This window comes from Nocardiopsis sp. NPDC050513, from assembly GCF_044457925.1.
Taxonomy (GTDB): Bacteria; Actinomycetota; Actinomycetes; order Streptosporangiales; family Streptosporangiaceae; genus Nocardiopsis.
The window spans coordinates 1-55,472 of sequence record NZ_JBITHK010000019.1 but is presented as its reverse complement, the minus strand read 5'-3'; the positions used below and the strand labels follow the sequence as shown (position 1 = coordinate 55,472).

The following is a 55,472-nucleotide window of genomic DNA, read 5'->3' as shown; positions in this document are numbered from 1 at the left end:
GCGCATGCCCTCCATGGCGTAGGCCCCGGCCGACCCGGCGTCGACCCAGGTCGTCACTCCGGTCCGCCAGGCCAGCGCCTCGGGGTCGAGCCCCCAGTAGGTGGCGCCGTGCCATACGTGTGTGTGCAGGTCGACCAGGCCCGGCAGGACCAGTCGGCCGGACGCGTCGACGGTCGACGCGGCCCGTTCCCCGGGGAGCCCGGCGGCGACGGCGGCGATCCGACCGGCGCGCACGGCGACGTCGGCGGTCTCGTCACGCCCTGACGCGGGGTCGATGACGCGACCACCGCGCAGCAACAGGTCCCACACGCCGACCATCCCCTTCGATGCTGCACTATATGCAGCACTGTTGCGTATTTCCCATCGCCAGGAATAGCATTCGGTCGTGCCGCGGGTCAACACCCCGCGTGAGGCGGATGACAGTCGGGAGGTCGTGGGTGAACGAGCCGCAGCGGGCCGAGGACGAGGCGCGCTCCCCGGTCGAACGCCCGGAGGAGCCGGCGGCCGACGCCGTCTGCGTGGGCGAGACGATGGCGCTGCTGGTCCCGCACGGCCCCGCGCCGGGCGACCGCTCTCCGGACCCCGCGCCTGTGTTCCACGCAGAGATCGGCGGCGCCGAGTCCAACGTCGCCGTCCACCTCGCCCGTGCCGGACGACCGGTCGCCTGGCGCAGTGCCCTGGGCGACGACCCGTTCGGCCAGTGGATCCGTGACCGCCTCACCGCCTCCGGGGTGCGCTGCGCCGCCCGCACCGACACCGCACGCCCCACCGGCCTGTACATGAAGGAACCGCTCCCCCAGGGCACGCGCGTGCGCTACTGGCGGCGGGGGTCGGCCGCCTCCGCCCTCACCCGGTCGGACGCCGCCGAGGTCTGGCGCCTGCGCCCGCGCCTGGTCCACACCTCCGGGATCACCGCCGCCCTGTCCGCGTCCGCGCACGGGCTGGTCGAGGAGCTCCTGGACTCCGCCCCCGACGGCACCCTGCGTTCCTTCGACGTGAACTACCGGCCCGCGCTGCACGGCGGCCACAACGCCGCCTCCGTCCTCGATCTCGCCCGACGCGCCGACGTCGTCTTCTGCGGCCTCGACGAGGCCCGGGAACTGTGGGGCGTCACCGGCCTGGCCGAGCTGCGGGACCTCCTGCGCGGCGCCGCGCCGTACGACCCCGCCGCGCACGGCCCCGGCCTGCTGGTCATCAAGCAGGGCGCCGAGGGGGCCACCGCCGTCCGCGGCGAACGGACCTGGTTCCAACCCGCGCCCAGGGTCGAGGTCGTCGAACCCGTCGGCGCCGGCGACGCCTTCGCCGCGGGGTTCCTGGACCGCCTCCTGGACGGGGCGCCGATCCCGGACTGCCTGGCCGAGGGCTCGCGGCTGGCCGGGGTCGTCCTGCGACTGACCGGCGACGTCCCTCCGCCGCGGACGCGCGTGCCCGCGGCCTGGGAGACTGGCCCAGTCCCTGGCCAGGGGCCGCGCCCGCAGTGACGAGAACGAGGGGGAGGACCGGCGGTGTCCAACAGCGTCGAACGTGCCATGCGCATCCTGGTGGAGCTGGCGGAGGGCCCGACCACCATCAGTGAGCTCGGCCGCCGTCTGGACGTGCACCGCACGACCTCGCTCCGTCTGCTGCGCACCCTGGAGGAACAGCGCTTCGTGCGGCGCACGGACGACGGCAGGTACCAGTTGGGACCGCGCATGGCCACCCTGGCGGCCGCCGCGCTGGAGGGGTTCGACGTGCGCGGACTCGCCGCGCGTCACCTCAGGGACCTGGGCGCCTCCAGCGGCCAGACCGTCCACCTGGGCGCGTTGGAGGGCGACCGCGTCGTCTACCTGGACAAGGTCGAGTCGCGCCACGCCGTCCGCATGTACTCCCACATCGGCGCCCTCGCCCCGCTGCACGCCACCGGCATCGGCAAGGCGATCCTCGCCCACCTGCCGGAGCGCGAGCGCGACACCCTCCTCGGCGACCCCCCGTTCGACCGGTGCACGCCGAACACGCTCACCGACCGGGCCGCGCTCGACCGGGAGCTCGACCGGACCGCCGAACGCGGCTGGGCCCTGGACGACTTCGAGCACGAGGAGTTCGTCCACTGCGTCGCCGCGCCCGTGTTCGACGCCTCCGGGAGCGCGCGGGCGGCGATCTCGATCTCGGCGCCCAGCATGGTCCTCGACCGGCAGGACCTGCTCGCCCTCACCGGAGACCTCACCGCCACCGCACGCGACATCAGCGAGGAACTGGGTTGGAGTCAGACATGACGGACGCGTACCCCTCCGCCGAGAACTCCGGCGGCTCCGGTTCCCCGCCCCGGCCCGTCACGGGCTGGGCCGACTTCTTCGCCGAGGGCCTGTCCCCCGTCCCGCTCATGCTGATCCTGCGGGGCGCCGCCCCCGACCGCGCGGTCGCCGCCGCCCGGGAGGCCTGGCGGGCCGGTGTCCGGCTGGTGGAGGTCACACTGGAGAGCGAGGCGGGCCTGTCCGCGCTGGAGGCGGTCGTCCGTGCCGCCGAGGGGCGCTTCACCGTCGGGGCCGGGACCCTGACCACCCCCGAACGGCTCCGCCGCGCGGTCGACGCGGGCGCGCGGTTCGGGGTGGCGCCGGGCCTGGACGCCGACACCGTCGCCGAGGCCGTCCGCCTGGGCGTCCCGTTCCTGCCCGGCGTGGCCACTCCCACCGAGGTCGGCCACGCCGCGCGGATGGGGGTCACCGCGGTCAAGGCGTTCCCCGCGAACCTCCTCGGTCCGGGCTGGGTCTCGGCCCTGCGCGGCCCGTTCCCGGAGCTGCGCGCGGTGGCCACCGGCGGCGTCGACGCGACGAGCGCGCCCGAGTACCTGCGCGCGGGCGCGCTCGGGGTGGGTGTGGGCCGGTCCCTGGCCGAGAGCGGGGGCCTGCCCGGCCTGATCGGCGCGCTGTCCCGGTAGGCGTGCCCGGGGGGACGCGCTACCGCGGTCCGCAGCCGAGCGCCGGTTCCGCGTACCGCCGCCCCCGGACCGTCACTCCGTCTCCTCCACCATGGCCACCGCGCGTTCGGCGATGGCGATGAGCAGTTCCTCGTCGTCGGTGAAGTCGGCCTCGCCGGTGGCGGCGCCGTAGGACTCGCCCGCCGTGACCTCGATGAGGACGGTGCCCACACGCACCAGCACCAGGGCCTCGCTGCGCGGATCGTCCTCGGCTCCCGCGACGTGGTGCGAGACCAGCGCGTCGTCGCCGAGGCCGTCGAGTTCGCCGGACTCGACGACCTCCCGCCACCGGTAGTCCGAGTCGTTCTCCCCGAGCAGGTCCTCCGCCTCGCCGTCGTAGTACCGCTCCGCCTCCTCCTCGCCCGCGACGAGTTCGTAGTCGCCGTCCGTCGGAAGCCGGAAGGCGACGCCCAGGGTCCCCCTGGTGCCGTCCGAGAACTCGGCGTACCAGCCGCACCGGATCCTTCCGTCGTAGTACCCCTGGCTCGGCAGAGCGGAGGAGACGGCAGCCAGTTCCGACCGCGTCGCCGCCGCGCACGGTTCCCCCGGCAGCTCGTCGAACCCCGTCTCCGGTGCGGTCGCACCCGGACCGCTCAGGGCGAACACCGTCCCGGCGGCCCCGGCCGCCACGGCGTAGGCCGCGAGGGTCGCCGCCACGGTGATCCCCACGGTGCGCCCGGCGCCGCCCTTCCCCGCCGACGGCGGAACGACAGGGGGAGTGGGACCGGGGTACGGGGCGGGGCCTGGCTGCATGGCGGGGTCTCCTGTCGTCTGGCCGTCGTTCACTGGGCGGCGCTCCCGCGGGTGGCGGAGGCGGGGTCAGCCGAACACGTCGGCGATCACGTCGGCGAGCAGTTCCTCGGCGTCGGCGGCGTCGAGGTCCTCGCTGTCGGACAGGGACACCTGGATCGAACTCACCGTGTCGCCCTCGCGGACGGCCACGGTCACCCGCTGGGTGGCGGAGGAGTCGAACCCGTAGTCGATGTCCGCCAGGACGAGCACGCTCTCGTCCCCGAGGGCGAGGTCCCTCTCCTCGGCGCCGGTGACCTCCGTCCCCTCGCTCTCGTAGCCGACTTCTCCGGCGGCCTCGACCTCGTCCTCGTACAGCGCCTCGGCGTCCCTGGGAACGTCCTCGTCGGACCTCTCCTCGACCAGGTCGGCGTCCGCCCCCGCCAGCGGCACGGCGTGGCTGACGTTCAGGGGCACCTCCTCCTCGCCGTTCAGGGAGATCCGCCAGCCGCACCCGGTGGAGTACCCGCTCACGTTCCAGGAGGAGAGTTCCGCGTCGAGGTCGTCCAGGACCTCCTCTCCGACGACCGCGCACGGGTCGGCGGGCAGCCCTCTGGCAGGGCGCACGCCGGTGGGGCCGAAGGGGGAGAAGGCGTCGACCACGGTCCAGGTGAGGCTTCCCGCGACGACCAGGGTCACGAGTGCCGTGGCGGTGACCGTCAGGGCCCTGCGCGGCGGAGGTGCGGGCGCCGACGGCGGCAGGGGCCCGCCGGGGAGACCGGGGTGGCCCGGCTGTCCCGGCGGGGGCTGCTGGCCGGGGACCCCGGGAAAGGGGGGCTGCCCCGGAGGACCGTGGTGCGGTGGTCGGCCCGGCTGGGGCTGATGAGGGGGCTGTCCCATGAGCGAGGGTCCATCCCGGGAAGAGTCGACGCCTGACGCCAGGCATGGTTTCACGGCGCGCGCACCGATCCCAGCCCGAACCGACGGAATGGCACATACCGGCCAAGGACGCCGGGACGCGGAGTGCGTGCGGGAATCCCCGGACACCGCCGTGCGGTCCGCGCACGGCGCACCGCCGTGCGGTCCCTCAGTGGGGGGCGACGCCGCGCACGTGTTCGTCCCCCCAGACGCCGAGCGGTGCCAGCGCCGCGTTGAGGGACCTCCCGACCGGGGTCAGCGAGTACTCGACGCGCGGCGGGACCTCACCGAAGTCCTCCCGGCGCACGATCCCGTCCTCCTCCAGCTCCCGCAGGTGCGCGGCGAGCACCTTCTCGGTCACGCCCCCCACCGCGCGGCGCAGCTCGCCGAACCGGCGCGGCCGCTCGGCCAGGGCCCAGACGACGACGACCTTCCACTTGCCCCCGATCACGTCCAGCGCGGCGTCGAGACCGCAGTTGTACGCGCCGGGCCTGCGCGTCGCGCGCATGCTCCCCACCTCCACCTGCACGCTTACCCCGAGGTGCGCGCCCACTTCGAAGTGCGTACTTGTGGGCGCCCCGGGCCTCCCAGGAGCCTAGTCGACATGACCGAACACACCATCGACAAGCCCCGCGTCTCCCTGCTCGGCCTCGGCGACATGGGGACCGCCTTCGCCCGCGCCTGGCTCGCCGCCGGACACCCGGTGACCGTCTGGAACCGCACCGCGTCCCGCGCCGAGCCCCTCGCCGGGGAGGGCGCCGACGTCGCCGCCACGGCCGCCGAGGCCGTCGCCGCGAGCGACCTGGTGGTCACCGTCCTCCTGGACGACGCCTCCGTCGGCGCCGCGCTCGCCGACGCCGACCTGACCGGCAAGGACCTGGTCAACGTCACGACGAGCACCCCCGACGAGGCGCGCGCCCGCGGGGAGTGGGCGACCGCTCGCGGCGCCCGGTTCGTCAGCGGCGGGATCATGGCGGTGCCGACCATGGTCGCCGTCCCCGAGGCGGGCGGCTACGTCTTCTACAGCGGGTCCCGCGCGGTCCTCGACCGCCACGACGGCACGCTGTCCGTCCCGCTCGCGACCGCGTTCGTCGGCGAGGACGCAGGACTGGCCGCCCTGCACGACATCGCCCTGCTGAGCGCGATGACCGGCATGTTCGCCGGAATCTCCCACGCCCTCGCCCTGGTCCGCGACGCGGGCGTGGACCTGACGTCGTTCTCCGCCCTGCTCTCCGGATGGCTCACCGCCATGACCGCGACCGTCGCCGGCACCGTCGAGCACCTGGAGAGCGGCGACTACACCACCGGCGTGGTCTCCAACCTGGCCATGATGGTCAGGGGGAACGACACCATGCTGCGGACCGCCGAGGAGCGGGGCGTGAGCACCGAACTCCTCCGGCCGTACATGCGGCTCATGGAGCTCCGCCTGGCGCAGGGCGGAGCGCACGAGGACGGAACGGGGGTGGTCGACCTGCTCAGCGGAGCGCGCCGCTGAGGTCCGCCGCCTCCCGGAGCGGACGGCCTCCGCGCCGGCCAGAGCTCGGGTCCCCCGGACCGGTGGTCCCCGGCCCGGGGAGGGAACCGGGTCGGGGACCGAGGCGGTGGACCCGTCGGAGCGGGTCCCGCGCGGAGCGGGCGCGCGGGCCGCCCCCGCGGATCAGACCGCAGCGCCGATGTTGACGTCCATGCAGGAGTAGAAGGCGTTGGCCGTGTCGGCGATGTTCCACACGGCGAGGATCTTGTGCTGGCCGCTGTAGGCGGTCAGGTCGACGGTGTGGGCCACGGACCACGGCGGACGGTGGCCGCCGTAGCCGAACCGCGCGACCTCCTGCCCGTCGACGTAGTACACCCAGTCGGTCGTGGCGTGTGCCGCGGTGAACGTCCACGTGAAGGTCAGGGTCGAGCTGACCGGGGTGACGTCCCATCCGTAGCCGTCGTCGTCCAGTTCGGCGAACCTGGCGTTGCCGCCGGAACAGCTGCGGAGGCCCTTGGGCCCCTCGACGCTCTGCGGTTCCCACCTGATGCCCCCGCACTCGACGACCCCGGCGGCGCACTGCGCCTGGCGGCTGGGGGGAGAGGAGACGTAGCCGTGGGCGCTGGCCGCACCGGCGGGCATGAGGGTGAAGGCCATGACCGTCGCGGCGGCGACGGCGGCGATCGAGCGGAGTCTGCCGCGAATCTTCATCAGCGAGCCCTTCGTGACGGGTCACGATCCCCGGGCCGGTCGTCGGGGGGTGGGGGACCGGGGGTCGTAGCGGGAGGACCCGGGCCCTTGCGAACCCAGGGCGGGCGGAGGCCGTGCGCGGAATCGGACATGCTCCGGCGAAGGTCGACGGCGTCGTCATGGTTTTTCGGGTTTCCCCGACATTCCCATTCCGCCTGCTTGGGATGACGGTAGGGAGGCGGCTACCAACCGTCAAGACACCCGCGCGACCGGCACGGACAGGCCAGCCGTACCAGGGATCCACGGCCGTGGCGGTCCGGCCGCACTGGTATCCACACCATGGGGACGGCCCTTTCCGCGCCTAACTGGAAATATCCTTAACAGTTAGACGCGGTGGTCCACTCCCGAGTGACCGGACATGGCGTCCGCACGCCCGCCACGCCGACCGTACCTGTCCTTGGGGTTATATTTTCCTGCCCCGTAAAGTAGACCCCGTTCGTGCGCGCCGGGCGCGAGTCCCCGAGCCCGCACGGACGGGAGCGAACCCGGACTGGCGCGCCACACCGACCCGGAACCGCCGCTGTCCTACGATCCAGATATGGGCCGTTCGTCCGAAGAGTCACCACTGCGCAGGATCCACTCCGAGGCCAGTCTGCTCGGGGGCGCCGCCTACGCCATCCTGCTCCAGGTCGCCCATCCGAGCGTCGCCCAGGGCGTGCACGACCACAGCGACTTCTCCTCGCGGCCCCTCGACCGCCTGCGCGGCACGCTCTACTACGTCTACGGCACCTCGCTCGGCACCGACGAGGAGCGGGCGCGCGTCCAGGCGATCGTCCGCGCCATGCACCGCCGGGTGAACGGCCCCGGCTACCGGGCACTCGACCACGACCTCCTGCTCTGGGTGGCCGCGACACTGTTCCACACCTGGACGCGGCTGTACGAGCTGACCGTCGGGAAGATCGGCGAGGACGAGTTCCCCGTGTTCCTGCGCGAGGCGGCGGTGTTCGCGACCGCGCTGGGCCTGCCCGAGGAGGAGTGGCCGGCCACCCCGGCCGCGTTCGACGCCTACTGGGACGAGGCGGTCGGGCGGCTGGAGGTCGGCGGCACGGCGCTCGGCATCTCCCGGCGGCTCTTCTGGCCCGCCAACCGGCTGCTCTGGCCGATCACGCACGTCCAGCGGTTCCTCGCCGGCGGCCTGCTGCCGCCGAAGCTGCGCGAGGACTTCGAGATCCCCTGGTCAGCGGCCCGGCAGCGGCGGTTCGACCGCGTGGTCAGGGTGACCCGCGCCGTGTACCCGAGGCTCCCGCACGTCCTGCGCTCCCTTCCGAGCAGGCTGTACCTGTGGTCCATGCGCAGGAACGGAGGATGGACGAGACCGCGCGGCACGCGCAGGAGCGGGGCGTACCACTGAGGCGGGGACGCCGTCAGTCGGGTTCGAGACCGGCCAGGGCGGCACGGGCCTGTTCCAGCTCGGGCACGCCCATCTCGGCGAAGGCCCGTTCGGCGTCCTGGAGGAGAGTCCGCGCGCGGTCGGTCGGCACGGTCGGCGCGGGCAGCCGTCCGAGCGCGAGAGCGGCCCGGGCGACGATGAAGCGCTCGTTGCGCTCGGCGGCCATGGTGTAGGCCCGTTCCAGCTCGACCGCGGCCTCCTCGTACCGTCCGGCCGCGTGGTACGTCACGCCGAGGTCGGTGAGGATCTCGGCGTCACCGCTCCGGTTGCCGGACGCCTCGCCGAGTTCCAGGGCCTCGGTGTGGCACTCGATGGCCTGCTCCCAGTCCCCGGCGGCCCGGTGGGCGATGCCGAGAGAGTTGTGGATGTAGATCTGGCTCGCCACGAGCTGCTGCCGCCGCGAACTCGCCAGGGCCTCGTCCAGCGCACGGAAGGCACGCTCCAGGTCACCGAGGCCGATGTAGGCCTCCCCCATGGTCATCCTGGTCCGCACCCGCATGTCGGCGTTGTCGTCGTCGCTGGACTTGCTCAGCGCCCGCTCACCGCAGCGCAGCGCTTCCGCGTGGTCGCCCTGCGTCCGGTGGAAGATCGCCAGGTTCCCCCACTGCAAGGCCTCCACCTTCGTGTTCCCGGTGGCGATGGCGTACTCCAGGACGCGGCGCAGCGCCGTGACCGCGTCCTCGAACCGCCCCAAGCGCTCGTAGACCATGACCAGATTCGCCAGGGCGCGGTTCAGGCCCTTGCGGTCCCCGACGGCCTCCAGCAGGTCGCGTGCCTCCGTGAGCAGTTCCAAGGACTCGTCGAACCGGCCGGAGAGGCAGTGCGCGATGCCCAGTCCGATGAGGGTCACCGCCCGACCGCGCTGGTTCCCCTGCTTGTCGCTGGCCTGGAACGCTCGCTCCTGCGAGCTCATCAGCAGCGACATGTGGCCGTGCAGCGCGTAGTACCGCCACACCGACTCCGCCAGACGCCATGCGCTGTCGCCGTTGTCACCGGCGGCGAAGTACTCGATCGTGTCCGTGAGGTTCTCCTGGTGGAGGGAGAACCAGCTCTCCGCGTCCTCGCGGTCCGACAGGTTGGTGCGGTGGCGGAGGGGATCCTCGTCCGGATCCTGCACCCCCATGAGCTCCGCCGCGTGCTGGGCGGTCCTCAGGTAGAACTCCGCCAGTCGCGTCTTCGCGGTCCCGACCTCACCGTCGGTGAAGTCGGCGAGGGCCCGGTCGAGGGAGAAGGCCCTGATCAGGTCGTGGAGCCTGTACACGTCCCCCTTCGGCTCGTTCAACAGGCACACGCCGACGAGTTCCTGGAGGAGGTCGTCGGCCTCCTCCAGGTCCATGTCCAGGAGGGCGGCCGCCCCACCGAGGTCGACCGTGTTCCCGATCATCAGGCCGAGCAGGAGGAAGGCCCGGCGCTGGTCGGGGGTGAGGCTCTGGTACGAGAGGTCGATCGCGGACTCCACGCTCTGCCCCTCGACCCGCAGCTCCCGGAACTTGCGGTTCCGCTCGCCGAGCCGCCTGGCGACGTGTGCGAAGGACCATCTCGGGCGACTCACCATGCGGCCCGCGAGGACTCGGAGCGCCAGGGGCAGACCGTCGCAGATGCGAACGATGTCACGCGCCGCGTCCGGCTCGTTGCCCACACGGTCCCGGCCGACGACACGTTCGAGGAGCTCCAGTGACGTCGCCTCGTCGAACATCCCCAGGGAGAGGAATCGCGCACCGCTGAGACCGGCGAGGTCGTTCCGCGTCGTGATGAGGGTCATCGACCCCGGCGAGGAGGGCAGCAGGGGGCTGACCTGAGCGAAACTGGCCGCGTTGTCCAGGATGACCAGCGTCCTGCGTCCCATGAGCGTCGCGCGCCACAGGGCCGAGCGCTCGTCGAGGGACTCCGGAACGGACTCCGGGCGCACGCCGACGGCGCGAAGGAGGGCGGCCAGCGCCGCCGAGGGATCGAGGGGGTCCTTGTTCGCCGTGTAGCCGTAGAGGTCGATGAACAGCTGCCCGTCGGGGAAGCGTTTCCCGGCCTCGTACCCGAACCGGACGGCGGTGGTCGTCTTCCCCTCGCCGCCGGCTCCGGTGATCACGCAGACCTTGGCCAGACCGTCATCGCCGCTGGCCACCTCATCCAGAACGCGCAGGGGTTCGCGACGCCCCGTGAAGTCAGGCAGGTCCCGGGGGAGGTCGTTGCGCACCGCGTAACCGGGATCGGGCCCGTCGGAGAGCGCCGGATCCGCTCCCGGCCCCGTCCGCGTGTCGTCCCGGAGGATCCTGCCGTGGAGGGCGGTGAGCTCCGGCCCGGGGTCGACCCCCAGCTCCTCCGCCAGGGTGGAGCGGAAGGACTCGTACACAGCGAGCGCCCTGGCGCGTTCGTTGTCCCTCCACAGTGCGGTGATCAACAGGTGGTGCAGCCGTTCGCGGAACGGCGCCTCGCTCACCATCGGGGTGAGCCGGGAGACCACCTGTGCGTGCTGCCCGAGGCCGAGGGCGCACGACGCCCACGCGACGACGGCCGACCACCGCTCCTCATGCAGCGGAGCGACCACCGAGTGTTCGAGGAATTCGGATCCGACCCCGGAGAACGGAACCCCGCGCCAGCAGCCCAGCGCCTGGTCCAGGAGCTCGACGGCGACCCCGGGTTCGGCATTCGCGGCTCTGGCGCGCAGAGCGCGGAACCGGTGCAGGTCGACGGCCTCGGGGGCCACGTCCAGGGTGTAGCCGCCGGCGGTCGTCGTGATGCGGTCGGGCAGCAGTTGGCGCAGGTGGTGAATCTGTACCTGGATGACCGAACGGGCCGTGCGCGGGGGATCGTCATTCCAGAGGTAGGCGATCAACTGATCGACCGTGACCTCACGGCCGAGGTGCACCAGAAGGGCGCCGAGCACACAGCGCTGGCGTGGTCCGCCGACCGGCAACGGCCGGCTGTCACACCACGCGGCTATGGGGCCGAGCACGCCGAATTCCACAAGAGGCAACCCTACAAGGGGAATTCACGTGCAACGAGAACGTGTGCACACCGAACACTCCGAGTACCCCCCTCTGCACAAGTACTCGGAGTGAACGGATGCCGCTCAGCGCATTACGTGTTGTCGTCGTCCTTCTCCTCGGAGGGCGCGGTCTGCGCGGGCTGCTCCTCTTCCGAGGTGCTGCGGTCCGGGTCGGGTTCCCGCGAGGGGCTCATCCTCGCCTGGACGTCCTCACCGGCGATGATCGCCTCGAACCGCTCGTCGACAGTCAGCATCCTGGGCACGCGCACTCCTCGTCTCACCGCGCTCGCATAGAGCCGTAACGTGGCCCTTCGCCGTCTGCGCAGCATCATGGGGGATTCACCTCCTATGACGGAGGGCCACCCGTGGCGGTTCCGCCTGGCACGCCACGGGTGGCATGTGTCCAACGAACGTCGGACCGGCCTTCACTCACGAGCCGTCCTCTCGCGGGAACCGGTCTCGTCGAACGCGTTCCACACTGACGACATCCTCTTCCGTTCCACTTACAGTCCGCTTTCAGCGCGTGCCCGGCACGCGGACTGACGGAACGTCGTGACACGTACACTCTGGGTCCGAATTCGCCACTCCGCCACTGTCTGGCCGAATGCGGCCAGAGGCGGTAGTCGCCGCACGGCAAAGGGTAAGCGGCCCGATCCTCCCATGACACCAATACCGGCATTCCCGAACGACTTTCCGGCCGGGCGGCAACGGAACGGCACATCCACAGCGACTGATATCCGCACCGAATGAGAAAACCCACGCCGCATGAACCCTTTCGGATGTTACGGGGCACGTGTCCCGCTTCGCGCCTAGACTTCCTCTTCGTGGTCCACCATGCCGAGCCAGCCGACGACCCCGGGCGGTCGCGGTTCCTCCCCGCAAACCCCCGTGCGCGCGTGCGACTCGCGTCTGCCACGGTCCTCGTCGCCGTGGCCGGGCTCCTGGCCGTGGCCGCGTTCGACGGCTTCGAGCGCGCCGACACCCGAACCGGGAGCCTGGACCCGGGCACCGAGCTGAACACCTTCAGGTACCGCGTCACCCCGCTGGCGGCGCAGGTCGCCCAAGGCGACTCGGGAACCGAGATCCGCGTCCGCGTCGACGTGGAGAACACCGACTCCGAGCCGATGCCCGTCTCCCACATCGGGCATACCACCCGGTTCGTCCTGGAACCCGGCGGCACCGCGCTTCCCCCTCCCGCGCCCGTGCTCAGCCTGGTCCGGTACCCGGAGGGCCGCGTCACCAGTCTCCAGCCGCACATGCCCGAGGAAGCCGTCCTCTCCGTGCCCGTCGAGGACACCGGCGGCCTCGCCGCGGCCACGGACCTGGTCATGACCGTGCACCGCTCGGAGCGGATCTCGGCCAGCGGCGACGGCGCCCCGCTCTGGGTGCGCGGCGCGCTGGTGGCCGGATCGGTGACGCTGTCCCTGGAGGGGAGCTGACGTGCGCGCCCGACGTCGCGGCCGCCGACCGCTGCGCCTCGTCCTGTGCGTCGCCCTCGGCGGAGCGGTCCTCGCCCTGCAGTGGCTGCGCGTCGCCGACCACGACGTCCTCGGCCCCATCGCCTCCTCGGGCGATCGCGGCTCCGTGGTGGCGACCGACGAGTTCACGGTCGAGGTGACCGACGTCCGTGTCGCCGGCACCGTCACCGACAGCTCCCCGCTCTCCCCGGAGCCGATCGAGGCCAACGGCGTGTGGGTGGTCGTGTGGGTCCGCGTCACGGCCACCCGGGAGCCCCTGACCGTCACGCGCGCCGAACTGGAGATGGCGGACCGCACCACCTACGCCGCGTCGCTCTGGTTCCGGGACGCGCTCAGCGGCGGCACGGAGTTCCCGACCGCCGTCCCCGTCCGCGGCGCCTTCGTCTTCGAGGTCCCCGAGGACCGGGTCGACCGCCCCTCACTGGTGTTCACCCACACCGGCGGCTCGGGCTCCCGACTGGCCGCACAGGCGTCGGTCGACCTGGGGGTGGACGCCGCCGCCGTGACCGGCGCGACGGTCGACGTCGAGCTGGCACCGCCCGAGCGCGGGAGGGGGGAGGCCGCCGATGCGCCCCCGTGACCCCGGCCCGCCGGATCCCGGCCCACGCGCCCCGGCCCCGTCGCCCGCGCCCGCCCCGGGCCCCGCGCCGGAACGGGCCCGGCCCCGGCACGCCCGCCCGCTCTGGAAGCGGCTCCGCCTTCCGTACCTCCTGGCGCTGCTGTTCCTGCTGCCGCTCGCGGTCGGCCTTCCGCTGTGGACCGAGCTGCGCGACGGCGCCGCCTCCGGCACGCTCCCGCCCGACGCCCGCCCGGTCGCGGAGGAGGAGACCGTGGAGCTGGCGGGCAGCGAGTGGTGGGTGACGGGGTACGTCGCCAGCCCCGGCGAGGCGGGGTCGGAGCTGGAGGGGCTCACGGTCGTCGACGTGGGCTTCCACGTCGTGCCGGGGGACCGGTCCGCCAGCGAGCTGCTGGGACGCCTGTGCCGGTTCCGCGCGGTGGACGGCCGGGGGCGTTCCTGGGAGCCGACGACCGAGTTCTCCTTCCGCGACCTCGGCGGCCTGGAGCCCGGCGCCGTCACCAGCGGCTGTCTGGGCCCCGGCTTCGACCCGATCCCGCCCGGCACGGACCAGCTCCTCCTCGTGACCTACCTCGTGCCCTCGGAGGCGGTCGAGGAGCTGGACTTCGAGCTGACCGTGGCCACGGACCCGTCCCCGGACACGCCGAGGCCCGCCTCCCTGGTGTTCGCCGCCGAGGCGCTCAACGGCTAGCTCCCCCTCCGCGGCCGGGCGCGCATCAGCGGCGCCGGGCGGACCTGCTGGTCACGTGGGTGGCGACGCTGCGCTCCCGTCGACCGACCGACCCCTCGTCCACCTTGCGCAGGGCGATCTCGAAGGCCGCGGCGAGCAGACAGACCCGCACCACCTCGCGCGCGGCGCCCACGAGGAAGTCGATCGGCTCCAGCCACACCCACCAGTCGGCCAGGAAGTCCCCGGGCCCGACGAGTTCGAACACCAGTCGGTGCAGCCGGCTGAAGCCCACCTCGACGAGCGCGTAGAGGAGGGCGAAGGACAGGTAGAACACCGGGCCGACGGTGAGCACGAACCGGAGGGCGTTCACGAACGGCGTGTACCGCGCCACGCCGCGGACGCCGCCCGCCCGGCTCACCTTCCGGACGAGCCCGCCCGCCCGCGCGACCGTCCGCCGCGGGTGCGCGCGGCGCGGCTCGAACATCGTCGCGTCGTCGCCGATCTCCGCCCGGTAGACGACGGCGGCGATGGCCAGCCACAGCAGCGGCGCCAGCAGACCCGACTTCACCATGAGCCACAGCGAGGCGAGCAGGGCGACCAGCGCGGCGTACGCGTCGAGGTCGGGTGAGGCGCCGAACACACCCGCCGCCCCGCCGACGGTGCGCCCGAGCGTGTCCTGCAGCGCCGCCCAGGCGGCGCGCGACATGATCCAGGCCTGCGCGCGCTCGAGCGCCACGCCGATGGAGAACACGAACATGAACAGCCACACGGCCTCGAACAGGGCCGTGAGCAGGCCCAGCACACCGTTTCCGGTCGAGCGGTAGAAGCGCTCGCTCGCCCGGCGCAGCGCCCAGGCGGCCAGCGCGACCACCAGCGGCAGCCCCAGCGCGTCGACCTGGTGCGGAGCGGCGAAGGCGTCGACGCCGCCCTCGTTGAGCAGGCCGACGCTGTAGTTCTCGAACTCCTCGCCGATCAGGCCCCACGCGCTGTAGAAGAGCAGGAACGGCAGGATCGCGAGGACCACCCCGTCCACCACGCGCCGCTCGCGCCGGGCGAACCCGGCGCGTCCCCGGGCCGCGGGGGCGCCGGACAGCTCCGTGTCGACCAAGGTCAGACTCGGCCTGACCAGCTGGAACATCACGATGGTGGTGACGAGGGTGATCAGCAGGGTCAGGCTGAGCCCGGTCAGGCCGAGGACCTGGTGGACGCCGGAGACCCGGACCAGCCCCCGGGTCAGCGACCAGTGCAGCACGTACCCGACCGTGTACGCGCACAGCAGCGGCGCCCAGTACCGACCCAGGAGGGTGAGGGTGTACGTGGGAAGGATCGCCGTGGAAGAGGACAAACGGGCCATGGGTTCAAGAGGGTATCCGTGCCCGCCGACGGGGCGGTCGAGGCATGATCCGCGTCCGGCGGGCATCATCGTTCGTGGCGGACCGTTGTCCGGGAGGGTGGACGACCGGTCGGCCGAGTGCGACGCGAGTGAAGGAGGGCCTGATGCAGGACGGCGACGGGAACGGCTGGGTGAGCCTGCCCGACGGGACCCGGCGGTGGGGGGTGTACGGGGCGGCCGGGCTGCTGCTGTACGCCACGGACGTGGCCGGAACCGGACACGTGCTCCTCCAGTACCGCGCCGGTTGGACCCACATGGGCGGCACCTGGGGCATCCCCGGAGGAGCGCGCAACCGCGACGAGACGCCCCTGGAGGCCGCGGTGCGCGAGTTCCGCGAGGAGGTCGCGGGGGATCTCGGCGAGTTCACCGTCATCGGCAGCTACGAGCACGACCTCACCGTGTGGCGGTACGACACCTTCCTCGCCCGCACACCCGACCTGCTGCCCTTCCGTCCCGGCAACGCGGAGAGCGAGGAGATCCGGTGGGTGCCGGTCGGCGAGACGACGTCGCTGCCCCTGCTGCCCGCCTTCCGTTCGACCTGGGCGCACCTGCGCGCGGACCTGGCCGTGATCGGGAACGGAGCCGGGCCGGGCACTCCGGCGGACGCCTGATCGTTGGAACCCCGTAGGGCAGGCGCCCCGCGGGAAGCGCGCGGTCCGTCCGCGGGGCCGGTCCACCGGCTCCGTCCACAGGTCCCCGGCGACAGACATGCGCGGGTGATTTGGGGGGAAGGTCAGGGACGGGCCCTGATGTTTCGACGGCCCCCAGGGCGCATGCTGAAGGGGACGGCCGGAGCGGGCGTCACTCGATTCGACTGGAGCAGTGGACATGACGCTGGAGCGCGGTAACGCATTCACTCCCGTCGCCTCGGCGACGATGATCTGGCCCTGGACCACCTCGCTGCTGGGCGGCGCGGCCGGGGGCACCCTCTTCTTCCTGCTGAACCTCGGCAGCGGCGCGATCGGCGCCGGACTGACCGCGGGGATCATCTTCTTCTCGCTGATCGGCGGCATCGGCGGTGTGATCAGCAGGAAGTCCGACCGTCGGGGCAGGCGCTGGGCCGCCACCTACCCGTTCCGGTACGCGACCGCGCCCGCGCTGGTCGGCGGCGCGGGGTACGCGATCGTCTCCTACGCGACCTCCATCCTGAGCGCGCCGATCGCCGGTCTGTTCGGCGCCGTGTTCTCCGGCCTGTTCGTCGCGGCGGCGATCTGGCTCGTCGTCGGAGTCATCGCGATGGTGGTGGGGAACAAGAACGCCTAGGCTCGGTGTTTTCCGCCCGTGGGCGGAACCAGAACACTCACCTACGGGAGACGACCGGGCGCCGATGACTGAAGCTGCTCGTCAGAAGACGGTCGAGCGGGTCCGCGGGCTCCTCCGCATGGCGGAGGACCCCGCGGTCACCGATGCCGAGAGCCAGGCGTTCACCGCCAAGGCCGCCGAGCTGATGACCCGCCACGCGATCGCCGAGGCCGAGGCCCGCGCCGAGCGCGGCGAGGAACCCGACGCGATCAGCCGCATGAACTACGCGGTGCCCGGTGTCGGCGGCCACGGCAAGGCCCGGGTCCGGGCTCTGGCCGACATCGCCGCGGCCTACGGCTGCCAGTCGGCGGTGCGCGGCAACACCGCGGAGAACACCGAGCGGACGATGATCCTGGTGGGCACGGTGAGCGCGCTGGACGCGCTGCGCATGCTGCTGCCGTCCATCTCGATGCAGATGGAGGCGTCCGCGAAGTTCATGACATCGTCGCACGTGAGCGACATCCGGGAGCTGCGCAACTACACGCGTTCGGAACTGGAGACCGAGCGCAAGCGCTACTACCGGTCGTTCGTGCGCGCCTACGGCCGCGCGGTGGCCGAACGGATCCGGGAGTTCCGCGCCCGGCTCCAGAACGCCTCGTCCGGCTCCGACGGCGGATCGACCGGCGGTGGCGGGACCGAAGCGCCGGGCCGGGGCGCCGCGCTGGTGCTCCGGGACGACATCCACCGTGTGAACGAGGAGTTCCACAAGCAGTTCCCCCAGCTGCGCAAGCACCGCCCCGAACGCACGCACAGCGCGGCCGGGTACCGTGCCGGATACCGCCGGGGGCGCGAGGCCGAGTTGGGCCTGGACACGCCCGTGTCCGGTGGAGGGACGTCGACCCTGACCGAGGGCGAATAGCGCCGACCGCGACGTTGTCCACAGGCTGCACCGCTCTGTGGACTATTTACGTTTGCGCACTTCAGAGGCGGAATGCGAAGGTTTTCCGGGCTGACTTCGGGGTTCACCGGCCGTGATGGCCACAGGTTATCCACAGGAATGGCAGCAATCCTGTGGATAACCTGTGGACAACTGGGGAGAAGTCGCGGCGAAACCGCGTTCTCCCAGCTCAGGAAACCCTCAGGGGCTGCACCAGATAGCGGAAGGCCGGAACGTCGCCCTCCTTGGGCGGAACATCGGTGAACACGGCGGGTTTGGTCGGCTCGGTGAAGTTGAGGTGCGCGGCGTCGGTCTCCACGGCCGCCAGACCGTCCATGAGGTAGTCCGGCCGGAAGGCCACCCGCAGCGGATCGCCCTCGTAGTCGACCGCGATCGCCTCGACGGCCTGGGCGTCCTCACCCGATCCCGCCTCCAGGACCACCTCGCCCGGGGAGAAGGCCAGGCGCAGCGGCGTGGCCCGGTCCGCCACCAGGGCCACGCGCTTGACCGCCGCCAGCAGCGGCGCGACAGCGACCTCCGCCCGGGCGGAGAACTCGGTGGGGAACCACGACGCGTACGTGACGAAGTCGCTGTCGATCAGACGGGTGGTGGTGCGGCGCTCGCCGTTCTCGAAACCGATCATGCCCTCGCCCGGCGCCCTCCCCGCCCCGGCCGCGCCCGCCGACAGGGCGATGTCCACGTTGGACTGGCTGAGCAGCCCGCGCACGACGTCGGCCAGCGTGCGCGCGGGCACCAGAGCGGCCGCGTCGAAGTCCGGGACCTCGGGCCGCCACCACAGGTCCCGGGCGGCGATGCGGTAGCGGTCGGTGGCCACGAGGGTCAGGGTGTCGCCGGAGAAGTCCAGGTAGGCGCCGGTGAGCATGGGGAGGGTGTCGTCGCGGCTCGCCGCCGGGGTCACCTGGCGGACCGCCGTGGCCAGGGTGTCCGCGGGCACGGAGCCGACACGGTCGGGCATCCCGGGCAGCGACGGGTAGTCCTCCAGGGGCATGGTGACGAGCGTGAAGCGCGCCGCCCCGCCGGTGACGAGCAGTCGGGCCCCGTCGGCCTCGATGCGCACCGTCCCCTCCGGCAGGTTGCGCACGATCTCGGCGAGCAGGCGGCCCGGGACGAGCGCGGCGCCCGTCTCCTCGGACAGCACCTCCACCGACGCGCGTGCGGAGACCTCGTAGTCGAACCCGGACAGGTGGAGCTTCGTCCCGTCTCCGGAGACCTCCATGCGCATTCCCGCGAGCACGGGAACGGCGGGTCTGGTGGGGAGTGCCCGGGCCGTCCAGGCGACCGCCTCGGCGAACGCGTCGCGGTCTACTCGCAGTCTCACGTGGGGCCTCCTCGTCGGCGCGGGTCACCGAGGAACGTACCCACCGGCGGCGACAATCGACGGCCCCGCCCGGGTCGACGCGGGCGGGGCCGAGGAGTGGGGAGGAGTCGGGCTACTTCCTGTTCGGGCGCAGCGTCCACACGACGGTCATGCGGCCGGTGACGGTGCCGTCGTCGGTGCGCAGCTCGATCTCGACCGGGAACTCCGGGCGCTTGCCCTCGTCCAGCTCGGCGACGATCTCGTCGCGCGGGCGGCCGAGCACGGCCTCGGCGGTCACGTCCCCCATGGCGAGCTTGAGGTACCTGATCTCGGCGCTGACGGCGAGCGGGACGGCCCGCTCCAGCTGGTCGCTGAAGTTGCCGATGACGATGGCGCCGGAGGCGGACTCGGCCAGGGTGAACATCGCCCCCGCGTGGGGACCGCCGACGTGGTTGTGGTGGTCGGCGTCGTCCGGCAGGCGCATGACGGCGCGGCCGAAGTCGAGGTCGGTGAAGGTGACCCCGAGCGTGCGGGCGAAGGGCACCGCGGCCAGGAATCCGGACTTGACCATCTCCGCCGTCTCGGCGTTCATCTTTGCCATGACCCTCATGTTACTCCCGAGTAACCATGGGACGCCACCCAGGAGCCCTCTGACTTTCCGTTAAGGCGACGTGAATGGTAGTTCTGGGAGATGACCGACTGGGACCTCCGCAAACTGCGTGTGCTCCGCACCCTGGACGAACTCGGCACCGTCCGGGCCACCGCCGAGGCGCTGCGCATGACCCCCTCAGCCGTGTCCCAACAGCTCTCCTCGCTGTCCAAGCAGACCGGCGTCCCCCTCCTGGAGGCGCACGGCCGCCGCGTGCGCCTCACCGACGCCGCCCACGTGCTGCTCCGCCACACCGACATCGTCCTCGCCCAACTGGAGCGGGCCGAGGCCGACCTGGAGGGGTTCGCGCGCGGCGAGGCGGGCCACGTGCGCGTGGGGTCGTTCGCCACCGCCATCCCCAGGCTCGTCGTCCCCGCCGTGAGCGCGCTGCGCCGCGACCACCCCGGGCTCACCGTGAAGGTGCACCAGGCCGAGGCGGCCGAGGTCTACGACCTGCTCTCCGCGGGCGAGATCGACATCGGCCTCTCCCTCGCCGCACAGGCCCCCACCGGCCAGGACGGCCGGTTCGACCGCGCCGAACTGCTCACCGACCCGCTCGACGTGGCGCTGCCCGCGCACCACCGCCTGGCCAACGCGCCCGGCCCCCGCCTGGCGGAACTCGCCGACGAGCCGTGGATCTACGGCGACGCGGGCCCCTGGCGGGACATCACGATCGCCGCGTGCGCCCAGGCGGGGTTCGTGCCCGAGCAGGCGCACGTCGCGGCCGACTGGCGGGCCATCCTCGACATGGTCGCCGCCGGACTGGGCGTCGCGCTGATCCCGCGCCTGGCCGCCGCGAGCCGCACCCCCGGGGTCGCGCTGCGGGTCCTGCCGACCGACCAGCCCCGTCGGCACGTGGTCTCGGCCGTGCGCGCCGGCGCCCGGGAACGGCCCTGGATCGCCCTGGTCACCCGAGCCCTGAACGACGCGGCCGCCACACTGCCCAATGTTCAGTGATTCAGAACAGACTGAGCAGAAAGTATCGATGGACGTGACCGATTTCTCCTGCGAGTCTGAAGGTGCCCACAGACACCGGCCCTCGGGAGAGACGTGACCGCACCCGCCCCCTTCGATCCGCGCGCCTTCAACGCCCAGCCGTACCAGGGAGGGGACCCGTACGCGGACTACCGTGCCGCCAAGCGCGACTTCTCCACCCTCGTCGACCTCGCCGATCGCCGACTGGGGGGCGGTGTCGTCGCCGCCAACGACGAGTTCTTCGCCGAACGGGAGAACCTGCTCAAGCCCGGGCCCGCCGTGTTCGACCCCGAGGCCTTCGGCCACAAGGGCAAGGTCATGGACGGCTGGGAGACCCGCCGCCGCCGCGGTGTGAGCGCCGAGCAGCCGCACCCCACCGGCGACGACCACGACTGGGCCCTGGTCCGCCTCGGCCTGCCCGGCGTCGTTCGCGGACTGGTCGTGGACACCGCGCACTTCCGCGGCAACCACCCCACCGAGATCAGCGTCGAGGCCGCCCACCTGAGCGGCACGCCCTCCACCGAGGAGCTGCTCGCCGCCGAGTGGACCGAGATCGTCCCCCGCACCCCCGTGTACGGGCACGCCGCGAACGACTTCGAGGTCACCCGGGAGCGCCGCTGGACGCACCTGCGCCTCAGGCAGTTCCCCGACGGCGGTGTGGCCCGCCTGCGCGTGTACGGCGAGCCGGTCGCCGACCCCGCCTGGCTCGCGGCGCTGGACAGCTTCGACGTGGCGGCGCTGGTCAACGGCGGTCTGGTCGAGGACGCCTCGGACCGCTTCTACTCGCCGCCGGAGAACATCATCGCTCCGGGCCGCTCGGCGAAGATGGACGACGGCTGGGAGAACCGGCGCCGCCGGGACAAGGAGAACGACTGGGTGCGCTTCCGGCTCACCGCGCAGGCCTCGGTCCGCGCCATCGAGCTGGACACCGCCTACCTGAAGGGCAACTCCGCCGGGTGGGTGACCGTCCTCGGCTGTGACGCGCAGACCGACCCGGACGCGTGGTTCGAGATCGTGGGCCGCACCAGGCTCCAGCCGGACAGCGCCCACCGGTTCCTGCTCGACTCCCCGGTCACCGCGACCCACGTCCGCACGGACGTCTTCCCCGACGGCGGCATGGCCCGCCTGCACGTCCTCGGCTCCCTGACCGACACCGGCCGCGCGGCCCTGGCCGGCCGCTGGGAGTCCCTCACCGGCTGACCCCACCAGCCGCGCCGCCCCCGACGCCCGCGCTCCCGGCGTCGGGGGCGCGAACGTATCGGGGGTGTGGATCGACGGGGCATGCCCTAACATGACTGGCGGAGACCAGGGCTCCCCCAGGAGGGTTCGCATAGCGGCCGAGTGCAGTGCTCTTGAAAAGCACCAAGTCCTTGACGGGGCTTCGTGGGTTCAAATCCCACACCCTCCGCCGAAACCGTGAGCCGACGCAGGTCGCAGACTCGCGGTGGAGACACCGAAGGCCGGTGGTCCGGGTCCGGTGCGCACATGGTGCACTCGGGCCGGGGAACCACCGGCCTTCGTCGTTCCCGGCCTCCGAGGACCTGTCGACGGGCCGCGTCCAGGGGTTGCGCCCGCCGCCCGGTCGACGAGCCGGGCGACGCGCGGCCTCTCCGCGCGGGGTGCGTGGGGTCGCCGTCTCCGCCCTAGCGTTCACACACACTACATTGCAACGCACTGGCCCTGCTTCGTTGCGTTAACAGTGAAGCCATTGCAACATTTTCCCCGCATTGACCTGCCAATATAGAGATATTGCGCAACGATCATCTTGCTAGATCGATGAATGCAACGTAGCGTTTCCAGTGTTCGAAACAACGAGCGCAGGAGAGCGCGATGCGGACGTTCACCGCCCGCGGCCTCCGGCCCCCGACCTCGGAAAGAGCACCCACCATGTCCGACCTGGCCATCGCCGCGCACGGGCTGCGCAAGTCCTACGGCGACAAGGTCGTCCTCGACGGCGTCGACCTGACCGTCCCCGAGGGGACCGTCTTCTCCCTGCTCGGCCCGAACGGAGCCGGCAAGACCACCGCCGTCAAGATCCTCTCCACCCTCGTCTCCCCCGACCCGGGCACCGGCGACATCCGCGTCGGCGGCCACGACCTGGCCGCCGACCCCCAGTCGGTCCGCGCCGCGATCGGCGTCACCGGCCAGTTCTCCGCCGTCGACGGCCTGATCACCGGAGAGGAGAACATGCTCCTCATGGCGGACCTGCACCACCTGTCCCGGCGCGAGGGACGGCGCACCGCCGCCGAACTGCTGGAGCGGTTCGACCTGGTCGAGGCCGCGAGGAAGCCCGCCTCCACCTACTCCGGCGGCATGAGGCGACGCCTCGACATCGCCATGACCCTGGTCGGGGACCCGCGGATCATCTTCCTCGACGAGCCGACCACCGGCCTCGACCCGCGTTCGCGGCACAACATGTGGCAGATCATCCGCGGACTCGTCACGGGGGGCGTCACCGTCTTCCTCACCACCCAGTACCTGGAGGAGGCCGACGAGCTCGCCGACCGCATCGCCGTGCTCAACGACGGGAGGATCGCCGCCCAGGGCACCGCCGAGGAGCTCAAGCGGCTCATCCCCGGCGGACACGTCCGACTCCGCTTCACCGACCCGGGCGCGTACCAGGGCGCCGCCTCCGCGTTCGGCGATGTCACCCGGGACGACGAGGCGCTGGCACTGCACATCCCCAGCGACGGCAGCCAGCGCGCACTGCGCGCCATCCTCGACGCTCTGGACTCCGCCGGCGTCGAGGCGGACGAGCTGACCGTGCACACCCCCGACCTCGACGACGTGTTCTTCGCCCTGACCGCCAGTGCCGACACCCCGAACCAGCCCGAGGAGACCGTCCGATGAACCCCCTCTCCCTCGCCGTCCGCGACGCGTCCACGATGCTGCGCCGCAACCTCCTGCACGCCCGGCGCTACCCGTCCCTCACCCTGAACCTGCTGCTCACCCCGGTCATGCTGCTGTTGCTCTTCGTCTACCTCTTCGGTGACGTGATGAGCGCGGGCATCGGCGGCGGCGGCGCGGACCGCTCCGCGTACATCGCCTACCTCGTCCCGGGGATCCTGCTGATGACCATCGGCGGCACCCTGGTCGGGACGGCGGTGTCCGTCTCCAACGACATGACCGAGGGCATCATCGCCCGCTTCCGCACGATGGCGATCCACCGCGGTTCGGTGCTCGTCGGACACGTCGTCGGCAGCGTTCTGCAGGCGATCGTCAGCGTCGTCCTCGTCGGCGCCGTCGCGGTGGCCATCGGCTTCCGGTCCACGGACGCGACCGTGCTGGACTGGCTCGCGGCGTTCGGCCTCCTCGTGCTCTTCGCCACGGCGCTCACCTGGATCGCGGTCGGCATGGGCCTGGTCAGCCCGAACGCCGAGGCCGCCAGCAACAACGCGCTTCCGCTGATCCTGCTGCCGCTCTTCTCCAGCGCCTTCGTCCCGGTCGAGACCATGCCCGGCTGGTTCCGGCCGATCGCCGAGTACCAGCCGTTCACGCCCGCCATCGAGACCCTGCGGGGCCTGCTGCTCGGCGGCGAGATCGGCCACAACGGGTGGCTCGCGGTCGCCTGGTGCGTCGGGCTGGCGGTGCTCGGCTACGTCTGGTCGACCTCGAGGTTCAACCGCGACCCGAAGTAGGGGCCATGACGGCGCCGGCCGCCCCCCGTGACCCGTCCCGCCCCGGGGCGGCGCCCTCCGACGCGGTGTCGGAGGACGCCGCCCCGTCGGCGTCCTCGGCGACCCGCGACGCTACACGTACTCCTCCGCGTGCTTGGGCAGCACCACCACCGGAACCGGCGAGTGGTGCAGCACCCCCTGGCTCACCGAACCCAGCAGCAGACCGCGCACGCTCCCCCGGCCGCGCGATCCCACCACGATGGCGTCCGCCCCCTCGGCCGCCCTCACCAGCGCGTCCACCGCGGTGGACTGGGTGCGCACGACGCTCACCCGCACGTTCACGTCCTCGCGCTGCTCGTCGACGACGTCGGCCAACAGCTCCGCCACCAACTCCTCCGACTTGCGGTCCAACACGTCGTCCTGCGGCTGGTACCCCGCGGCGGTGAGGGAGACGGGATCGTAGGGGAAGGCCACCTCCCAGCTGTTGACCACGACCAGCTCGCCGTCGCTCTCCTGCGCCAGGTCGACCGCCAGCCGCAGTGCCCGGCGCGCGTTCGAGGACCCGTCGACCCCGACCACGATCCGGTCCAGGGCCGTGCTCGCGGGCTTGGCCCCGTCTCCCATCGGCACCACCACGACCGGGCACGGCGCGTGTCCCGACAACCGCACGCTGACCGAACCCGCGAACATCGACGCCACGGTTCCGAGGCCCCTCGTGCCGACCACGACCAGGTCCCCCGGACGGGCCTGCCGGATGAGCGCCAGCGGCGCCTCCTCCAGGGCCGTCAGGGTCCGCACCGCCACCGACGGAGCGAGCGCCCGAGCGTACTCCGCCGCGCGCTCCAACACCTTCCCGGCCTGCCCCGACATCTCCTCCGTCGGCGAGAAGCGGACCGGCCCGCCGTAGGCCGTCACGACCATGGGCATCCCCAACGCGTGGAGGACGGTCAGCGACGTCCCCCTGCGCCCGGCCTCGACCGCCGCCCACTCCAGCGCCGCACGCGCGTTGTCCGACCCGTCCACGCCCACCAGGACCTGCGGTGGGTGCCGCACCTTGTCTGCCATGGTTCCCCCCTCGACACCCATCATCGCCGAGCGGGCCGCCCCGACACGGGAGCGGCGCGGGTCAGGAGTCCTCGGAGTGCGGCGGCAGCACCGCGACCGGCACGGGCGAGTGGTGCAGCACCCCCTGGCTCACCGAACCCAGCAGCAGGCCGCGCACCCCGCCGCGGCCCCGGGAGCCCACCACGATCAGGTCCGCGTCCCGGCCCGCCTCCAGGAGGGCCTCCACCGGGTCGGCCTGCATCCGCACGGCGCTGATGTCCAGGTCCTCGGTCCGGTCGTCGATCACCTCCGCGAGCACGCCGGCCACGATCTCCTCCGACTGCCGGTCGAAGACCTCCTCGTGGGCCTCCCGCGCGTCCGCCTCCAGGGCGGCGGTGTCCGCGGGCAGCGGCACCTCCCAACTGTTGACGACCTGGACGGACGCGTCGGCGAGCAGTGCCTCCCGCAGACCGAACCGGAGCGCGCGGCGCGAGGAGTCGGACCCGTCCACGCCCACGACGATCCGCCCCCGGGGCTCCGCGGGCCCCTCGGGCGGAGTCGGTTCGTCCTCGTGCGCGGGCACGAACACCACCGGGCAGGGCGCCTCGGACGTCGCCCGCACGCTCACCGACCCGTGCAGGATCGCCCGCACGGCGCCCATCCCCTTGGAGCCCACCACGATCACGTCCTTGTGCCGCGCCTCGCCCATCAACGCGCTCGGCGCCTCCTCCGCGGCCAGGACGGTCACCACGTCCACCCCCGGATGCGTGCCGCGGACGAGGTCGGCGGCGTCCTGCAACAGGTTCCGCGCGTACCCGAGCGCCTCCTCGGCCGCCGCGCGGCGCTCCGGAGAGCCGTGCGTCACGACCACGGAGGGCTCGCCCATCCCGTGCACGATCCTCAGTTGCGCGCCGCGCCGTGCCGCCGCCTCCGCCGCCCACTCCAGGGCAGCGTGCGCCGCGGGTGTGCCGTCCACCCCGACGACGACGGCCGACGGGCGTTCCTCTGCGCTCATGATCATCCCCCCTCCTTCATTGTCGGGACCCTGGCCGGGAAATCCGGGACCACCGCGCGCCGGTCGCCTCACCCCCGCGAGGCGAAGCCCTCCCCGACGCCCGCCGCCAGGTTCAGGTAGGCGTCCCTGGTCGCCGGGGAGAGCTGTTCCAGATCCACCTCCGCCCCCTCCTCCAGGTGCCCGTCCCACGGCACCCGCACGACCGCGCGGCACCGTCCGGCGAAGTGCGCCTCGAGCCGGCCGAGGTCGACGCTGCTCCTGTTGTTGGACCGGACCATCGACAGCACGACGACGGCCCCGCGGACGAGGTTCACGTACCCGTGCGCCTCCAGCCAGTCGAGGGTGGCGCTCGCGCTCCGCGCCCCGTCCACGGACGCCGAGCTCACCAGCACCACCTGATCGGCCAGACCCAGCACCCCGCGCATCGCGGAGTGGAGCAGGCCCGTGCCGCAGTCGGTGATGCAGATGGAGTAGAAGTGCTCGACGATCCGGGCCACCTCCCGGTAGTCCGCCTCGCTGAACGCCTCCGACACCGCCGGGTCCCGGTCCGAGGCCAGGATCTCCAACCGGCTGGGCGCCTGGGAGGTGAACCCGCGGATGTCCGCGTAGCGCGACACCAGGTGGCGTTCGTTGAGCAGGTCCCGAATCGTGGCCGCGGTCTCCAGCCGCACCTTGTCCGAGAGCGTGCCCCGGTCGGGGTTGGCGTCCACGGCCAGCACCCGGTCCCCGCGCAGGGAGGCCAGGGTGGCCCCGAGGGCGACCGAGGTGGTGGTCTTGCCGACCCCGCCCTTGAGGCTGAGGACCGCCACGCGGTGGTGCCCCGACGCGACCGGTGTGCACGCGCGGGCGACGAGTTCGCGCTGGCGCAGCACGCGGGGCGACTCCCCGGGGTTGACCAGGCCCAGGGTGGCGCTGTGCACGGCCCTGCGCCAGCCCCCCGCCGGACCCTGGCGACGGTTGCGGACCAGCGTGGCGGCGCTGAGCGAGTCGGCCGTCTCACCGCTCTCGCCCGCGGGCCGGGCTCCGGTGTCCGGGGCGGGCTGCCGGACGGGCGGGGTGACGGCCGCCCGCGGGCCGGTGAGGGAGGGCGGCGGCTCGGGGCCGGTCGGGCGCCAGGGCGTGATGACCCCGTCCGGGTCCGCACCCTCCACCGGCGCCGCAGGAGCGTCGGGTGTCCCAGGGGCTCCGGGCATCGTCGGCGGTTCCGGGATCACCGGCGGTGGCGCGTCGGCGCGTTCGGCCTCCAGCGGCGGCAGCTGCTCGGGTTCGGGCACGTCGGGATCGGGCCGGAGCAGTCGCGGCGCCAGGGGATCGGGCGCGGCCTGGTCCGCGCGTCCGGGGCGGATCGGACGCCGCGGGCGCTCACGCGGCGCGGGGAGTTCCGCCTCGGCGCGCCCGTCGGGGTCCGCCGGCTCCGCCTCCGGCTCCGCGGCCTCGGAGACGCGGTCCTCGGAGACGCGGTCCTCGGGGGCCGGGACCACGGCCGCCACGGGACCCGGCCCCTCCCCGGGCGCCGGAGTGTCCTCGTGCGCCGGGGCGTCCTCGGGCAGCCGGGCGTAGGGCGGCGGCGGTGGCGCCGCCCCCTCGAACTCCCCGAACCACTGCTCCCGGGGGGTGGGGGCGGCCGGGCCGGGAGCGGTCTCCCTGTCCGAGCCGTTCTGTTCCTGGTGCGGCACCAGAGTTCTCCTCAAGGGGCGTCAAGGGGTGTGCTGAGGCGGAGGGGCCCGCTGGACGTGACCGGGACCACCCCCGGTCCCACTCATACCCCCACTCGCCGAGCAAAGCATCCCGGTCGCGGACGTGAACGCACGGATCCCCGCACCTGTGGGCGCCCGGGACTGGGTACTGTCAGCCTCATGTACGCGATGCGCATCACCGAGCCCGGTGGCCCCGAGGTCCTGTCGTGGTCCGAGGTTCCCGACCCGGTCGCGGGACCGGGCGAGGTCCTCGTCGACGTGTCCGCCAGCGCGGTCAACCGGGCCGACGTCGCCCAACGCCAGGGCGTCTACCCGCCGCCGCCCGGCGCCTCCGAGTACCCGGGCCTGGAGTGCTCGGGCACGGTGGCCGCGCTCGGCCCCGGAACCGAGGACTCCGGGTGGTCCGTGGGCGACCCGGTGTGCGCCCTGCTCTCCGGCGGCGGCTACGCCGAACGCGTCGCCGTCCCGGTCGGCCAGCTGCTCCCCGTGCCGAAGGGGGTCGGCCTGGCCGAGGCGGCCGCCCTGCCCGAGGTCGCCGGCACCGTGTGGTCCAACCTGGTGATGGTGGGCGCCCTCAAGGCGGGGGAGACGCTCCTCGTGCACGGCGGCGGAAGCGGGATCGGCACCTTCGCGATCCAGTTCGCCCGCGCCCTGGGCGCCCGGGTGGCCGTCACCGCGGGCAGCGAGGAGAAACTGCGCACCTGCCGCGTGCTGGGCGCCGAGATCACCGTCGACTACCGCTCCGAGGACTTCGCCGAACGCGTGCGCGCCGAGGGCGGCGCCGACGTGGTCCTCGACATCATGGGCGGCTCCTACCTGGACGCCAACCTGCGGTCGCTCAGGACCGACGGACGCCTGATCGTCATCGGTCTCATGGGCGGCCGCGCCGCGGAACTCGACCTCGGGCGCATGCTCGCCAAGCGCCTCTCGGTGCACGCGACCGCGCTCCGCTCCCGGCCCGTCGAGGCGAAGTCGGCCATCGTCACGGGAGTACGGGACGAGGTCTGGCCGTTGGTAGAGAAGGGCGCCATCCGCCCCGTCATCGACCGCGCCATGCCGATGCGGAACGCGGCGGAGGCGCATCGCGTCATGGAATCGAGTGCGCACACGGGCAAGATCCTGCTCACCCTGTGACAGCCGACGACATCCCAAGGGGACTGATGACCAGCGCAGACAACCACAACGAGCAACCCCACATCCTGGTGGTGGGCGCCGACCCGCACGGTGAGGGCGACGACGGCCACGAGGAGCCCCGCACCCTCACCGACATGGTCGAACAGCCCGCCAAGGTGATGCGGATCGGCAGCATGATCCGCCAGCTCCTGGACGAGGTGAAGGCCGCTCCCCTCGACGAGGCCAGCAGGGCCCGGCTCAAGGAGATCCACACCTCCTCCATCAAGGAGCTGGAGGACGGCCTGGCCCCCGAGCTCATCGACGAGCTGGAGCGCCTGACCCTGCCGTTCGCCGACGGCGCCGCCCCCAGCGACGCGGAGCTGCGGATCGCCCAGGCCCAGCTGGTGGGCTGGTTGGAGGGCCTGTTCCACGGGATCCAGACGACCCTCTTCGCCCAGCAGATGGCGGCCCGGGCCCAGCTGGAGAACATGCGCAAGGCGCTGCCGCCGGGCGTCTCCGGCCTCCAGGGCGCGGCCGGGCCGGGCGAGGACGGCGGAATGTCCGCGGGCGGCCCCTACCTGTAGCCCGCCCACGCACGAACGGAGCCCGAACGGACGTCGTTCGGGCTCCGTGCTGTGTGCCGTCGCGGTCCTACCGCTTCCTCGGGGCGGTCACCGGCTCCAGGACGTCGCGGCCCAGGTAGGGGCGGAGCGCCTCGGGAACGACGACCGAGCCGTCCTCGCGCTGGTGGTTCTCCAGGATCGCGACGATCCACCGCGTGGTCGCCAGCGTGCCGTTGAGCGTGGCGGCGAACCGCGGCTTGCCCCCGCCGTCGCGGAAGCGCACGTTCAGCCGCCGGGACTGGAAGTCCGTGCAGTTCGAGGTCGAGGTGAGCTCGCGGTAGGTCTCCTGGGTCGGGATCCACGCCTCGCAGTCGTACTTGCGCGCCGCGCTCGTGCCGAGGTCGCCCCCGGCGATGTCCACCACGCGGTAGGGCAGGTCGAGCTTGTCCAGCATCTCCCGCTCCCAGGCCAGCAGCCGCAGGTGCTCCTCGTCGGCCTGGTCCGGGTGCGTGTAGACGAACATCTCCACCTTGTTGAACTGGTGGACCCGGATGATGCCGCGGGTGTCCTTGCCGTAGGAGCCAGCCTCCCGGCGGAAGCACGGCGACCACCCGATGTAGCGGTTCGGCAGGGCGTCGGCGGGCAGGATCTCCCCGGCGTGGTACCCGGCCAGCGGAACCTCGGAGGTGCCGACCAGGTACAGGTCGTCGTTGTCCAGGTGGTAGACCTCGTCGGAGTGCTCGCCGAGGAAGCCGGTGCCCTCCATCGTCTCGGGCTTGACCAGGACCGGCGGGATCATCGGGGTGAAGCCCGCCTGGACCGCCTGGTTCATCGCCATGTTGAGCAGCGCCAGCTCCAGCTGCGCGCCCACGCCGGTGAGGAAGTAGAACCGCGCCCCGGAGACCTTGGCGCCGCGCTCCATGTCGATGGCGCCGAGCATCTCGCCCAGCTCCAAGTGGTCGCGCGGGGTGAAGTCGAAGCTCCGCGGCTCGCCCACGGTCTCCAGCACCCGGAAGTCGTCCACGCCGCCCTCGGGGGCGTCCGGCTGGACGATGTTGGGAACACGCGCGAGCACGGCGTCCAGCTCGTCGGCGAGCCGACCCGCCTCCGCCTCGGCCTCCTTGACCTCGGCGGCCAGCGACTTGGCCCGCCGCAGGAGCTCCTCGCGCTCCTCGGGGGAGGCCTTGGAGACGGACTTGCCCACGCTCTTCTGCTCGGCCCGCAGGGACTCGAACCGGGTGAGCGCCGATCGGCGACTGGCGTCCAGTTCGAGCAGCCGGTCGGCGACGGAGGCGTCCTCCCCGCGGGCCCGCTGCGAGGCACGGAGTCGTTCGGGGTCTTCTCGAAGAGCGCGAAGGTCGATCACGTCTTGCAGGTTACCGCCCGACCCACCCGGCACCGACACCTTTTCCCGTGGTCGCGTCATAACCGGGAGCGAGCGGCGTCCCCCACCATGACAGGTCCGACGCGCGCTTGCGCGGCCGTCGGCGCACCGGCACGGGGGAGGCACTGCGTGAAGCCACTGAGCGAGATGACGACGGAGGAGCTCGGCGAGGCCCTGACGGCCCTGGACGCGTCCCGGCCCGAGGACACCGCGCTGCGGTTGGCCCTCCACCTGGAGCTGCGCCGCGCCGCGGCGGAGGAGTGGCCGCTCGACGACGCCCCCGCCGGTCGCCTCGAACCCTCCGGGGAATCCGGGTCGGAGGACGGCTAGGGCGTGTCAGTCCACGTACCCCGCGCGGACGCGGGCCAGCCACCGCTCCGCCTCGACGAAGTCCGCGTCCGTGGTGGGCCGCGGCCGCAGCGGCGGGTCGATCTCCGTGGCGCGCCCGCTGCGCGGATAGCTGCCGAGGAAGCGCACGTCGCGGCAGACCCGGCGGATGCCCATGAGCGCCTCGCCCACCCGCGCCTCGGCCACGTGGCCCTCGGCGTCGATGCAGAAGCAGTAGTCGCCCAGCCCGTCGCCGGTCGGACGGGACTCCAGCCGGGTCAGGTTGACCCCCCGTACGGCGAACTGGTTGAGCAGCTCGATCAGAGCGCCGGGGTGGTCGTCGTCGATGAACGCGACCAGCGAGGTCAGGTCGGCCCCCGTGGGCTCGGGCAGCGTACCGGGCCGCGACAGGTAGATGAACCGGGTGGCGGCGTCGGAGCGGTCGCCGACCCCGGTGGCCAGCGCGTTCAGACCGTAGCGCTCCCCGGCGATCACCGCGCAGATCGCGGCGTCGTAGGGCGTGCCGGGCTCGGCCACCGACCGCGCGGCGGCGGCCGTGGAGGACACGGTGTGCGTGTCGGCGTCGGGCAGGTGCCGCGACAGCCATCCCCGGCACTGGGCCAGGGCGTGCGGGTGGGTCGCCACCCGCTTGACGTCCTCCAGCGCCGTCGCGGGCCGCGCGAACAGCGCGAACTCCACCGGAACGGCGGTCTCTCCGGTGATGACCAGCGGGTCGCCGTTGATCAGCTCGGCGATGGTCGCGGTGACGCTGCCCTCGACCGAGTTCTCCAACGGCACCACGCCGCCGTCGACCGCGCCCGACCGGACCGCGTCGAAGACGGCGGCGACCCCCTCGCAGGGGACGCGGGCGCCGTCGGGCGCGCCGGGACGCAGGTCGCGCAGCGCGGCTTCGGTGAACGTGCCCTCGGGGCCGAGGTAGGCGTAACGGTTGGGCATGATGTTCAGGCTATACGGCCGGGGTCACGTGCGCTCATGCCCCGCCGCCCGGCACACCCGCCGGGTCGGACACGGCCTCGTTCCCGGGCCGCTCCGCACGCTCGTCCCGCGCGTCGTCCACCCTGATCACGGTCACCGGGAACTCCTCGGCGCCGGCGCCCGCGGCCTCCTCGCCGTGCGCGTCCGCCCGGCGCTCCCCGGTGTCCGGGGCGTCGGCGGCGGCCTCCTCGGGCTCCTGGGCGCCGCCCGCCGCGTCGTCGTCCGGGACGACGGCGGACGCGCCGACGCCGTTGCCCAGGCGGGCCGAGCGGATCACCCGGTACTCCTCCGGACTGAGCAGCGAGTCGGCCTCGCCCCGGGTGACCTCCTTGGCGTAGGTCCGGGACTCGGTCCGCCCGTTGATCGAGGTGAGCACCACGCCGTCGCCGTCGCTGTTGAGCATCGCGAGTGAGAACGAGCGCGCGCCCGACATCTCCTCCAGGGCGTCGTAGTGGAGGACCGCGACGTCGCGGACGGCGCGCGGATCGATGCCGGACGCGCTGAGCGAGACCGCCCGGTCGGCCAACGCGCGGGCGTCGCCGCTGATCTCGCGCGTCCGGACCAGCGCGTACCCGCCGAGGACGAGCCCGCCCACACCCGCGAACATGCCTATCGAAGTCAGGATCGAAGTGAACACAGCGCGAGCGTAGCGCTACACAACGCACGGATGGGGCTACTCGCGGCGATTCGCACGAGTAATTTGCCCGACTTTTCGCGAAAGATCGCCCTTCGTGGAACGTGCCCGTACCCGGGCCCGATCCCACTGGCGCCGCACGGTCGGCCGGAACTCGCGCACGGCGAGCGCCCTGGCGACGTCCGCGAACTGACGCGCGCGGTGCGCCTGCGCCCGCAGGTCGGTGCCGGTGGCCCGGTGCTCCAGGGGCACCTCCACCTCGACCACGCGCAGCCCCGCCCGCAGCACGTCGATGGTCAGCCCGGTCTCCACACCGAAGCCGGGCGCCAGCGGCCTGGCGGCCTCGAACGCCGCCCGCGTCAGGCACCGCTGGCCGTTGAGCGGCTGCTCGGGCTCCCACCCGGTGGCCCTGCGCACGCCCCCGCGTGCGAGCCGCACCACGAAACCGTGGCCGCCCAGGCGCATCCGGGTGGCGGGGAACAGGGCGATCGTCATGTCGGCCCGGCCCTCCAGGACCGGGGTGACCAGTGGTTCCGCCCGCTCGGCCGTCGCCCCGAGGTCGGCGTCGAGGAACAGGAGGTGGCGTGGAGGGCGGTCGGCCTCGGCGGCCTCGATCGCCAGAACCCCCTCGGCTCCGGTCTCCATGGCCGCGCCCTTGCCCCGGTTGCGTCCGTGCGCGAACACGCGGGCGCCCGCCTCGCGCGCGACGACGGCGGTGCGGTCGGTCGACCCGTCGTCCACCACGACGACCAGGTCCACCCCCGGCAGCGCTCCCGCCGCGCGGACGGTCGCGCCGATCCTGTCCGCCTCGTCCTTGGCGGCGATCACCACGGCGATCCCCGCGGGGTCGCCGGTCTGCCCCTGGCCCACGGCTACTTGACGGTGCCGGTCCCCGCCGCCACCGGCAGCGCGTCGAGCCCGGAGTGGATGGTGAAGACCTCGTGCAGCCCCGTGACCTCCAGGACCTTCATGACCGCCGCCTTGGGCGCCACGAGTTCCAGGTCTCCCCCCTTGTCGCGGGAGCGCTTCATCGCGGACAGCAGCACGCTGATACCGGTCGAGTCGCAGAACTCCGTCCGCGACATGTCGATGACCAACCGCCGTGCCCCGTCCTCCAGGGCCTCCAGGAGGCCGCTGCGCAACTGGGGTGCCGTGTACAGGTCGATCTCACCGCCCACGGTGACCACCGCGACGTCATCCTGAGACCGGCTCGATATCTTCAACTCCACAGTCGTGACTGTAGCGTCCCGACCAGCCCCGGGCCACCTCGTTGACGGTGTTTCGCGACATCGGTCACGTTCCTCCGCGTCGCCGCGCGCCGGTCCGCCGCGCGCGACCGCCTCAGAGCAGAGCGCCCCAGGCCGGAGCGCTCTCCCGCACGCGCGTGCGCACCTCGCCGACGTCGTGCCGTGGGCGGTCCGCACCGGCCTCGGCACCGTGGCGGCCGACCGCCACCAGACGCTTGGACGCGAGGTCCTCGGCCCCGATCTCCAGGACCGCCCAGACCGTGGTGGTGGTCGCGTCCATCTCGGTGCCCCACTGCCCGGCCAGGGTCTGCACGATGCCCAGCCCCCGACCGCCCAGACCGGACACGGAGGGCCGCGCCACCCGGGGCATGGTGCTGGAACCGCCGTCGCGGACCGCGATCTCGACCCAGCCTCCGGCGGGGGACAGGTGGTCGACGCGCACCCGCCAGGACACCCCGACCGTGTCCTCGGGGTCCGGCAGCGGGGAGGCGTGCCGGAGGGCGTTGCTCACGAGTTCGCTGAGGACGAGCGAGGCGTCGTCGACGCGGTCGTCACCGATCTCCATCGCGCGCAGGTCGCTGCACAGCCGCTGGCGCGCGCCGGTCACGCTCATGGGGGCGTAGGGAAGCGTGACGCTCCGCTCGACCCGGAACGGGAACGACCCGCCGTCGAGTGGTGTGTTGTCTCCTGACACAGCTTTCGTCCCTGCGCGTCGGTACTTCGTCGAGCGGTTCGGAACCCGCCCGAAGTGTGCCAGCGAATTCCACCAGGGGTGGAAATGCCCCGATCACCTCGGGTGGAAACCCACCCCGAGGTGAATCACAGGCGACGACTCGCGCCTCGGGGCGCGGATCGCTGACGTGGTAGGCGTTCTGGACTTTGGGAGATTTTTGCGGTCTCTTGTGGCTCAGGGTGTTGATGTGGACGCCCACTCTCGTGCACGGCCACGGTGAACCGCATGCGCGTGCCCCGCTCCCGCCGCTGCGCGGTGACGTCCCCGCCCTGCGCCCTCGCCAGCTGGCGGACGATGTACAGCCCCAGGCCGAGCCCGCCGATCCGTCTGCGGTCACTGCGCGCGCCCGACCGCACGAAGCGGCCGAAGACCCGTTCCTCGTCCCCCGGGACCAGCCCCAGCCCCTCGTCGTCCACGACGACCACCGCCTCGCCGCCCTCCACCCGGGCGCTGACGTGGATCGTGCCGCCCTCCGGGGAGAACTTGATCGCGTTGTCCAGGAGCTGGTCCATGATCATGCCCGTGGCCAGCGGATCCCCGACGGCCGTCGGGAGGTCGTCGTCGGCCGCCAGGACCACGTCGTGCTGCTCCGACAGGGGACGGAAGGCCCGCACCGACCGCCGCAGGAGTTCCCCCAGGTCGAAGGGGACCCGGTCGACGTTGAGCTCGCCCCGCGACACGTCCGACCCGAGACGGAGCCGCTCCACGAGCGTGGCCAGGGTCGCCGACCGGTCCGCGATCGTGCCGACGGCCTCGCGCTGGGACCGCGGGCTCAGCCGCGACCACTTGCGCACCAGCGTGGTGGCGAAGCCGTGGATGACCGTGATCGGCGTGCGCAGCTCGTGTCCGGTCGTGGCCAGGAAGAACTCCTGTTCCTCCTCCATCGCCCGCTGCGCCGTGATGTCGCGGAAGTCCACCACCCACTCGTGGGTGCGCGGGATGCGCGCCATGAGGATCTCCAGCCAGCGGCCGTCCTTGAGCTTGTGCTTGATCGGCTCACCGTGCGCCGCGGGCAGGGGGAAGGGCGGATGCCGTCCCTCCACGCGCTCCGCCGGGTAACCGGTGAGCTCCACCGCCGACCGGTTCCACTTGCGCACCCGTCCGCCGAAGTCCAGGACCGCGATCCCGTCCGCGCTGGAGTCCGCGACGACCTGCTCGTGCACGCGCTGGAGGTTGAGCTCCTCGTAGGCCATCGCGTTGCCGATGGCCACGCCCGCGTGCGCGGCGAGCAGCTCCAACAGCTCCAGCTCCACATGCCCCACCTTGCGCTCGCTGTAGAGCGCGTACAGCGCGCCGTAGGGGCGGCCGTGCACGTTGGACACGCACAGGGCGATGGTGTGCAGCCCCGGCAGATCGGCCCAGACCAGGTCCTGCAGACCGCGCGTGTCCTCGTTGGCCAGCAGGACCGACTTGCCGCTCCGGAGCAGCTCGCCGAACAGGCTCGTCTCCAGCGGCGCGCTGAAGCCCTGGAGGCGGTCGGACAGGTCGGTGAGGCTGACCAGCTCCACGCGGTCCTCGTTGAGCAGGACGAACCCGCCCGCGTCGGCGCCGGTCAGCTCGGTGATGCTGCGGGAGATCCGGTCCAGCACCGACTTGAGGCTGAGGTCGGCGTTGATGTCGACCACCACGTCGGTGAGCCTGCGCACGAGGCGGGCCCGTTCCATGGCCGCCGCCTGCACCTGCGCCTCGTTCTCGCACGGCTGGAAGGTCAGCACCCACCCGTCGGCGCCGCCGTCGGGGCCGAGCACGCAGCCGGCGCTCGCCCGCACGTCGATGACCGTGCCGTCCCTGCGCACGCGACGCGTGACGATGGACAGGGGCGTGCCCGAACGTACCTGTTCGAGCACCGCGCCGAACTCCGAGCCCAGCTCCGCGGGGACGAAGGGCGGTTCGCGGCCGACGACCTCCCGCGCCGCCCAGCCGAACATGCGCTCCGCCGCCGGATTCCACACGGTGACGCGGTGCTCACCGTCGATACCGACCACCGCGTCCGCTGACGCGGCCAGCACGGTTTCGGCGCTGAGGGGCGCGCGATCGGAACTCACCACGTCATAGTGCCACCCGGGAGCGCCCCAGTGGCAGGGCTTCGCGCAATCCGACGAAATTCGGCGGCGGACCGCCTCAGATCACCGTGGGCTCCGCTCCGGACTCGGCCGCCATGTCCCGGCCGGCGTGCTCCCAGGCCCTCATGCCGCCAGCCACGTTGACCGTGTCCCAGCCCGCCTGGTTGAGGGCCGCGACCGCCTGGGCGGAGCGACCGCCCACCCGGCAGACGACGTAGACCCTCCGGTCCTGGGGGATCTCCCCCGCGCGCTCGCCGAGCCGCCCGAGCGGGATGTGCACCGCGCCGGGGACGTGGCCCGAGCGCCATTCGTCGTCCTCCCGGACGTCCAGCAGGTAGGCGTCCTCGGGCACCTCCGCGACGACCGCCTCCGGAACCTCTCGTCCGAACATGACCATGACCCCCTGTGTGCGTGCGGTGGGAAGGAAGAGAATGAGAGACGAGGAGGAAATCGTGTCCACCCCGGAACCGCGCGTACACGTGGCGCGTCCAAGGCATATGGCTCAGTACCCCTCGGTGACGGCCCTGCCGACCCGCCTCGCCGCACTCGCAGCCCTCGGCCTGCTTCTTATCACGGCCTGCGGCAACGAGCCCGACGAGACGAGCACGGTCGCACCCGACGCCTCCAGTCCCTCCGAACCCTCCACGCCCGGCGACGCCTCCCCCGAGGAGTCCCCCGACGGCCAGACCGGGTCCTCCGACCAGGAGTCCGGCGAGGAGGCCGCGGTCTCCCTCGTGATCGAACGCACACTCGGCGAGGATCAGTCCCTGTCCCCCGAACCCGGCTACGAGGAGGGCACGTGGACGCTCACGTGCTCGCCCGTGGGCGGTGACCACCCAGACCCCGAGTCGGCGTGCGCCGAGATCGAGGAGGTCGGCACCGAGCCGTTCCTCCTCGACACCACCGACATGATGTGCACGATGCAGATGGGCGGCCCCGAGGTCGTCGACGTGACCGGGCACATCGACGGAACCGAGATCGACACCGAGTTCAACAAGGTCGGCGGCTGCGAGATCGACCGCTTCGAGACCGTCAGCACCGTGATCACCCCGTAGCCCTCCTCGCCCCGGCCCGCGCCCCGCGCCGGGCGGGACGGGGGAGGGGACCGGTCGCGGGCGCGCCGGTCCCCTCCCCCGTCTCCCGGGCCGTCCGGATCCGTCCGCGGTCCTCCCCGGTCGGGCGGGCCTTCCCGCGTCGGGCGGCCGTGGCCGCTCAGGACGAGTACGGGGTGTCCCAGAAGGCCACCTCGTGCCGCATCCCCTCAAGGAAGAGGCGCTCGGCGCGTTCGGGGTCGGGCTCGGCCTCCTCCAGTCTGCGGCCGTAGTGCTCTGTCAGCCGTGTGAACCCGGGGTCGGCGTAGGTGTCGACCCAGCGCGCGTACCTCGGGTCCTTCGGGCGGGACGTCGCCAGGGCCAGGCCGAGCCGGTTGTAGCCCCACATGCACGGGTACACCGCGGCGAGCCCGTCCCGGTAGTCGGCGGCGGCCTCCAGCAGCCACGCGGTGTAGGCCGCGCAGGCGGGCCCCTTCTCCTTCGTGGCCAGGTCGGCGCCGAACTCGCCCGACAGCGAGCGGTGCAGTTCCAGTTCCTCGTTCAGCGTGCTGTGCGCGATCCCCACCAGGTCGGCGAGGTGGTCGTCCGGAGCCTGCCACGCCAGGCGCGAGAAGGCCCGCGCGTAGTCCAACAGGTACAGGTGGTCCTGTTCCAGCCAGTAGCGGAACGCGCGCTCGTCGAGGTCGCCGCGGGCGATCCCGGCGACCGTGGGGTGGGCCAGCTGCTCGTCGACCAGCGGGCGCCCGATCTCGTGGAGTCGTTCGATGATGCTCACGACCGCAGTGTGCCAGCCGACCCCGCCGCCGTCCCGAGGCAGGTCCCGAGCACAAAAGAGACCCGGTGGAGACCGCAGAGCGATCCCCACCGGGTATGTTGTGGGCGAGGAGGGATTTGAACCCTCACGTCCTTTCGGACACACGGACCTGAACCGTGCGCGTCTACCGTTCCGCCACCCGCCCGGGTGACCTTCGTCCAGTTTTATGGCCAGGTGGTTTCGGTCTTTTTGGACCGTTCCGCCTGGCGACATGGATAAGGCTAGCACGGTCTGAACGCGACGCGCACACGCTTTACGGCCCGCCCGTGACCGGGACCGCGCGGGGGCTCCCGGCAGCGCACGGGGGGTGCACCTGAATCCGGAGGCACCCCAGCCCGGTTACGATCGTCTACACATACGGAGTGGAGTACAAGGGAGGTACCTCGTGGGAGTGCTCCAACGCTTCGAACGCAGGCTTGAGGGCATGATCGAAGGCACCTTCGCGATGGCCTTCAAGTCCGAGCTCCAACCTGTCGAGGTGGCGAGCGCCGTTCAGCGGGAGATGGACGAACGAGCCGCGATCGTCGCGCAGGGACGCACGCTCGTCCCGAACGACTTCATCGTCGAACTCGCGGCCAGCGACAAGGAGCGGCTGGAGGTCTACGCCGACAGCCTCGGCCAGGAGCTGGCCAAACTCGCCCGCGACTACGCGACGGAGCAGGGCTACTCCTTCGTCGGCCCGGTCCGCGTCCATTTCCGGCCGGAGGAGGGCCTCAAGACCGGACGCTTCCGCATCCGGTCCGGTGTCGTCCGCGGCACCATGGTCGGCAAGGACGGAGAGGTCCGTCAGCCGGTCGGCGACCCGGGCGGTGTGCACGGCGAGCGCCAGGCCGGACGTCCGCGCCTGCTCATCTCCCCCGGCGGAGCGGCGACCGAGGGCACCATCGCCAGCCACGGCCAGCAGCAGTCCTTCGAGCTCACCACCCCCGTGACGCTCCTGGGCCGCGGCACCGACTGCGACCTGCGGCTCGTGGACAACGGCGTGTCCCGGCACCACGTGGAGATCAGGCTGGACGGGGACGAGGCGATCCTCGTCGACAAGGGCTCCACCAACGGGACGTTCGTCAACGGCCAGCAGGTCAGGCAGGCCCGCCTGGTGGACGGCAGCCGGATCAGCCTCGGACGCACCACCATGACGTTCCGGCGCGACTGACCGTCCGGTACCGGGTGTTCGACCGATCAGACGCGGCGGGACCGCAACCAACGCCGTTCCACCGACGTCTGACTGGTCGAAATCCGGTGGCGGCCGATTGTGGTACCGCTGTCGGATATGTGTCCGGGACGGTAGTCTCCGCGAAGACCTGACCGTTCGGGCAGACTGGCCTCGGCTCCGAAGCCGTGGACCAGCGACCACGACAACTCACCGACCCGAAGGTGGGGCAGACTCGGTGGCGGCGCCGACGACCGTCACCCCGGCCGGAGCACGACAGGGGCTGAAGAGCGGTTCGATGTCCAACTTGACCCTCATATTGATCAAGATCGCGTACCTGGCGGTGCTCTGGCTGTTCGTCCTCATGGCGGTCGGGGTCATCAGCACCGACCTCTTCGGCCCGTCGAAGAGGAAGGCCAGGAAGAAGCGCCCCCGACCCCAGCCGCGTCCCGCCTCGCACGGGGGTCAGCCGAAGCAGGCCGCCCCGGCCCGGCAGCAGCGTCCGCAGCGCCAGCGCCGCAACGAGCCCACGATCCTCGCCGTGACACAGGGCTCCCTCGCCGGAACCACCGTCGACCTGTCCGCCCAGCCCATCCTCATCGGCAGGGCGCCCGACTCGACACTGGTCATCACCGACGACTACGCCTCGGGCCGCCACGCCCGCGTCTACTCCGAGGGCGGCCGCTGGTTCGTTGAGGACCTCAACTCCACCAACGGCACCTATCTCGGCCAGCAGAAGCTGAACCGCCCCCAGCCCATCACGGTGGGTCAGCCCATCCGTATCGGCAAGACCGTCCTGGAACTGCGCAAATGACAATCGCTCTCCGATACGCGGCGTACTCCGACGTTGGATGCCTCCGCGAAGGCAACGAAGACTCCGGCTACGCCGGCCAGCACCTCCTCGCGGTGGCCGACGGCATGGGCGGCTACGCGGGCGGCGAGGTGGCCAGCTCGATCGCGATCTCCACGATCCGCCGCCTCGACGCCGAGTCCCCCGCCGCGGAGGAGATGGCCGAGTCCCTCCAGCGCGCGGTCGAGCAGGCGAACGCCTCCCTGTCCCGGCGGATCATGGCCGAGCCCCAGCTCGAGAACATGGGCACGACCCTGACCGCCATGCTGTGGTCGGGGGCCCGCGTGGCGCTCATCCACATCGGCGACTCGCGTGCCTACCTGCTGCGCGGTCCCCGGTTCGAGCAGATCACCCACGACCACACCCTGGTGCAGACCCTCGTCGACGAGGGCAAGATCACCGAGGAGGAGGTCGCCACCCACCCGCAGCGCTCGCTGATCCTGCGGGCGCTGGACGGCAAGAGCCCGGTCGACCCGGACATCTCCATCAGCGAGGCCAAGCCCGGCGACCGGTACCTCCTGTGCTCGGACGGGCTGTCCGGGGTGGTCACCAAGAAGACCATCCACGAGACGCTCGCGACCGAGGCCGACCCCGAGGTGGCCGCCAGGAAGCTCATCGACCTGGCCATCCGCGGCGGCGGTCCGGACAACATCACCGCGGTCATCGCCGACGTCATCCAGACCGAGACCGACCGCGAGGGCCCCACGGCCAGGCCGAAGGTGGTCGGCGCCGCCGACCAGCGCGCCGAGACCGACGAGCAGGCGGGCGACACCCCCGCCAGACGGGCGCAGGAGCTGCGCGGACCGGCCGGCGACACGGCCGAGATGACGCGGGTGGACGACGTCCCCGCACCCGCCCGGTCCGCGCCCTTCGACGAGACCTACGACGACTTCGACCGCCGCCCCCCGCGCGGACGCGGAACGGGGGAGCAGGAGACCGAGTACCGCCCCCGCCGGTGGTGGCCGGTGGTCCTCGTCTTCGTCGTCATCGTCGGGCTCGTGGCGGGCGCCGCCTACTACTTCGGCCGCCAGTACGTCGACAGCCAGTTCTACGTCGGCCCCTCCGCCTCCGGCGACACCGTGAGCATCTACCGGGGCATCGACACCGACATCGCCGGGTTCAACCTGTCGGAGGAGGTCGAGCCCTCGCAGATCCGCATGGACGACCTGAGCGAGGGCGACCGCTCGGCGGTGGAGAACACCATGCCGGTGGAGAGCCTGGAAGAGGCCCGGAACCGGATCGCGGCCCTGAACGAGAGCATCGCCGAGGCCGCGGCGAACACCGCCGACCAGGACGCGCGCGACAGCGGCCCGGACGCGGCCGACGCGGGCACGGAGAGCACCGGGGACCCCGAGGAGGCCACGACCGGGGACGCCCCCACCGACTCCGCCGTCCCGACCACCGAGACCCAGGAATCGGGGTGACCCTTGAGCACCGCCACCGCTGAGGCGCCCACCGCGCTCCCCCCGATCAAGCGGCGCAACGCCGAGCTGGTCCTCGTCGCGGTCGCCATCGCCATCACCATGGCCGGGATCGCCGTCGCCGGTCTGAACCTGAACGGACGCATCCCGTCCGCCATGTGGACGGTCGGGCTGACCTTCGGCGTCCTGGCCATCGCGGCCCACGTCGCCATGCGGTTCTTCGCGCCCTACGCGGACCCGCTGATCCTGCCCTGCACCCTGTTCCTCAACGGGATCGGGGTCGCGATGATCTGGCGGCTGGACGCCATCGGGGCCGAGGACATCGAGCGTGCCGGCGCGGGCTCGCAGCTCGTCTTCTCCGGGGTCGGGATCGTCTGCTGCTTCCTGATCATCATCTTCCTCAAGGACCCCAGGGTTCTCCAGCGCTACACCTACATCAGCGGCCTGTCCGCGCTCATCCTCCTCCTGTTGCCCGCCATCCCGGGTCTGGGCGTCTCGGTCTACGGCGCCCGGCTGTGGATCGGCATCGGGCCGTTCACGGTGCAGCCCTCCGAGTTCGCCAAGATCGCGCTGGTCATCTTCCTGGCCTCGTACCTGATGAACAAGCGGCAGGTCCTGGCGATCGTCGGCAAACCGGTCAAGATCGGCCGGTTCAAGATCATCGACCTGCCCCGCGGCCGCGACCTGGCCCCGATCCTCGTCGGCTGGGTGCTGGCCATCGGCGTCCTGGTGCTCCTGCGCGACCTGGGCACCTCCCTGCTGCTCTTCGGGACCTTCCTGGCCATGCTCTACGTGGCCACCCAGCGCTCCTCGTGGGTCACCATCGGCCTGGCCATGTTCATGGGCGGCGCCAGCCTCGCCTACCTCCTCTTCTGGCACGTCAAGGCCCGCGTGAACATCTGGATGAACGCGTTCGACGAGGCGGTCTACAACGAGGTCGGCGGTAGCCAGCAGCTCGTCCAGGGACTCGTCGGCATGGGCTACGGCGGACTCTTCGGCACCGGCATCGGCGGCGGAGAGGCGCACAACATCTTCGCGGCGGACAGCGACTTCATCCTCGCCTCGCTCGGCGAGGAGCTCGGGCTGACCGGCCTGCTCACCGTGCTGATGGTGCTGTTCCTGCTCGTGGAGCGCGGCATGCGCGTCGCCCTGGCGTCCACCATTCCGTTCAACAAGCTGTTGACCAGCGGCATCGCCTTCGTCCTCGCCTACCAGGTCTTCATCGTGCTCGGCGGGCTGACGCGGGTCATCCCGCTGACCGGTTCCACCACACCGTTCATGGCGTCCGGTGGATCGGCTCTCATGGCGAGCTGGATCATGATGGGCATCCTGCTGCGCATCAGCGACCTCGCGCGCCGCCCGGCACCGCAAGCGATTCAGGACGAGGGCGCGACCCAGGTGATCCGACGATGAACACACCGATCCGCCGGCTCAGCATCTTCACGATGGCGCTGTTCGCGGTCCTGATGCTGAACCTCACCTGGATCCAGGGGTTCCGCGCGGACGCGCTGATCGAGGACCCGCTCAACCGGCGCCAGTACAGCGAACACCTCAGCCGGCCGCGCGGGCCGATCGAGATCGCGGGCGAGAGCGTCGCCTTCTCGGAGAACGTCGCCGAGGAGGGGAGCACCCCGCTGTACCAGCGCCAGTACACGGGCGGCGAGATGTACACGCCGATCACCGGCGTCCTCAGCGTGTACAGCACCACCGGCGTCGAGAGCGCTCAGAACTCGCTCCTCGACGGCACTGACGACCGGCTCGCCGTGCGCAACTTCCGCGACATCATCACCGGCCGCGAGCCCGAGGGCGCTCGGGTCGAACTGACGCTCGACCCCGCGGTCCAGGAGGCCGGGTTCAACGGCTTCCGGGAAGGCGGCTTCCAGGGCGCCGCGGTGGCGCTCGACCCGAACACCGGGGCGATCCTCGGCGCCGTCTCGGCTCCGAGCTACGACGCCAACGACGTCGCCAGCGTCACCGACCGGGACACCGCGGTCAACAACTTCGTGGAGCTGGAGAACGACCCGGACCAGCCCCTGCTCAACCGGGCGTTCAACGAGCTGTACCCGCCGGGCTCCACGTTCAAGGTGGTGACCGCCGCCGCCGCGATCGAGACGCAGGGCGCCACGCCCGAGTCCACCATCGACGCCCCGGACACGCTCCAGTTCGCGAACGGCCCCGTGCTGCCCAACGCCACGCCCGGCGGCACGTGCAACGGCGGCGAACCGGACAGCCTGGCGCACTCGATCCAGATCTCCTGCAACACGTCCATGGCCAACTGGGCGATCCAGATGGGCGGACAGGCGCTGTCGGACCAGGCCAGCGCGTTCGGGTTCAACCCGTCCGAGAGCGAGCGGCTCCAGGTTCCGCTGGGCGTCGAGCCGAGCCTGGCCCCGGTGGAGACCGACGACAGCATCCTCGGCCGCGCGGGCATCGGCCAGTCCAACGTCCAGGCCACACCGCTCCAGATGGCGATGGTCGCCGCGGGTGTGGCCAACGGCGGCGAGATCATGCGGCCCTACGTCGTCGGCTCGGTGCTGGACTCGGACATGTCCGTGGTCACCGAGACCCAGCCGGAGACGTTCTCGCAGGCGGTCAGCGCGAGCACCGCCGAGGACCTCACGGACATGATGGTCCTGGTCACCACGGCCCCGGAGGGCTCCGGCACCAACGGCGCGATCCCCGGCATGGAGGTCGCGGGCAAGACCGGCACCGCCGAGACCGGCGGCGACCAGGCGACGCACAACTGGTTCATCGGCTTCGCGCCGGCGGACGACCCCGAGATCGCGGTCGCGGTCGTCATCGAGCACGGCGGCGGCAGCGGCGGCACCCTCGCGGCGCCGATCGCGCGCGCCATGATGGAGGCAGTGGTACTGGAGTGAGCGCATACGAGCCCTCGAATGGTCCCGGCGGACTCACCGGGACCGTTCTGAGCTCCCGTTACCGGCTGGAGGAGCAGGTGGGCTCCGGCGGCATGGGCGCCGTCTGGAAGGCGACGGACACGCTGCTGAACCGGCCGGTGGCCGTGAAGCTCCTGCACCCGTCGCAGATGGCGGAACCGACGGCCCGCCAGCGGTTCCGCACCGAGGGGCGGATCGCCGCGGGCCTGTCCCACCCGGGCATCGCCCAGGTCTACGACTACGGCGAGGAGGACGGCCGCGCGTTCCTCATCATGGAGCTCGTGGTCGGGGTACCGCTCTCCCAGGTGTTGCGGGAGCAGGGGCGCCTGAGCGCGGACCGGACCCTCGACTTCGTGTGCCAGTCCGCCCAGGCCCTGGCCGCCGCGCACGCGCGCGGCGTGGTGCACCGCGACATCAAACCGGGCAACCTGCTGGTCACCGGTGAGGGCCAGATCAAGCTCACCGACTTCGGCATCGCCCGCGGCGACATGTCGGTGACGCTCACCCAGACCGGCATGGTCATGGGCACCGCACAGTACATCTCTCCCGAACAGGCGTCCGGCCGCCCCGCGAGCGCGGCGTCGGACCTGTACGCGCTCGGGGTGGTGGCCTACGAGTGCCTGGCCGGCCAGCCTCCCTTCACCGGCGACAACCCGGTCGCGCTCGCCCTGGCCCACACCCGCGACGAGCCGCCGGAGCTGCCCGACGACATCCCGGCCGACATCGACGACCTCGTCTCGGTGCTCCTGCTGAAGGACCCGGAGGAACGCCCGGCCTCCGCGAGCGAGGTGGCGCACATGGCCGCCGTCATCCGCTCGAACGCCGGGACCGGTCCGCCCACCCCCTCCGCCGGGTTCGGCTCCGTCGCCCGGACCGCCGTGGTCAGCATGGTGCCGGACACCGGAAGCGGCCCCGTCCGCCGACGAACCGCCGACCAGCTGACCGTAAGCCCTGGTGAACAAGGGGATTCGGCTAGGCTGTCGGAAGCGTCCCGGCGGCGGATCAGGCTCCCGGTCGTCCTCGCCGTGCTCGTGGCGACGATCCTCGTCGCGGCCGCCGTGGTGGCCGGTTTCCTGTACGGCGGTCCGCCCGAGGCCGACCGCGTACGCGAGACCGTCGAACCTCCGGCCACGTCGGAGTCGCCCGCCTCCGTCCCCTCGGAGGGGGCGGTCGAGGGCGACGGGACGGAGGAGCGGCCCGTGGAGGACGGGACCGGCAACGGATGGACCACCCAGCCGGAGGACACCACGCAGGAGGAGGACCCGGCACCGGAGGACGGAGAACAGACCGACGGGGCGACCGGCGAACCGACCGCCCCCGAGGGCGACGGCGAGACACCCCCCGCCGAGGACGAGGACCCCGTCGACGACGGGACCACGACACCGGAAGACCCCGTGGGCGGGGACCCCGAGACCCCGCCAGACGGCACTGACACATGATGAGGAAATGAGCGAACGACGCTCAGGGTAGGCGGCGGCCCGCGGGCGGCCACCGGAAGACACGAGGATTAGTACACGACATGTCCCAGCCCCGGCTCCTTGGTGGACGCTACGAACTCGACACCGTCGTCGGGCGCGGCGGCATGGCCGAGGTCCACCGCGCACGCGACCTCCGGCTCGACCGGCTCGTCGCGATCAAGACCCTCCGACACGACCTCGCCCGCGACCACGTGTTCCAGGCCAGGTTCCGCCGTGAGGCACAGTCCGCGGCCTCGCTCAACCACCCGGCGATCATCGCCGTCTACGACACCGGCGAGGACGTCGTCGACGGCGTCTCCATCCCGTACATCGTCATGGAGTACGTCGACGGACGCACCCTCAAGGAGCTGCTCGACGACGACCGGCGTCTGCTGCCGGAGCGCTCGGCGGAACTCGTCGACGGCATCCTCAACGCGCTGGAGTACAGCCACGACAACGGGATCGTCCACCGCGACATCAAGCCCGCCAACGTGATGCTCACGCGCAACGCCGAGGTCAAGGTGATGGACTTCGGCATCGCCCGTTCGATGGGCGACGACCAGGCCACCATGACCCAGGCGTCCCAGGTCATCGGCACGGCGCAGTACCTCTCCCCGGAGCAGGCGCGTGGCGAGCGGGTGGACCCGCGCAGCGACATCTACTCCACCGGGTGCGTGCTCTACGAACTCCTCACCGGCCGGCCTCCGTTCACCGGGGACTCCCCCGTGTCGATCGCCTACCAGCACGTGCGCGAGGAACCCGTCCCCCCGACCGAGATCGACCCGCAGGTCCCCGAGTGGTTGGAGGACGTCACCCTCCGGGCCATGACCAAGGACCGCGAGGAGCGCTACCAGAACGCCGCGGAGATGCGGGCGGACATCCAGCGCGGCCTCGCGGGCATGCCCACGCAGGCGGGCACCATGGCGATGGCCGCCGCGGGCGCCACCACCGCCCTGCCGCCCGCGAACGGCGGCGGGTACGACGGCTACGGGGACCGCTACGACGACCGGTACGACGACGACTACGACGACCGGTACGAGGAGGAGCGCAAGGGCGGCGCCGGCAAGGCCGCGCTCTGGGCCCTGCTCGCCGTCGGCGTGATCGGCTCCCTGGTGCTGGCCTTCTGGCTGCTCACCCGGGACAACGTGCCGACGGTCGAGTCGGTCGCCGTCCCGGACGTGGTCGGGGAGACGGAGGACAGCGCGCGGTCGACGCTGACCGACGCGGGCTTCGAGGACGTCACCACGGAGGAACAGGCCGACGAGGCCGAGCCGGGCACGGTTCTGGAGACCGATCCGGGGGCCGGGACCGAACACCCGGTGGACGAGGAGGTCGTCCTGGTCGTGTCCGCCGGCCCCGAGGCCGTGGAGATCCCGGACGTGCAGGGGCAGCCCGAGGCGCAGGCCATGAGCACCCTGTCCGGCGAGGGCTTCGACAACGTCCGGACCGAGCAACGGGCCAGCGACGAGGTCGCCGAGGGCAGCGCCGTCGGGACCGACCCGGCCGCGGGCCAGGAGGCGGCTCCGGACAGCGAGATCACCCTGTACATCTCCTCCGGGCCCGATCAGGTGGAGGTGCCGGACCTGATCGGCATGAACCGGGTCGGCGCCGAGGCCGCGCTCCAGGAGCGCGGACTGGTCGGGGAGTTCGTCGAGCAGGAGACCGCCGACTCCCCGGCGGGCGAGGTGATCTCCCAGTCGCCCCAGGCGAACCAGCCGATCGCGCCCGGCAGCACGGTGACGGTGACCATCGCCGCGGCACCGCAGACCGAGCAGCCTCCGCCGGGCGACGACACGGGCGATCCGACCGATCCGACCGTGCCGACCGTCCCCGACGAGCCGGAGCAGCCCGGTGACGACGACGGGGGCTTCCCCTTCCGCAGGCCCTGAGGGGACCGCGGACGAGGAACGGGGGCCGCGCTCTTCGGGGCGCGGCCCCCGCCGTGTGCCGGAAGGACACGCCGCTCGGATCGTGTCCGCGCGGCGGTGACGGAGGCCCGCACCGGGGCGTAGACTGTGGATCGTTTCGAACCGCCCACCTCTCTGGAGCAGCGCCCGTGCCCAAGTCCCGCAGCGACCGCAAGAAGAAGGCCGTCTACACGCCGCCTCCTTCGAAGGAGAAGCCCAAGGTCACACCGCGCTGGCTGGTCCCGACCATGCTGGGCTTCTTCATCGCGGGCATCCTCTGGATCGGCGTCTACTACATCGCTGGCCAGTACGTTCCGTACATGCGGGACCTGAACAACTGGAACCTGGCGATCGGCTTCAGCGGCATCATCGTGGCCGTCATCCTGTCCACGCGCTGGCACTGACGGACCTACCACCCCGGTTTTCCACAGGGTTATCCACAGGCTGTGGGTAGCCTGATCCGCTGTGTCCGCGTCCCTGGCGGTTGGGACCCGGCTCACGCACGACCACGGGCCTCGGACACGCGTCCGAGGCCCCGCACGCTGGTGCGGGGGCGGAGAGCCCCGTGCCGCGCGACGGCGGGCTCCGCTCAGGCCAGTCCCAGGACACCCGGGAGGACGAGCAGCGCCGCCGCGAGCAGCGCGGCGAAGGCCGCCGCAGCCACCGCGTGCACGACCGTGCGGCGGGTCGGCCCCGCGTTCCGGCTCGGCAGGTAGGCGAAGACCGCGCCCAGCGCCAGACCCGCCACCAGGCCGCCGATGTGGGCGGTCCACGAGATGTTCGGCACGGTGAAGGTCAGCACGAGGTTGACCGCCAGGAGCGCCGCGACCATCCGCAGGTCCAGACCGAGCCGTCGGCCGATCACGAACACCGCGCCGAAGAGGGCGAAGATCGCCCCGGACGCCCCGACGGCGAACCCGTACGGCTCGACCAGAGCGGTGAGCACCGACCCGGCGACGGCGCCGAGCACCCACAGCGCCAGGAACCGGCCGTGGCCCAGCCAGCGCTCCAACTGGGTGCCGAGCAGGAACATCGCGTACCCGTTGAACAGCAGGTGGAAGATCCCGCCGTGCAGGAACGCGGCGCTGACCAGCCGGTACCACTCCCCGGAGAGGACGCCGAACGCCTCCCCGTTCTGGGTCACCCCGAAGCCCCGCATCCCGAACTCCCAGACGAGGGGCGAGCCCCCGACCGAGAGGGGGGACGCGGCCGTCACCGTCTGGGCGAGGTAGCCCGCCGCGATCAGGCCCAGGATGGTCCAGGTGACGTACGGCTTGCTCACCGCCCGTCCGCCGAACACGGTCCGTGCCGGACGGGTGGTCCGCCTGCCCTCGGCCACGCAGTTCGGACACTGGTAGCCCACGGAGGCCTCGACCATGCAGTCCGGGCAGATGGGCCGTTCGCACCGGGTGCAGCTGACGCCGGTCTCGCGGTTGGTGTGCCGGTAACAGGTGCGCGGTGCGCCGGGGGGCGGTGGCGACGCGGTCATGGGCGGGTTCTCACTCCTCGGTGTCCGGGCGCGTCGGCTCCGTTAGCGGGTGATCTCGACGCTTTCGACGACGACGTCCGTCAGCGGACGGTCGTTGGGGTCGGTCTTGACGGTGGAGATGCTCTTGACGACGTCGGAGCCCTCCACGACCTCACCGAAGATGGTGTGGCGGCCGTTGAGCCAGTCCGGCTCGTTGACGGTGACGAAGAACTGCGAGCCGTTCGTCCCCGGGCCGGCGTTGGCCATGGCCAGCAGGAACGGCCGGTCGAAACGGAGCTTGGGGTGGATCTCGTCGCCGAACTTGTAGCCGGGGCCGCCGCGTCCGGTGCCGAGCGGGCAGCCGCCCTGGATCATGAAGCCGTCGATGACCCGGTGGAAGATCGTTCCCGCGTACAGGCTGTCGTTGGACATCTTCCCCGTGGCGGGGTCCATCCACTGCTTCGACCCCTCGGCCAGACCGATGAAGTTGGCGACCGTCTCGGGGGCCTCCTTCTCGAACAGCCGAATGACGATGGTTCCCTCGGAGGTGGTCAGCCGCGCGGTGGGCTGGCCCTTGGAGTCCGACACCTACGTGCCTTTCGGTCGAGTGCGCTTACGTGCTCACGTTACCCGTCCGACCTCCGCACTTCGCCGGAACCCCGACGACCTGTGGACAACCCGTCCGGTGTCGGAACGCCAAACGCCGAAGGAGAGGACGTAAGTTGAGATAACACCCGGATAACACGGCGTCCAGCCGCCGCTGGGTGGGGACCGAGAACGACCGAAGGAGCTGACGACGTGCCCATCACTTCGAAGCGTCGCAAGGCACGCAGGGAGGCCGAGGCGACCCTCGTCCGCCTCCAGGATCTGGCCCGAACCCAGGCGGACCGGTTCGGCCCGTACGCCGACCAGGCGCGGGACCAGGCCGCCCAGAGGCTTCTCCAGGCGCGCGGTTGGACCGCTCCCAGGTTGGAGACGGCCGCACAGCGCGTCGAGGACACCGTGGCGCCCCGGGTGGCCGGGATGCTCACGGCGGCCGCCCACCGCGTCGACCCGAATCCGCGTTCGCGCCTGAGGAGGCGTCTGTGCGGGGGAGCCCGCGTGCCGCGCGCGGTGCTCATCGGCGGCGCCGCCGTGCTCGGGGGAGTGGTCGTCTACTCGCTGATCCGACTCCGCCAGGCGTCCCAGGACGCGGAGTGGCAGGAGCACCTCGACCAGGCCCGGGAGCAGGTGCGCGAGACCCGCGAGAACCTGGAGGAGAAGGCCACGGCGGTCAAGGAGAAGGTCAAGGCCGCCGCGGGGCACGACCGGGCCGAGAAGAACGGCCACCCGGGCCAGTGATCCGCCGAGGGCGCGGTGGCCCCGCGCCCTCCGTTCCGCCGGCTCAGTCGTCCTTGAGGACACGGAAGAACATCGGGTACCGCCAGTTCTTCCCCATGAGCGCGGCCACCGAGGCGACGGCCGGGAGGCACAGCACGCCCACGACCGCGTACAGGGTGACGAGCAGCGGAAGGACCAGGAAGAAGAGCAGGAGACCGCCCACACCCGCGATGAGGCAGAAGAGCTGGAAGTTCAGTGACTCCATGGCCTGGCGGCGGATGTACGGCGAGTACCGGTCGCTCACGAGCAAGAGCAGCAGCGGCGCCACGATCGGGAAGAAGTAGTTGCCCGCGTGGGCGCACGCGGCGACCACCCGTTCCACCGGCGTGCTGGGCAGGGGGGTCTTGGGGTCCGCGGCGGCCTCGGGGGTTTCGGGCCCGCCCGGAACACTCCCCGGCACGACCCCGAGGTCCCGGGTGAGCGGTTGGAGTTCGGCGTGGACCTTGGCCCGCATCGCGCGGTCGAGGCGCTCCTCGAACTCCTGCTCGTCGAGCTGGCCCACGCTGTAGGCCTCGCGGAGGATCTCGGCGACCGCGTCCCGGTCGGCGTGCGTGAGGCGGAGCTGCGGCTGCTCCTGGGGGCGCCGCATCGGGTACCGACGGTCCTGCACTGCCACTCCCACTCCCAACGCCGAAGGGGGCACGGCCGTCCTCGCACCGTGGCCGTGCTCCCTCCATCATGCGCCATCCCGGTGCGGTCGGGCATCGGGGCACTCCCTGATCCTCCCCTGATCCCCCCTCGGGGGCGCCCCGCCCGCGGAGCCCGCCCTAGGGATGCGCCGCGACCGGCGCGGCACCCCGGGACCGCGCCTCCTCGTACCGCCGCTCGGCGGAGGTCAGCAACTCGTACCAGTCGGTGACGTCCTTGCGCCGTCGCAGAAGGGCACGGCGCTCGCGTTCGGTCATGCCTCCCCAGACACCGAACTCGATGCGGCTGTCCAGCGCCTCGGCCAGGCACATCGTGCGCACGGGGCAGCCCCGGCAGATGAGTTTGGCGCGGTTCTGCGCGGCACCCTGCACGAAGAGGGCGTCGGGGTCGATCTCCCGACATTTGGCACGGGCCGCCATCTTCTCATTCCACATGTTGCCCCACTCCCAAGATCAGCATGTGTGGTGATCGGAAATCCCACCGGCTGACGCGACCGCCGATGGGGGAGGAGGAACGGCCGATCCGAGGACTGCCAGACGGGGGGCCGCGGCTCGTCTTCGGGGGTTGATCGTTTCGGCGCGCTGTGTTCCTCGTTGTCGCTGGTGTCGAAACTACGGATCGTCCCTGTTCACCAACAGTCCCCAAGTGGCCTATTTCTCATATGGCCCACTAGGACCATTGCACTTCGGGGAAGTGTCATCATACACACACGGAGAGTGATTGCATGTGGTAGAGGTGAAGGCATTCCATGGATACCGGGATGACCTGCGGGTTCCCCGCATGGCCGTGGTGACCGGCCGGGCGGGGCGAAGCGGGCACCCCACCCGATCGGACTAGAACCGTGCACACACCGCGACGGCCTCCCGGGCGGGTGCCCGGACGGTCGGAGGAGGGGGTCGGTCCGGGGGGTCGTCCCCCCCGGGGGAAATGACGGAGCGGACCGGCGAGGCGGACGAAGCCCCCGAGGCGGACGCGAAGGCCGTGCGAGCCCTGCTCGGGCCCACGACGGCGACGATGACCCCCCGACACCGACGGGCGCCTGTTCCCGGACCGCCTGGACGAGGTCGCCCGGACGACGGGGGACAGACGGGCCGCCGCCCTTCGGAAGGCGGACACCACGAAGGCAGCGCACACGACCGGGCCGCGTGAGGAGCGGGGAATGTGCGCCCTACGCGCAACGGCCACCCGGGGCGCATGCCTGGGTGGCCGTCTTCACGTCTGTGGCGTGGTGAGAGATGAGTGGAGCCAAGGGGAGTCGAACCCCTGACCTCCGGTATGCAAAACCGGCGCTCTGCCAGCTGAGCTATGGCCCCTGAACCCAAGGAGAGCATACCTTCATCAGAAGGCGGTCCCGGTCGCAGGGACCGCGAAGCCGTGGGTCGCACCACGGGAACGACCGGCCCGCCCACGTCTTCGTGTCACTGACGGACGAGCGCGGGACACCCCGCTCGTCCGCCGTGCGATCAGCTGTCGCTGGCCGCCGTGGCCTCGGTCCACAGGTCGAGCTCGGCGCGGTCCGCCTGGATCTTGCGGTAGACGGCGAAAGCCCCGAGGGCCACCAGCGCCAGAATGATGATCTTCTTCACTGTCTGGACCCTTTCAACGAGTTCCAACACACGAGCGCCCGCCGACTGCGGGAGCTCCACAGAGAACTTTATGATGTTGTCACCAAGAGACTAGCAAGGGATCCGACCCTTGGCTCAGGTGAGCAGTGCCATGCGGCGAAGGATCCCGACGGTGGCCTCGGGGGACGCCGAGATGCGGGTCAGTTCGCACCACACGCGTTCACACGAGTCAACCGCCTCCTCAGCCTCCACGATCGCCCCACCCTGGGTCGCCTCCACGTAGGCCAGTGCCGCCTCGCCCTCGTCGAACTCAAGGACGGAGAACGGTCCCGCCACGCCGGGATGGGGACCGGCCGAGGTGGGGAGGAGTTGGATCGTCACCCGCTCCGAGACCGCGAGTTCGAGCATACGGGTGGTCTGGGCCCTGAGCAGCGGCAGATCCGAGGAGATCCGTTGGAGGGCGTCCTCCTCGACGACGGCGTGGTAGCGGACCAGCCCTCCCACCTCGAGCACCTCCTGGCGCTTGAGATGGGCGGCGACCATGCGCTCCGCGCCCTCCTCTCCGTGGCCCAGGGCCCGGGCGACGAGCGCGGTGTAGTCGGGGACCTGGAGGAGGTCGGGCACAAGGATGCCCGAATAGGCGCGCACGGCGACCGCTCCCGCCTCATTGCCCACATAGGCCGACGAGATCACGTCCTCGTACTCGGTCCACCAGGGCCTCAACCGCGACTCCCGCACCAGGGTGAGGATGGCCTCGCGTTGCCCTCCGGTGACCCCGTACAGGTGCAGGAGGGCCGAGATCTCCATCACCGAGGGCCACTTGCGGATGCCCGTCTCGATGTGGCCGAGCTTGGCCGGTGACCACTCGAGCTCCTCCGCCACGTCGCTGAGGGTCATTCCGGCCGCCACGCGGCGACGGCGGAGTTCGGCGGAGAGTCGACGACGGCGAACCGTGGGGCTGCTCATAACACGGCTCCAATGACGCAGAGTGAAGGTGTGTACCCCAGCGAAACATGGCATCTAGCATCTAGCAATGCGTTTCTAGAAATAGGACCTCACACGCGCCTCATATGTCGCAGGAGAAAACCGCGTACGATGGACACGCGTTCCCGCACACGTAGAGGACATCCATGAACCACCCCATCGACGACGCCGAGCAGCTGATCGCGAACGCTGAGGCACAGATGCCGCCGAGCACGCGCTCCCGCCTGATCGCGAAACTCCGCATGGGGAAGCACCTCGACGACGCCGCGTCCGAGTTGGAGATCACCCCCAGGGCGATCTTCGCGACCGCGCGCATCCTCCAGTCCTTCGGCGACCAGCTGGACGCGACGCTCACGGAGCAGCGCGATCCCAGCCTCCCGCACGGCACCGTCACGGGCTACAACAAGCGCTGCCGCTGCCCCGAGTGCCGTAGCGCGCTCCAGCAGCACGTGTAGTGTCCACGTCCGGCCAGCGCCACGACCTGCGCTAACGCCCCGTTAACCCAGACTTCTCAAACGAATAGGCCGCTCGCAGGCTTATCGGCACGCAGTTTGGGGACATCGCTCAACATGAACGAGCACGTGGACTGGTCGGCGATGAGCGAAGAGGACTTCGTGGCGCTGCTGCGGCAGCTGATCGACTCCCCCGAGGCCGACGAGGACCAGTAACCCCCAGGAGGAACTCCCTGGGGCGCCCCCCGGGGTGGTCGGCGGTGCGCCGGCACGTCCGTCCCGCGGTCGCGGTCGACCACGCGACGATCGGGATTCCCCTGTGCCCCGGAGAGCCGCTCGGTCGCGGCGCACTTCGGTCTGCATCGGCTGTGCGTGGAACACTCGTGACATCCGGACCGGATTCACGAGCTCACAAGCGTGCCCGTACAACAAAAAAGAAGGGGCCGCCCCATGGGCGACCCCTCCTCCAAGAAAAACCGTGGCAGCGACCTACTCTCCCACCCCACCACAGGGCAGTACCATCAGCGCAAAAGGACTTAACGACCGGGTTCGGAATGT

Annotated in this window: 57 protein-coding genes and 3 tRNA genes (1 of these 60 running past the window's edge); 30 read left to right on the top strand and 30 right to left on the bottom strand. The window is 71.8% G+C overall.

Features of this window, described 5'->3' with window-relative positions:
* Positions 1–309: the beginning of an amidohydrolase family protein gene (locus tag ACIBFB_RS25465; RefSeq protein ID WP_397234375.1), read on the bottom strand. The gene continues 984 nt to the left of window position 1, outside the view; only the first 309 of its 1,293 coding nucleotides appear in the window; the start codon lies at positions 307–309; the stop codon falls past the left edge of the window.
* A gap of 209 nt (positions 310–518) precedes the next feature.
* Here ACIBFB_RS25465 and ACIBFB_RS25460 point away from each other — a divergent pair, with 209 nt between their 5' ends.
* From ACIBFB_RS25460 to ACIBFB_RS25450, 3 genes are read left to right on the top strand one after another with little or no spacing between them, the layout of a single operon-like run.
* Positions 519–1,481, top strand: a complete 963-nt coding sequence (locus ACIBFB_RS25460; RefSeq protein WP_397234373.1) for a sugar kinase — start codon at positions 519–521, stop codon at positions 1,479–1,481.
* Between the two features lie 24 nt (positions 1,482–1,505).
* Positions 1,506–2,252, top strand: coding sequence for an IclR family transcriptional regulator (locus ACIBFB_RS25455; RefSeq protein WP_397234342.1), 747 nt, complete (start codon positions 1,506–1,508; stop codon positions 2,250–2,252).
* Entirely contained in the window at positions 2,249–2,914 is a 666-nt protein-coding gene (locus tag ACIBFB_RS25450; RefSeq protein ID WP_397234340.1) for a bifunctional 4-hydroxy-2-oxoglutarate aldolase/2-dehydro-3-deoxy-phosphogluconate aldolase, read from the top strand. The genes ACIBFB_RS25455 and ACIBFB_RS25450 overlap by 4 nt, the downstream gene beginning before the upstream one ends.
* Before the next feature lie 72 nt (positions 2,915–2,986).
* On the opposite strand, the gene ACIBFB_RS25445 is transcribed toward ACIBFB_RS25450, so the two are convergent.
* The 3 genes from ACIBFB_RS25445 to ACIBFB_RS25435 all read right to left on the bottom strand — a co-directional run bounded on the left by ACIBFB_RS25445 (position 2,987) and on the right by ACIBFB_RS25435 (position 5,108).
* On the bottom strand, positions 2,987–3,706 hold the full coding sequence (locus ACIBFB_RS25445) for a hypothetical protein (protein ID WP_397234338.1): 720 nt from the start codon (positions 3,704–3,706) through the stop codon (positions 2,987–2,989).
* Between the two features lie 66 nt (positions 3,707–3,772).
* A complete protein-coding gene (locus ACIBFB_RS25440; RefSeq protein WP_397234336.1) occupies positions 3,773–4,381 on the bottom strand; it encodes a hypothetical protein in 609 nt (202 codons plus the stop codon).
* A gap of 388 nt (positions 4,382–4,769) precedes the next feature.
* Positions 4,770–5,108, bottom strand: a complete 339-nt coding sequence (locus ACIBFB_RS25435) for a winged helix-turn-helix transcriptional regulator (protein ID WP_397234334.1) — start codon at positions 5,106–5,108, stop codon at positions 4,770–4,772.
* A gap of 96 nt (positions 5,109–5,204) precedes the next feature.
* Here ACIBFB_RS25435 and ACIBFB_RS25430 point away from each other — a divergent pair, with 96 nt between their 5' ends.
* On the top strand, positions 5,205–6,095 hold the full coding sequence (locus ACIBFB_RS25430) for an NAD(P)-dependent oxidoreductase (protein WP_397234332.1): 891 nt from the start codon (positions 5,205–5,207) through the stop codon (positions 6,093–6,095).
* Positions 6,096–6,257: 162 nt separating this feature from the next.
* Here ACIBFB_RS25430 and ACIBFB_RS25425 read toward each other — a convergent pair whose 3' ends face one another.
* Positions 6,258–6,785, bottom strand: coding sequence for a lytic polysaccharide monooxygenase auxiliary activity family 9 protein (locus ACIBFB_RS25425; protein WP_397234330.1), 528 nt, complete (start codon positions 6,783–6,785; stop codon positions 6,258–6,260).
* Positions 6,786–7,362: 577 nt separating this feature from the next.
* On the opposite strand from ACIBFB_RS25425, the gene ACIBFB_RS25420 reads away from it, so the two are divergent.
* Positions 7,363–8,175, top strand: a complete 813-nt coding sequence (locus tag ACIBFB_RS25420; protein ID WP_397234328.1) for an oxygenase MpaB family protein — start codon at positions 7,363–7,365, stop codon at positions 8,173–8,175.
* 13 nt (positions 8,176–8,188) lie between these two features.
* Here the strand turns inward: ACIBFB_RS25420 and ACIBFB_RS25415 are convergent, their stop codons facing one another.
* On the bottom strand, positions 8,189–11,176 hold the full coding sequence (locus ACIBFB_RS25415; RefSeq protein WP_397234371.1) for a BTAD domain-containing putative transcriptional regulator: 2,988 nt from the start codon (positions 11,174–11,176) through the stop codon (positions 8,189–8,191).
* A 113-nt stretch (positions 11,177–11,289) separates the two neighbouring features.
* Entirely contained in the window at positions 11,290–11,460 is a 171-nt protein-coding gene (locus ACIBFB_RS25410; RefSeq protein ID WP_397234381.1) for a hypothetical protein, read from the bottom strand.
* Positions 11,461–12,093: 633 nt separating this feature from the next.
* Here ACIBFB_RS25410 and ACIBFB_RS25405 point away from each other — a divergent pair.
* From ACIBFB_RS25405 to ACIBFB_RS25395, 3 genes are read left to right on the top strand one after another with little or no spacing between them, the layout of a single operon-like run.
* Positions 12,094–12,636: a hypothetical protein gene (locus ACIBFB_RS25405; RefSeq protein WP_397234326.1), complete on the top strand. Its 543-nt coding sequence runs from the start codon at positions 12,094–12,096 to the stop codon at positions 12,634–12,636.
* Between the two features lies 1 nt (position 12,637).
* Positions 12,638–13,255 carry a hypothetical protein gene (locus ACIBFB_RS25400; protein ID WP_397234324.1) on the top strand — a complete coding sequence of 206 codons (618 nt, stop codon included), beginning with the start codon at positions 12,638–12,640 and terminating at the stop codon, positions 13,253–13,255.
* Complete coding sequence (locus ACIBFB_RS25395; RefSeq protein WP_397234322.1) at positions 13,242–13,943, top strand: hypothetical protein; 702 nt, start codon at positions 13,242–13,244, stop codon at positions 13,941–13,943. The genes ACIBFB_RS25400 and ACIBFB_RS25395 overlap by 14 nt, the downstream gene beginning before the upstream one ends.
* Before the next feature lie 25 nt (positions 13,944–13,968).
* Here ACIBFB_RS25395 and ACIBFB_RS25390 read toward each other — a convergent pair whose 3' ends face one another.
* Entirely contained in the window at positions 13,969–15,276 is a 1,308-nt protein-coding gene (locus ACIBFB_RS25390; RefSeq protein ID WP_397234320.1) for a hypothetical protein, read from the bottom strand.
* A gap of 143 nt (positions 15,277–15,419) precedes the next feature.
* On the opposite strand from ACIBFB_RS25390, the gene ACIBFB_RS25385 reads away from it, so the two are divergent.
* From ACIBFB_RS25385 to ACIBFB_RS25375, 3 genes are all read left to right on the top strand, one after another.
* Positions 15,420–15,926 carry an NUDIX hydrolase gene (locus ACIBFB_RS25385; RefSeq protein WP_397234318.1) on the top strand — a complete coding sequence of 169 codons (507 nt, stop codon included), beginning with the start codon at positions 15,420–15,422 and terminating at the stop codon, positions 15,924–15,926.
* A gap of 217 nt (positions 15,927–16,143) precedes the next feature.
* Positions 16,144–16,578 (top strand): hypothetical protein, encoded by a 435-nt coding sequence (locus tag ACIBFB_RS25380; RefSeq protein ID WP_397234316.1) that lies wholly within the window; start codon positions 16,144–16,146, stop codon positions 16,576–16,578.
* Between the two features lie 64 nt (positions 16,579–16,642).
* Positions 16,643–17,476: a DUF2786 domain-containing protein gene (locus tag ACIBFB_RS25375; protein WP_397234314.1), complete on the top strand. Its 834-nt coding sequence runs from the start codon at positions 16,643–16,645 to the stop codon at positions 17,474–17,476.
* A 208-nt stretch (positions 17,477–17,684) separates the two neighbouring features.
* Here the strand turns inward: ACIBFB_RS25375 and dnaN are convergent, their stop codons facing one another.
* Entirely contained in the window at positions 17,685–18,833 is a 1,149-nt protein-coding gene (gene dnaN, locus ACIBFB_RS25370; protein WP_397234312.1) for a DNA polymerase III subunit beta, read from the bottom strand.
* A 112-nt stretch (positions 18,834–18,945) separates the two neighbouring features.
* Complete coding sequence (locus ACIBFB_RS25365; protein ID WP_397234369.1) at positions 18,946–19,404, bottom strand: DUF4442 domain-containing protein; 459 nt, start codon at positions 19,402–19,404, stop codon at positions 18,946–18,948.
* Between the two features lie 99 nt (positions 19,405–19,503).
* Here ACIBFB_RS25365 and ACIBFB_RS25360 point away from each other — a divergent pair, with 99 nt between their 5' ends.
* From ACIBFB_RS25360 to ACIBFB_RS25340, 5 genes are all read left to right on the top strand, one after another.
* Positions 19,504–20,418 carry a LysR family transcriptional regulator gene (locus ACIBFB_RS25360; protein WP_397234310.1) on the top strand — a complete coding sequence of 305 codons (915 nt, stop codon included), beginning with the start codon at positions 19,504–19,506 and terminating at the stop codon, positions 20,416–20,418.
* 93 nt (positions 20,419–20,511) lie between these two features.
* Complete coding sequence (alc, locus tag ACIBFB_RS25355) at positions 20,512–21,636, top strand: allantoicase (protein ID WP_397234308.1); 1,125 nt, start codon at positions 20,512–20,514, stop codon at positions 21,634–21,636.
* A 119-nt stretch (positions 21,637–21,755) separates the two neighbouring features.
* Positions 21,756–21,844: transfer RNA gene (locus ACIBFB_RS25350), tRNA-Ser, on the top strand.
* Between the two features lie 479 nt (positions 21,845–22,323).
* Entirely contained in the window at positions 22,324–23,286 is a 963-nt protein-coding gene (locus ACIBFB_RS25345; RefSeq protein WP_397234306.1) for an ATP-binding cassette domain-containing protein, read from the top strand.
* Positions 23,283–24,074, top strand: a complete 792-nt coding sequence (locus ACIBFB_RS25340; RefSeq protein WP_397234304.1) for an ABC transporter permease — start codon at positions 23,283–23,285, stop codon at positions 24,072–24,074. The genes ACIBFB_RS25345 and ACIBFB_RS25340 overlap by 4 nt, the downstream gene beginning before the upstream one ends.
* Before the next feature lie 111 nt (positions 24,075–24,185).
* On the opposite strand, the gene ACIBFB_RS25335 is transcribed toward ACIBFB_RS25340, so the two are convergent.
* The 3 genes from ACIBFB_RS25335 to ACIBFB_RS25325 form a co-directional block, all read right to left on the bottom strand.
* Positions 24,186–25,118 (bottom strand): universal stress protein, encoded by a 933-nt coding sequence (locus ACIBFB_RS25335; RefSeq protein WP_397234302.1) that lies wholly within the window; start codon positions 25,116–25,118, stop codon positions 24,186–24,188.
* A gap of 61 nt (positions 25,119–25,179) precedes the next feature.
* Entirely contained in the window at positions 25,180–26,112 is a 933-nt protein-coding gene (locus tag ACIBFB_RS25330) for a universal stress protein (protein ID WP_397234367.1), read from the bottom strand.
* A gap of 68 nt (positions 26,113–26,180) precedes the next feature.
* Positions 26,181–27,788 carry an AAA family ATPase gene (locus tag ACIBFB_RS25325; RefSeq protein WP_397234300.1) on the bottom strand — a complete coding sequence of 536 codons (1,608 nt, stop codon included), beginning with the start codon at positions 27,786–27,788 and terminating at the stop codon, positions 26,181–26,183.
* A 180-nt stretch (positions 27,789–27,968) separates the two neighbouring features.
* On the opposite strand from ACIBFB_RS25325, the gene ACIBFB_RS25320 reads away from it, so the two are divergent.
* Positions 27,969–28,943 (top strand): NAD(P)H-quinone oxidoreductase, encoded by a 975-nt coding sequence (locus ACIBFB_RS25320; RefSeq protein WP_397234298.1) that lies wholly within the window; start codon positions 27,969–27,971, stop codon positions 28,941–28,943.
* A 26-nt stretch (positions 28,944–28,969) separates the two neighbouring features.
* Complete coding sequence (locus ACIBFB_RS25315) at positions 28,970–29,506, top strand: bacterial proteasome activator family protein (protein ID WP_397234296.1); 537 nt, start codon at positions 28,970–28,972, stop codon at positions 29,504–29,506.
* A 67-nt stretch (positions 29,507–29,573) separates the two neighbouring features.
* Here the strand turns inward: ACIBFB_RS25315 and serS are convergent, their stop codons facing one another.
* Positions 29,574–30,851 carry a serine--tRNA ligase gene (serS, locus tag ACIBFB_RS25310; protein ID WP_397234294.1) on the bottom strand — a complete coding sequence of 426 codons (1,278 nt, stop codon included), beginning with the start codon at positions 30,849–30,851 and terminating at the stop codon, positions 29,574–29,576.
* Positions 30,852–30,998: 147 nt separating this feature from the next.
* Between serS and ACIBFB_RS25305 the strand changes: the two genes are divergently transcribed.
* Complete coding sequence (locus ACIBFB_RS25305) at positions 30,999–31,199, top strand: hypothetical protein (RefSeq protein WP_397234292.1); 201 nt, start codon at positions 30,999–31,001, stop codon at positions 31,197–31,199.
* Positions 31,200–31,205: 6 nt separating this feature from the next.
* Here the strand turns inward: ACIBFB_RS25305 and pheA are convergent, their stop codons facing one another.
* From pheA to ACIBFB_RS25270, 7 genes are all read right to left on the bottom strand, one after another.
* Complete coding sequence (gene pheA / locus ACIBFB_RS25300; RefSeq protein WP_397234290.1) at positions 31,206–32,153, bottom strand: prephenate dehydratase; 948 nt, start codon at positions 32,151–32,153, stop codon at positions 31,206–31,208.
* A 34-nt stretch (positions 32,154–32,187) separates the two neighbouring features.
* Positions 32,188–32,829 (bottom strand): DUF4446 family protein, encoded by a 642-nt coding sequence (locus ACIBFB_RS25295; RefSeq protein WP_397234288.1) that lies wholly within the window; start codon positions 32,827–32,829, stop codon positions 32,188–32,190.
* Positions 32,830–32,865: 36 nt separating this feature from the next.
* Positions 32,866–33,696 carry a glycosyltransferase family 2 protein gene (locus tag ACIBFB_RS25290; protein WP_397234286.1) on the bottom strand — a complete coding sequence of 277 codons (831 nt, stop codon included), beginning with the start codon at positions 33,694–33,696 and terminating at the stop codon, positions 32,866–32,868.
* Between the two features lie 2 nt (positions 33,697–33,698).
* On the bottom strand, positions 33,699–34,055 hold the full coding sequence (locus tag ACIBFB_RS25285) for an STAS domain-containing protein (protein WP_397234284.1): 357 nt from the start codon (positions 34,053–34,055) through the stop codon (positions 33,699–33,701).
* Positions 34,056–34,167: 112 nt separating this feature from the next.
* A complete protein-coding gene (locus tag ACIBFB_RS25280) occupies positions 34,168–34,767 on the bottom strand; it encodes an ATP-binding protein (RefSeq protein ID WP_397234283.1) in 600 nt (199 codons plus the stop codon).
* Positions 34,768–34,892: 125 nt separating this feature from the next.
* Entirely contained in the window at positions 34,893–36,851 is a 1,959-nt protein-coding gene (locus tag ACIBFB_RS25275; protein WP_397234281.1) for a PAS domain S-box protein, read from the bottom strand.
* 76 nt (positions 36,852–36,927) lie between these two features.
* Positions 36,928–37,260, bottom strand: coding sequence for a rhodanese-like domain-containing protein (locus ACIBFB_RS25270; protein ID WP_397234279.1), 333 nt, complete (start codon positions 37,258–37,260; stop codon positions 36,928–36,930).
* A gap of 106 nt (positions 37,261–37,366) precedes the next feature.
* On the opposite strand from ACIBFB_RS25270, the gene ACIBFB_RS25265 reads away from it, so the two are divergent.
* The gene (locus ACIBFB_RS25265; protein WP_397234277.1) at positions 37,367–37,924 is read left to right on the top strand and encodes an SSI family serine proteinase inhibitor; all 558 of its coding nucleotides are present in this window, start codon (positions 37,367–37,369) and stop codon (positions 37,922–37,924) included.
* A 157-nt stretch (positions 37,925–38,081) separates the two neighbouring features.
* Here the strand turns inward: ACIBFB_RS25265 and ACIBFB_RS25260 are convergent, their stop codons facing one another.
* Together ACIBFB_RS25260 and ACIBFB_RS25255 are read right to left on the bottom strand one after the other, a co-directional pair.
* Positions 38,082–38,696 carry a TenA family protein gene (locus ACIBFB_RS25260; RefSeq protein ID WP_397234275.1) on the bottom strand — a complete coding sequence of 205 codons (615 nt, stop codon included), beginning with the start codon at positions 38,694–38,696 and terminating at the stop codon, positions 38,082–38,084.
* A gap of 101 nt (positions 38,697–38,797) precedes the next feature.
* Positions 38,798–38,880: transfer RNA gene (locus tag ACIBFB_RS25255), tRNA-Leu, on the bottom strand.
* A 246-nt stretch (positions 38,881–39,126) separates the two neighbouring features.
* Between ACIBFB_RS25255 and ACIBFB_RS25250 the strand changes: the two genes are divergently transcribed.
* The 8 genes from ACIBFB_RS25250 (at position 39,127) to ACIBFB_RS25215 (ending at position 48,821) form a co-directional block, all read left to right on the top strand.
* Positions 39,127–39,888 carry a DUF3662 and FHA domain-containing protein gene (locus tag ACIBFB_RS25250; protein WP_075925307.1) on the top strand — a complete coding sequence of 254 codons (762 nt, stop codon included), beginning with the start codon at positions 39,127–39,129 and terminating at the stop codon, positions 39,886–39,888.
* A 295-nt stretch (positions 39,889–40,183) separates the two neighbouring features.
* Positions 40,184–40,699, top strand: a complete 516-nt coding sequence (locus tag ACIBFB_RS25245; RefSeq protein ID WP_397234273.1) for an FHA domain-containing protein — start codon at positions 40,184–40,186, stop codon at positions 40,697–40,699.
* Entirely contained in the window at positions 40,696–42,159 is a 1,464-nt protein-coding gene (locus ACIBFB_RS25240) for a Stp1/IreP family PP2C-type Ser/Thr phosphatase (RefSeq protein ID WP_397234271.1), read from the top strand. Before ACIBFB_RS25245 ends, ACIBFB_RS25240 begins: the two co-directional genes overlap by 4 nt.
* A 3-nt stretch (positions 42,160–42,162) precedes the next feature.
* The gene (locus ACIBFB_RS25235) at positions 42,163–43,569 is read left to right on the top strand and encodes an FtsW/RodA/SpoVE family cell cycle protein (protein ID WP_397234269.1); all 1,407 of its coding nucleotides are present in this window, start codon (positions 42,163–42,165) and stop codon (positions 43,567–43,569) included.
* Entirely contained in the window at positions 43,566–45,035 is a 1,470-nt protein-coding gene (locus ACIBFB_RS25230; protein WP_397234267.1) for a peptidoglycan D,D-transpeptidase FtsI family protein, read from the top strand. Before ACIBFB_RS25235 ends, ACIBFB_RS25230 begins: the two co-directional genes overlap by 4 nt.
* Positions 45,032–46,492, top strand: coding sequence for a protein kinase (locus tag ACIBFB_RS25225; RefSeq protein WP_397234265.1), 1,461 nt, complete (start codon positions 45,032–45,034; stop codon positions 46,490–46,492). Before ACIBFB_RS25230 ends, ACIBFB_RS25225 begins: the two co-directional genes overlap by 4 nt.
* Before the next feature lie 80 nt (positions 46,493–46,572).
* A complete protein-coding gene (pknB, locus tag ACIBFB_RS25220) occupies positions 46,573–48,399 on the top strand; it encodes a Stk1 family PASTA domain-containing Ser/Thr kinase (protein WP_397234263.1) in 1,827 nt (608 codons plus the stop codon).
* A 167-nt stretch (positions 48,400–48,566) separates the two neighbouring features.
* Positions 48,567–48,821 carry a cell division protein CrgA gene (locus tag ACIBFB_RS25215; RefSeq protein ID WP_397234261.1) on the top strand — a complete coding sequence of 85 codons (255 nt, stop codon included), beginning with the start codon at positions 48,567–48,569 and terminating at the stop codon, positions 48,819–48,821.
* 185 nt (positions 48,822–49,006) lie between these two features.
* On the opposite strand, the gene ACIBFB_RS25210 is transcribed toward ACIBFB_RS25215, so the two are convergent.
* Both ACIBFB_RS25210 and ACIBFB_RS25205 read right to left on the bottom strand, forming a co-directional pair.
* On the bottom strand, positions 49,007–49,906 hold the full coding sequence (locus ACIBFB_RS25210; RefSeq protein WP_397234259.1) for a rhomboid family intramembrane serine protease: 900 nt from the start codon (positions 49,904–49,906) through the stop codon (positions 49,007–49,009).
* Positions 49,907–49,948: 42 nt separating this feature from the next.
* Positions 49,949–50,473 carry a peptidylprolyl isomerase gene (locus ACIBFB_RS25205; protein ID WP_397234257.1) on the bottom strand — a complete coding sequence of 175 codons (525 nt, stop codon included), beginning with the start codon at positions 50,471–50,473 and terminating at the stop codon, positions 49,949–49,951.
* Positions 50,474–50,683: 210 nt separating this feature from the next.
* Between ACIBFB_RS25205 and ACIBFB_RS25200 the strand changes: the two genes are divergently transcribed.
* Positions 50,684–51,226 carry a hypothetical protein gene (locus tag ACIBFB_RS25200; RefSeq protein WP_397234255.1) on the top strand — a complete coding sequence of 181 codons (543 nt, stop codon included), beginning with the start codon at positions 50,684–50,686 and terminating at the stop codon, positions 51,224–51,226.
* Positions 51,227–51,269: 43 nt separating this feature from the next.
* On the opposite strand, the gene ACIBFB_RS25195 is transcribed toward ACIBFB_RS25200, so the two are convergent.
* The 5 genes from ACIBFB_RS25195 to ACIBFB_RS25175 all read right to left on the bottom strand — a co-directional run bounded on the left by ACIBFB_RS25195 (position 51,270) and on the right by ACIBFB_RS25175 (position 54,375).
* Positions 51,270–51,875 carry a DUF1707 and DUF4870 domain-containing protein gene (locus tag ACIBFB_RS25195; RefSeq protein ID WP_397234364.1) on the bottom strand — a complete coding sequence of 202 codons (606 nt, stop codon included), beginning with the start codon at positions 51,873–51,875 and terminating at the stop codon, positions 51,270–51,272.
* A gap of 157 nt (positions 51,876–52,032) precedes the next feature.
* Positions 52,033–52,347, bottom strand: a complete 315-nt coding sequence (locus tag ACIBFB_RS25190) for a WhiB family transcriptional regulator (protein ID WP_397234253.1) — start codon at positions 52,345–52,347, stop codon at positions 52,033–52,035.
* Positions 52,348–53,153: 806 nt separating this feature from the next.
* A tRNA-Ala gene (locus tag ACIBFB_RS25185) sits at positions 53,154–53,226 on the bottom strand.
* 150 nt (positions 53,227–53,376) lie between these two features.
* Positions 53,377–53,499: a DLW-39 family protein gene (locus tag ACIBFB_RS25180; RefSeq protein WP_262391221.1), complete on the bottom strand. Its 123-nt coding sequence runs from the start codon at positions 53,497–53,499 to the stop codon at positions 53,377–53,379.
* Positions 53,500–53,613: 114 nt separating this feature from the next.
* Positions 53,614–54,375: a helix-turn-helix domain-containing protein gene (locus ACIBFB_RS25175; protein WP_397234362.1), complete on the bottom strand. Its 762-nt coding sequence runs from the start codon at positions 54,373–54,375 to the stop codon at positions 53,614–53,616.
* A 233-nt stretch (positions 54,376–54,608) separates the two neighbouring features.
* Here ACIBFB_RS25175 and ACIBFB_RS25170 point away from each other — a divergent pair, with 233 nt between their 5' ends.
* Positions 54,609–54,917, top strand: coding sequence for a hypothetical protein (locus ACIBFB_RS25170; protein ID WP_397234250.1), 309 nt, complete (start codon positions 54,609–54,611; stop codon positions 54,915–54,917).
* Positions 54,918–55,472 lie beyond the last annotated feature (555 nt).

Bases quoted from the DNA above. Each gene is read 5' to 3' on its own strand.
- ACIBFB_RS25450 (WP_397234340.1), top strand. From the start codon at position 2,249: ATGACGGACGCGTACCCCTCCGCCGAGAACTCCGGCGGCTCCGGTTCC.
- ACIBFB_RS25445 (WP_397234338.1), bottom strand. From the start codon at position 3,706: ATGCAGCCAGGCCCCGCCCCGTACCCCGGTCCCACTCCCCCTGTCGTT.
- ACIBFB_RS25435 (WP_397234334.1), bottom strand. From the start codon at position 5,108: ATGCGCGCGACGCGCAGGCCCGGCGCGTACAACTGCGGTCTCGACGCC.
- ACIBFB_RS25430 (WP_397234332.1), top strand. From the start codon at position 5,205: ATGACCGAACACACCATCGACAAGCCCCGCGTCTCCCTGCTCGGCCTC.
- ACIBFB_RS25425 (WP_397234330.1), bottom strand. From the start codon at position 6,785: ATGAAGATTCGCGGCAGACTCCGCTCGATCGCCGCCGTCGCCGCCGCG.
- ACIBFB_RS25420 (WP_397234328.1), top strand. From the start codon at position 7,363: ATGGGCCGTTCGTCCGAAGAGTCACCACTGCGCAGGATCCACTCCGAG.
- ACIBFB_RS25395 (WP_397234322.1), top strand. From the start codon at position 13,242: ATGCGCCCCCGTGACCCCGGCCCGCCGGATCCCGGCCCACGCGCCCCG.
- ACIBFB_RS25390 (WP_397234320.1), bottom strand. From the start codon at position 15,276: ATGGCCCGTTTGTCCTCTTCCACGGCGATCCTTCCCACGTACACCCTC.
- ACIBFB_RS25385 (WP_397234318.1), top strand. From the start codon at position 15,420: ATGCAGGACGGCGACGGGAACGGCTGGGTGAGCCTGCCCGACGGGACC.
- ACIBFB_RS25380 (WP_397234316.1), top strand. From the start codon at position 16,144: ATGACGCTGGAGCGCGGTAACGCATTCACTCCCGTCGCCTCGGCGACG.
- ACIBFB_RS25375 (WP_397234314.1), top strand. From the start codon at position 16,643: ATGACTGAAGCTGCTCGTCAGAAGACGGTCGAGCGGGTCCGCGGGCTC.
- ACIBFB_RS25365 (WP_397234369.1), bottom strand. From the start codon at position 19,404: ATGAACGCCGAGACGGCGGAGATGGTCAAGTCCGGATTCCTGGCCGCG.
- ACIBFB_RS25360 (WP_397234310.1), top strand. From the start codon at position 19,504: ATGACCGACTGGGACCTCCGCAAACTGCGTGTGCTCCGCACCCTGGAC.
- ACIBFB_RS25345 (WP_397234306.1), top strand. From the start codon at position 22,324: ATGTCCGACCTGGCCATCGCCGCGCACGGGCTGCGCAAGTCCTACGGC.
- ACIBFB_RS25340 (WP_397234304.1), top strand. From the start codon at position 23,283: ATGAACCCCCTCTCCCTCGCCGTCCGCGACGCGTCCACGATGCTGCGC.
- ACIBFB_RS25335 (WP_397234302.1), bottom strand. From the start codon at position 25,118: ATGGCAGACAAGGTGCGGCACCCACCGCAGGTCCTGGTGGGCGTGGAC.
- ACIBFB_RS25330 (WP_397234367.1), bottom strand. From the start codon at position 26,112: ATGAGCGCAGAGGAACGCCCGTCGGCCGTCGTCGTCGGGGTGGACGGC.
- ACIBFB_RS25320 (WP_397234298.1), top strand. From the start codon at position 27,969: ATGTACGCGATGCGCATCACCGAGCCCGGTGGCCCCGAGGTCCTGTCG.
- ACIBFB_RS25315 (WP_397234296.1), top strand. From the start codon at position 28,970: ATGACCAGCGCAGACAACCACAACGAGCAACCCCACATCCTGGTGGTG.
- pheA (WP_397234290.1), bottom strand. From the start codon at position 32,153: ATGCCCAACCGTTACGCCTACCTCGGCCCCGAGGGCACGTTCACCGAA.
- ACIBFB_RS25270 (WP_397234279.1), bottom strand. From the start codon at position 37,260: ATGTTCGGACGAGAGGTTCCGGAGGCGGTCGTCGCGGAGGTGCCCGAG.
- ACIBFB_RS25265 (WP_397234277.1), top strand. From the start codon at position 37,367: ATGGCTCAGTACCCCTCGGTGACGGCCCTGCCGACCCGCCTCGCCGCA.
- ACIBFB_RS25245 (WP_397234273.1), top strand. From the start codon at position 40,184: ATGTCCAACTTGACCCTCATATTGATCAAGATCGCGTACCTGGCGGTG.
- ACIBFB_RS25240 (WP_397234271.1), top strand. From the start codon at position 40,696: ATGACAATCGCTCTCCGATACGCGGCGTACTCCGACGTTGGATGCCTC.
- ACIBFB_RS25230 (WP_397234267.1), top strand. From the start codon at position 43,566: ATGAACACACCGATCCGCCGGCTCAGCATCTTCACGATGGCGCTGTTC.
- pknB (WP_397234263.1), top strand. From the start codon at position 46,573: ATGTCCCAGCCCCGGCTCCTTGGTGGACGCTACGAACTCGACACCGTC.
- ACIBFB_RS25210 (WP_397234259.1), bottom strand. From the start codon at position 49,906: ATGACCGCGTCGCCACCGCCCCCCGGCGCACCGCGCACCTGTTACCGG.
- ACIBFB_RS25190 (WP_397234253.1), bottom strand. From the start codon at position 52,347: ATGTGGAATGAGAAGATGGCGGCCCGTGCCAAATGTCGGGAGATCGAC.
- ACIBFB_RS25175 (WP_397234362.1), bottom strand. From the start codon at position 54,375: ATGACCCTCAGCGACGTGGCGGAGGAGCTCGAGTGGTCACCGGCCAAG.
- ACIBFB_RS25170 (WP_397234250.1), top strand. From the start codon at position 54,609: ATGAACCACCCCATCGACGACGCCGAGCAGCTGATCGCGAACGCTGAG.